This window comes from Asaia sp. As-1742 (assembly GCF_011753235.1).
GTDB classification, from domain to species: Bacteria; Pseudomonadota; Alphaproteobacteria; order Acetobacterales; family Acetobacteraceae; genus Asaia; species Asaia bogorensis_B.
Genome location: NZ_VWWA01000005.1, coordinates 172747 through 228931 on the forward strand (window position 1 = coordinate 172747; position 56185 = coordinate 228931).

Here is a 56185-nt window from a genome sequence, read left to right on the forward strand (position 1 = left end):
TGGACTGCCCGCAATGCGGCGCCAAGGCACGTCGCGAGACTGACACATTCGATACGTTCGTCGATAGCTCATGGTATTTCGCGCGCTTTACGGCGCCCCATGCCAGCACCCCGACGGACCCGATTGCGGCCAATAGCTGGCTGCCGGTCGATCAGTATATCGGCGGTATCGAACACGCGATCCTGCATCTGCTTTATGCGCGCTTCTTCACGCGTGCCATGCACGAGACGGGTCATCTCAGCGTCGATGAGCCGTTTGATGGTCTGTTCACCCAGGGCATGATCACCCATGAGAGCTACCGCGATGAGAGCGGCTGGCTCGCGCCTGAGGACGTGGTGCGTTCGGGCGAAGGCTATGTGCGTCGTGACAACGGCCAGCCCGTGCAGCTCGGTCGCCTGGAGAAGATGTCGAAATCCAAGCGGAACACGGTTTCGCCTACGGCGATTATCGAGCGCTTTGGTGCAGATACGGCGCGCTGGTTCGTTCTGTCCGACAGCCCGCCAGAGCGTGATATGGAGTGGACCGAGTCCGGCGTTGCTGCTTCAGCCCGTTTCGGTCAGCGTCTCTATCGTCTGGTGCAGAATGTCGCGGCGCAGGTGCCACAGGGAGCGCCCTTCACGGAGGGCGGCCGCAGCCTGCGTCAGGCCACGCATCGCACGATCAAGGCCGTGACCGAGGCGCTTGAGGGCTTCACACCCAATGTCGCCGTGGCGCGTCTGCACGAATTGAGCGCTGCCCTGTCGGAGGCCGAGAAATCGACCGAGGACGGTATTGGCGCAGCGCGTCGCGAGGCCGCTCTCTCACTTGCCTTGCTTGTCGCCCCCATGATGCCGCATCTGGCGGAAGAGATGGTGGCCCTGCTGGAGCCTGAGGGGGCTATGGTCGTCGAGCGCGCCTGGCCGGAGGCGCTGGACGCGTTCCTCACGCGTGACAGCATCACGCTGGGCGTGCAGATCATGGGTAAGCTGCGTGGCACAATCGAGGTGCCACCCGACGCGCCGTCTGACATGGTGCTTCCGCTGGCCGAGGCCGAGCCGAACGTGGCGCGGATGCTGGAAGGCAAGCGTATCGTCAAGCGCATTCACGTGCCCAATCGTATCGTCAACTTTGTGGTGGCAGGCTGAACCGATGCGCCGTCTTATCCTGCTTGCTTCTCTGGCTCTGAGCGGTTGCGGGTTTCAGCCGCTTTATGGGAGCAATGGAGATGGCGGCGCTCGTGTGACGCATGAGATGCAGCGCATCTATGTCTCCAACATCCCCGAGCGCCAGGGGCAGGAATTGCGGCTTGCGCTTCAGGAGCAGCTGGGGAGCGGCAGCACCAAGGCGCCAGACGGGTACACGCTCAATGTGAGCTACGGCGTCAATGCATCGGTCATTGATATTCATAGCGATAATACTGCCGGCCGTTATCGCGAACTGGGGACAGCGCATTGGCGCCTCTATACTGTCGAGCCATCCCCAAGATTTCTGGCTGAGGGCGATGTGAATGAACTCGATGGCTTCAATGCGACCTTCGAGCAGTATCTCGCGCAGACCCTGAATGACGAGACTGTGCGGGCCCGTATCGCCCAGACCCTTGCGGGATCGATCCGTCAGCAGATTGCCATCTGGTTCAAGACCCAGATCAAGCCATCGCGTAACAATGCAGCGGATCTGCCGTCCTATTTTGATCCGAACGCCATGCCGACCCAGAATGGTCAGCCTTACGAGAAGGCGGGTCCTGATGGCTTCCCGGCTGCGGCAACGGGGCGTACGGATCTCAATAGCACGGATAACTGATCGCGCATGAAGATCGATGCCCGCTCGACTTCCCGCACACTCGCTGAAATTGGCAAGTGGCGCGGGGTCCTGCTCTATGGTGATGATCTCGGCCTGATACGCGAGCGGGCCACCCAGTGCGTCAAGCTGGTGGCGGAGTCTCTGGATGACCCGTTCCGTGTCGCAGTGCTCGATCAGGAGCAGCATGGCCGCCTCGAAGAGGAGATGGGCGCGCTTTCGCTGATCGGGGGGCGTCGTGCCATATGGGTGCGCGATGCCCAGGACGCGTTGTTGCCCAGAGTCATGGCGGCGCTTGCGATCGACAGCGATACGGTTCTGGTCATCGAAGCACCGGGGCTTGCCTCACGCGCGAAGCTGCGAACCTCGCTTGACGCCCATGCCTCGATTGCCGCCATCGGTTGCTACCCCGAGGAGGGCAAGACCCTCATTGCCTCACTGGCGGATCTCTTTCGTGAGGCCTCAGTCACGATCGACCGTGACGCCCTGTTCTGGCTTTCTTCCGTCATGGGAGCCGACCGGGCAGCCATACGAAGCGAAGTCGAGAAGCTCGTTCTTTTTGCCGGGGAAGGTGGCCGTCTGACGCTCGATGACTGTCAGGAATGTATCGGTGATTCTGCTAGCGCTACCCTGGATGATGCGACAAGTGCTGCGATGGCTGGTGATCGAGCCATTGCTGACATTGCGCTGGAGCGTGCGCTTGCCGATGGTTTGTCTCCCATTGCTCTGGCGCGTGCCTGTCTGTCGCTCATGAACCGGTTGCTGCGGGTGCTGGACTGGATGGATGAGGGCAAGTCGCGTCAGGAAGCCATGAAAATGCTTCGCCCCCCGGTGTTTTTCAAGAAAACCGAGAGCTTCACGAAAGCCCTTGAGCGCTGGGATCGCACAGGTCTCAGGAGAGCCTGCGATGCCGTGCAGGGTTTCGAGCTGGCCTGCAAGCAGACGGGCAGCCCTGATCTGGCGCTGTCACGCCGTCTGATTGCACAGCTTTGTCTCGGCCCGAGATCATTCCAGCGTTGAAATCATCGCATCGTTTTGCCACGATCGGTGCGATGAGGATTTCGACCTGCGACCCAGAGGCAATTATGGCAATCGGCGCGTTGCCGGCTAGCCCGCTGATGTCTCTCGCAGGGCAGCTCATTCCGCCGCCGCATGCGCGCTTGCACAACCGATGAGAAACACGAGACGCTCAGCCCTGTGGTACGGGAACATTGCGGTGTTGCTGGCAATCGGCGCCTTGCTTCTTCTGGTACTTGGCGCTGTCGCCGCGCCGCTCTATGCGCGAGCGGTTGGGGTCGATGCAATGGCTTCCAATCTGGCCGGCACCGTCATGCGCAACGGCCATGCGCAGGATATCATGCAGGCCAATGACAACCCCCTCCATCTGGGCCTCTCTCCCATTGGTCCGTCATGGCGTTGGGGGTCTTATGCCCTTGGGGCCGATTCACAGGGGCGCGACATTGCCGCGAGACTGCTTTACGGGGCGCGATCCTCGCTGGTCATCGCTTTTTCAGCCGCCTGCCTGTGCCTGATTGTCGCGACGTTTTGCGGTCTGGCGGCCGGATATTGTGGGGGGTGGGTCGATCTGGTCCTGTCGCGCGGGCTCGATATTCTCTGGGCAGTGCCGGTTTATCTGTTCGCCATCAGCCTCAGCGTGGTGACAATTGGCCATGACCTCTCTTTTGGCCCGCTCCACTTGCGGGCGGACTCACTGCTTCTGCCCATTCTGATTATCGCGCTCATCTATGTGCCCTATGCGGCGCGGCCCATCCGGGCCCGGACGAAAAGCCTGCAAAATGCTGGCTTCGTTCTTGCAGCGCGTGGGCTGGGGGCGTCGTCACTGCGCATCATCCTGCGCGAGATCCTGCCCCTGCTGGCGGAAACCGTCTTTGTGCTGGCACCGCTCATCATGGCGCTTTGCCTCCTGGCGGAGTCCGCACTGTCTTTTCTCAGTCTCGGTGTGCAGGCACCTGCCGCTTCGTGGGGGAGCCTGATCCATGATGGCGAGGGATTGATCTATAGCCGCCCGGTCGTCGCCATCGCGCCGGGATTGGCCATCATCGTGACTGTTCTGGCCCTGAACACGCTGGGTGACGCGGCGCAGACGGCGTTGCGCAGGCGGGGCGGCAGATGAGGGGCTTTCTCTCCCGCCTCGGGCAGATGCTGCTCGTGCTGTTCGGCATTTCGGTACTCGTCTTTGCCGTGTTCTTTGCAACGCCGGGGTCGGACCCCTCAGCCCGTATTGCGGGGCGCGGCGCGAGCCCGGAGGTGATCGAACGTGTTCGCCATGCCTATGGCTTCGATCGCTCGCTACCTGTCCGTTATCTCACAATGATGGATCATCTGTTCATCTCGCGAAACCTGACGTCCTACGTCAATCACGGGCAGAATGTGGTTTCGGAGGTGTTTGCTGCTGCACCTGTCACGCTCTCGCTTGTGCTATGGGCGGCGCTGTTCTGGGTGAGCGGCGCGCTGGTGCTTGGCATGATGGGGGCGGCTTTTCAGGGCGGTGCCCTGGACCGTCTCCTTTCTGTGCTGGCTATGATTGGTTTGTCCATCCCGGTTTTCTGGCTGGGCGAAATGGTCAATCTGGTGAGTCAGAGCCGGTTGCATGACACCTGGCTGTTCCGTTGGGTGCCGCCACTGGGCTATGTGCCACTCTCCACGAGTGTTCTCGGCTGGACGAAATGTCTGATCCTCCCGGCGCTCACGCTCGCTGTCGCTTTCATCGGCCTTTACAGTCGGGTTCTGCGCTCGGACCTGCTTTCGGCCATGCAGGAAGACGCGCTGCGCACAGCACGTGCGAAAGGGGCAGGGCCGTGGCGCCTCTGGTTCTTTCATGCCTTGCGCCTTTCCGGTCTGAGCGCGCTCTCATTGTTCGGTCTCGATTTCGCCCAGCTGCTCGGGGGTGGTGCCCTGTTGACGGAAGTCGTGTTTGCGCTGCCCGGTGTCGGGCATCTGACCTATCAGGGCCTGAGCACGCTGGATCTGCCGCTCATCATGGCAACCGTGCTCTATGCGGCGTTTTTCGTGGTGGTTGCCAACGCCCTGATCGACGGGCTGTATCGCCTGCTCGACCCGCGCATCGGGGGAGGGAAGAATGGGCACTGAGCCGCTTTTGTCCCTGCGCAACCTGCGGCTGAAACACCCCAGAGCCGGCTATCTGCTCGATGGCGTGACCCTCTCGCTGCAGCGCGGTCAGATCCTTGGGGTCGTGGGCGAATCAGGCTCAGGGAAAAGCCTGACCGGGTTGAGCGTGCTCGGGCTGCAACCTCCCGGCATCCTGTCCGGTGAGATGATTTTTGACGGGCAGGATCTGCAATCCCAGACCGAGAGGGCGTGGCAGCATTTTCGCGGCAGGCGGGCCGCCATGATCTTTCAGGATCCGATGACGGCTTTTCTGCCGGTTCGGCGTATCGGTGCCCAGATTGCCGAGCAGATCAGGCTGCACCAGCTTGTATCGAAACGCGAGGCGAATGAGCGTGTGGTGACACTGCTCGGGCGTATGGGCGTGCCGTCTCCCGCGCAAACCGCTTTGCGTTTTCCGCATGAACTGTCTGGCGGGCTGCGCCAGCGCGCCATGATTGCGATGGCTGTGTCCTGTGAGCCGGATCTGCTGATTGCTGATGAACCGACAACGGCGCTCGATGTCACGGTTCAGGCGCAGATCCTGGCGTTGCTGCGTGAGATCGGTGCGCGTGAGGCGAGCGTCATGCTGATCACCCATGACATGGGGGTAGTGGCGCAAAGCTGCACGCATGTCGCCGTTCTTTACGCCGGGGTCGTCATCGAGACCGGCCCGGTGGCGGCTGTTCTCTCGGCCCCACGCCATCCCTATACGCAGGCCCTGTTGCAGGCCATACCACCGCTCGAAGGACCGCGACCGGCCAGATTGCCCGTGATCGAGGGTGCTCCTCCCTCGCCACAGACACGACCCAGCGGGTGTGTTTTCGCGCCGCGCTGCCCCCATGTCATGCAGCCCTGTGAGGTGCGTCCAGCGATGCGGCGCGTCATCGATGGCTTGTACAGCACGACGACAACCGTCTCAGCCAAGGCGCAGAAAGAGGAGCGCCATGAGGTGGCGTGCGTGCTCTACGAATGACGGAACTGCTTAAAGCGCAAGATGTCGCCCGGACCTATCATCTGGGGCGCGGCAGGACACTGCGGGCCGTCGATGGCATCTCGCTCGCTCTGAAGCGTGGAGAGAGCCTTGCCCTCGTCGGTGAGTCAGGTTGCGGCAAATCCACACTGGGCCGTCTCATGATGGGGTTTGATCGCCCCGACAAGGGAGAGATCCTGTTCGACGGGCAGGATATGGCGCAAATGGGGCGGCGCGCCCTGCGCGATCTGCGCAGCCATCTGCAGATGGTCTTTCAGGACTCTGGATCGTCCTTCAATCCGCGTTGGACGATTGGCAATACATTGGCGGAGCCGTTTCGTATCCATCGGCGTGAGTGGTCCAGGGCCACGTTGGTGGCGCTCCTTGAACGCGTAGGTTTGTCGGCGGATTATCTGCCCCGTTATCCCGGTGCGCTCTCTGGCGGGCAGCGGCAGAGGCTGAACATTGCCCGCGCCATTGCGCTCTCACCGCAGGTCATCGTCGCGGACGAGCCTGTCTCGGCGCTGGACGTTTCCGTACAGGCACAGATTGTCAATCTGCTGCGCCAGCTTCAGGCCGAGATGGGTCTGGCCTGTCTGTTCATCTCGCATGATCTGGCGGTGGTGAGACAGATTTCGGACCGCGTGGCGGTGATGTATCTGGGCGCGATTGTCGAGGAAGGGGAGACGCTCGCCCTGCTTTCGCGACCGCTCCATCCCTATACAAGGGCGCTGGTAGAGGCTGTGCCTCAACCGGGCAAACCGCTGGCGGCGCCCTTGCAGGGCGATGTGCCAAGTCCTCTTTCCCCGCCACCGGGCTGTCGCTTCCACACGCGCTGCCCGATTGCCCGGGCGCGTTGTGCAATTGAGCGGCCGATCCTCACGGATTACGGCGCAGGGCGCAGGGCGGCGTGCCATTTCCCACTTCTGCATGATGGCAACGCCGCCAGCTGATTGCCAGATAGGCTCGGCGTACCGGGAGCAGCCTACCCTTGGCAGGGTGAGACATTTGTCCTGACCCCTGCCCGTTATGGCAGGCAAGGGCCTGGAACTCAGAACCTCTGCGAAATACCAGTCAGGATGGTACGACGCAGGCCGTATTGGGGTGCCCCGACGCCGATGCCTGATCCGTCGCGGATCTGGTAGCTCTTGTCGAACAGGTTCAGCACATCGAGACGCAGTTCGGTGCGCTTGAGGAATGGCACGCGGAACAGATCCTTGAAGGACTGGACCAGCGAGAGGTTGAACGTGGCATAGATCGGGACAGAGCGGCCATTGGGCACCACACCATCGGCGCGCAGGCCGCTACCATAGACCATCGAGGCCGAAACACGGGTGGGGTGGCCCGTGTGATAGAAGAAGGAGTAGCTCCCCCCTGCGGACGCCGTCCAGCGCTGGTCATGATCGAGATGGATCCAGCGGTTTTGGACATAGGCAAGATCATCCGGGTCCATCGTCCACTGTGCGGTGGTGATGTCCTTGCCGATTGCCCGCGACCAGGCCGCATTGCCGTAGAGCGAGAGCGGGCCATGCTCGTAATTCGTCGAGAGCTCATAGCCATTCACCTGCCCGCGGCGATAATTGAACGCCGAGAGGATGATCGGTGCGCCAAACTGACCTTCATCGATCATGTTCTTGGCGAGCTTCACATAGGCATCGAAAGAGGCGTGCCAGCCGGGCAGAATGGACTGCGTTACGCCAGCATCGAAGTAATGGTCGCGCTCCGCCTTGACCGTATTGTTCTGCAAGGTCTGCGGCTCGTTGGATGTGCCGACATATTTGCTGAGCGAGGTATTGGCGACGAGTTCGAAGGGCGGGGGGGTGAAATAGCGCGAATATCCGGCATGAACCACGCCACCCCGCCATGCACGCCACACGATATTGATGCGCGGGCTGACCTGTTTCGAGTGCGTGTACTCATCGACACCGTCGAAGCGCAGACCGTAATTGATTGTCAGATCACGCAACGGGCGCCACTCATCCTGAGCGTAGAGCCCGTACATCCAGCCGGTGCGGCCGCTGCCATCGTGCACATTCTTGGTCGTGCCATCATAGATGGGTGTGCCGTCATCCTCGGCCCCCGTCTGCTGATAGACGATGGAATCCGTCTTGGAGCTGTTACGCTCGACATAGACCTGATAACCGAAGCGCACCGTATGCTGGTGATTGGCGTGCCATGTGACATCAGTTTGCGAGCCCGTCGAGAAAACCGAACGCGCTGCGTGCTGGCTGATTCCGTTATACACAAGATCGCCCAGCGGGTCTGGCGAGTAGCCAAGCGACGAGTAGCGCGTGATAACCGAACTCTGCAGGCTGACCTTGCCCATGTCTTTCTGGAGCGAGAGGATACCGAAATCGGTGATCTCTTTCTGGCGCTCGTTCAGGCTGGCGCTGTCCACGCTGCCATAAACCTGTTGTGACAGGGCTGAATCCAGGAAGCTCGGATTGGCAAACTGGCGTTGCTGACCGGGGTTGTTGGGCAGTTGATACTGAGCGTTCGATACCCCTCCGGTGAGGCTGATACGGGTATTCTCGTCGGCCGTGTAACGCAGATGACCGAGCGCATGATACTGGTTGCTCAGGTCGTGGATCGGGTTGAAGCTCGATGTCGGGTTTTCAACACCGACCCGGTTATGAACGAAGTCGCCGGTCGCAAAGAAATCCCATTTCCCGGCGTGGCCGCCATATTGCAGCGACGGGAAGAAATAGTCGCGCGCACCACCATAGATCGAGGCATCGCCACCCGGATCGGCGCTACCGTTCTTGGTGGTGATGTCGATCACACCGGCTTGCAGAAAACCATATTCGCTGGGCAGCGCGCCGGTGGTGAGCGAGGCGGAATGGGCAAAGCGAGTCATCAACGCCTGGCCGAAAACGCTCAGCCCTTCAGGAAGCTGCACGCCATCGAGGCGGAACTGGACCTCGTTGTGATCGCCGCGCACATGGATCTGGCCAAAGCTGTCCTGCGCGACGCCAGGTGCCTGAAGGAGAAGTGTGTTGAGCGGTGCATTATCGCCGCCCGGGTTGTTTTCGATATCACGGCGGGTGAAGCGATAGGTTGTCGCACCCGTGGAGGATTGCAGAGAGGAGCGGATTTCATCGAGACGCGCATTGACGATGATATGCTCTTCCTTCTGGGCGTTCACGCCCTGCGAGGCTGTATCACCCGTGTTATCAAAGGAGGTTCTGGACGCCTGGTCGCTCGTTGGCGTGCCAGACTGGGTTGTCACGGGCGTCACAACCGGGGTCGTCGTGGTTGAGGAGGGCACTGCAGTCTGCGCATGAACGGGCGTGGTGAGCGCCAGAACCGAGCATGACAGAAACAGGCAGGACGACCACAGGGATCGGGATGACATCATGACTACCCAACAGGTTGAAGGCGGAACAAATCGCCTTCGTTCCTATTCTGTATGATATAACATAACAACTCTTTCTTAATCTCCGTCCACTGGCTCTGTTGCGAACTGTGACAAATTGGCGACAGGTGAGGGGGGCAGCCGAAGGGGGATACAGCCCTCCTTATGAAAAGCATTTTAAGGACGAAGCCGCATCCGTCGCATAGCGTTTCAAGCAGGTCGTCCCGTCCTGATCGAGGTGAATCCCGCCATGAAACGCCGGTCCTTTCTTTCTGCTGCTTCCGTTGCACCGCTGCTGGGGGTGGCTGGCCCGGCCCTCGCCTCAGGCAATGCCGATGACGGGACGAGTTCGAGCGGTGAATTCGAGATTGTCGCCAAATTTGTCGGACCGGGGCCATCTGGCGTTGCCGTGCTTCCCGATGGCCGCATGTTCGTCAGCTTTCCGCGTCACGCCGATAACCATGCCGGTGCCACCCTGGGTGAGGTCAAGGGGGGCGTGGTGGTGCCCTATCCGTCAGCCGAGTTCAGCCTCCCATCCGACATGGCCCCGGCAGATCGCCTGATGTCTGTCCATGGCATCGCCCATGATTCTGCCGGACGGCTATGGGTGATCGATGATGGCAAGCTCGCGGGCCACGACATTCCTGAAGGGGCGGCCAAGATTGTTTGCATCGACCCGGTAAGCAACCGCGTCACGCACAAGATCCTGCTCAAATCCCCGGTCATGCTGCCGAACAGTCATATGAATGATCTGCGCGTTGCGCTGTCGGTCGGTGCCAAGGGAACCGTCTTCGTGACGGATTCCTCGTTCGGCGATGAGCCTGCCATGATTGTTGCGGATATTGCGACTGGCCAGACCAAGCGGGTTCTGGCGCATCATGTTTCGACCCAGGCCGTACCGGGGTTCATGGCAATTGTGGAAGGAGAGCCCAGACGCTACGTGCCGCATCATCCCCAGATGGTGTCAGGTGGGGCGGATGGTATTGCCTTGCTGCCTGACGAATCCCGCCTGTATTACGCACCGCTGACAAGCCGTCGCCTTTACAGCATACCGACGCGCGCACTGGCCGATCAAAGCCTGTCGGATGAGGCCTTGGCTGCCCAGATACGGGATGAGGGCGAAAAGGGCACAGCCGATGGCCTATGTTTCGATCAGCATGGCCGGCTCTATACCACCAATTACGAGCATGATTGCATCCTGCGCCGTGATCCTGACGGGTCGTTTGCCATGGCTGTCAGGGATGCGCGTATCCTGTCACCTGATGGCATCTGTGCCACGCGGGACTGGATCTATTGTACGCTTGGGCAGTGGAATCGCCTGCCGTCATTTAATGAGGGCCATAACCGGCGTGAGCCGCCTTATCTGCTGATCCGTTTTCCCGTTGATCCGATCAAACCGCTCGATGCAATGCCGGGGAAGGCGGGTTAGCCTAATCATGATTGTGGCAAGGAAGCGGTAACCGGGTCAGAACCTGACCCGGCTAGGCTAGATTGGGATGTCTGTGAACAATCACAGGCGGTCGATCATTCAGCCGGCGGCCGGCGGCTGATCCTGTTCGCTGGTGTGCTGATCGACCACGCCGGGAATGAACTGGGCGAGGGCCGGCAGAAGAGCTCCTGCGGGGAGTCCGGTTTTTGACACCAGCATCTGGATCTGCTCGTCGGTCAGGAGCGCCCTCAATTCATCCGCTGAGATGGGCAGATTTTCGCCGGAGCCGATCCAGGAGCGAACCTTGTCCTCAAGCCCGGCGCGGCGTGCCTGTTCGACAAGCGTCTGGATCCCTTGTTCGCTGGTCAGGTACTCACCGACACTGCCACCCAGCTTTTCCTTGAGTTTGTCACCCATGGACCCGATGGCAGAATTGATCATTGATCCGAAAAAACCACTCAAACCTTCTCTCCAGATTTTACGCTCCGCCAGAAATCAGGCCGAGCGCCTTACGTCCTTGTCGATCTGCGGCATCTCGATATCGATTTCGAGCACTGAACAACCGTCATGGCCGCCATCGAGCTTGACCTGAACCTTGTCCTGATCCACTGCTACATGGCGCTTGATCACCTCAAGGATCTCGCGATGTAACTGACTGATCAGCTCAGAGTTGCCGCTACCCGAGCGTTCATGCGCCAGCAGGATCTGAAGACGATCACGTGCAACGGCGCCGGTGTTGCGCTTTGCAAATAGTCCGAACAGGCTCATGCGACCCTCTTCTTGAACAGCCACTCGAGAAGGCCTTTCCGCTCGAGCGGGATCTGGATTTCAAGCTTCTCGCCCTGCAGGCGTCTGGCTGCATCAAAATAGGCGCGAGCCGGGGCGGACTCAGAATTTGACAGGGTTACTGGCGCACCGACGTTGGAAGCACGCAGCACTTCCTCGCTCTCGGGGATAATGCCCAGCAGCGGGATGGAAAGAATTTCGAGCACGTCTTCCGTATTGAGCATCTCGCCCTTGGCCGCGCGGGATGGATCGTAGCGCGTCATGAGAAGATGCTTCTCGACTTTCTCTCCCCTGGTCGCTTTTTCTGTCGTGCTGTCGAGCATCCCGATGATGCGATCGCTATCGCGGACGGAGCTGACTTCGGGGTTTGTCACGACCACAGCGATATCGGCATGATACATCGCCATCTGGGCACCGCGTTCGATCCCTGCAGGGCTGTCGCAGATAATCCAGTCGAATTTCTCGCGAAGCTCTTCGATAACCTTGGCCACCCCTTCGGAAGTGAGGGCGTCCTTGTCGCGGGTCTGCGACGCTGGCAGAATGGACAGCGTCTCGACGCGCTTGTCACGTATCAGTGCCTGCGAGAGTTTGGCGTCCCCCTGGACCACGTTGATGAAATCAAAAACAACGCGGCGCTCGGCCCCCATGACGAGGTCGAGGTTGCGCAGGCCAACGTCGAAATCGATCACGACGACGTTCTGTCCTGACTGGGCCAGTGCGGCACCAAGTGCTGCTGTCGTGGTCGTCTTGCCGACCCCGCCCTTACCGGATGTGACTACCAGCACCTTAGCCATGTGCGCTCCACCAAACTTCCAGGGAATACGTCGCTTTTTCGTTGTGCGACCAAAAGCAATACTACTGAGGAAAGGGCGTGTGCCGCAATCATCAGATTGCAAATAGTTTCGTTTAGCCCAGCCGTATGACCATCACGTGGTCTTCGCTCAGCAGGGCCTGTGCGGGCTGGTCGTAAAGCTCAGCCTCGATCTCCTCAGCAATCTTATAGAAGCCATCGATAGCGAGGAGTTCAGCCTGCATCCGGCTGGCGAATATGCGGGCATCCGGCTGGCCACCGACACCGGCGATGGCGCGGCCCCTCAAGGCTCCGTAGACATGGATCGACCCACCGGCAACCAGTTCCGCGCCCGAGGCAACGGAGCCAAGAATGACGATATCGCCATCCAGATGGGTGATGCTTTGCCCGGATCGGATCGCACGCTCGATGATAAGGCTTTCGGCGCGTTGGGTCACAGGGCTTACGGCAGGGGGCGCATCGCTTCCCGCTGTGGGAAATTCGACCGCACCACTCGCGCGACCGCCCTCAAGTGTTGCCGGCCACACCCAGTGTTCCAGCTGTGCCCAGCTGCGATCAGCATTTTCGATGCCGATGATGTGGATGCTGCGCGCTTCCAGCGCCTGTTGTAGCGCGCTCAACCCTTCCGCATCGGAAGACAGCAGGCCAAGATCGAGAATCACAGGACGGCCGGCAAAGAAACCGACCGAGCGGGCAATCTGGTTGTCCAGCCCCAGCAGCCAGTCTGCCAGGGGGGCTTCAGGAGACAGGACGAGGGCGAGGAAGGAACGTCCGCGTGCCCGGATGCGCATTGGCGCGCTCTCGCGGACAGGGTCGGTTTCAGCGCAGGTCATCTGGTCTGTCATGATCGGGGATCGCTCTGATGGACCCTGAAGAAACAGGATCGAAAATGGGGCGGTGGAATGACGTAGCTCTCTTGCTTCGCGGCGGGCCAGACGCTTAAGAATAAAGCATGCGCATTTTGTATCATCTGCCGCTCTCGCCGCAAAGCCGTCAGGTCAGGCTCGTTCTTGCCGAGAAACGGTTACCCTATGAACCCAAGACCGAAAAGGTCTGGGAAAACCGTCCTGAATATCTCGCCTTGAACCCGGCGGGCGATGTCCCGCTTCTGGTCGAGGAAAACGGCCTATCCATCCCGAATGCGTGGGTGATCTGCGAATATCTTGAGGAGGCTTATCCCGACACGCCTCTCATGGGGCGCACCCTGGCAGAGCGCGTCGAGGTCCGTCGCCTTATGGCATGGTTCGAGGGCAAGTTCGGCCATGAAGTGTCGCGCAATCTTCTGGGTGAAAAGGTCGACAAGCGTCTGGCCGGGCGCGGCAATCCGGATGGGACGGCCCTGCGTGCAGGCTATGCCAATATGCGCTTTCATCTCGACTATATCGGGTGGCTGGCCGAAACACGTGCCTGGCTGGCAGGCAACATGCTCTCGATGGCCGATTTTGCGGCAGCAGCGCATCTGTCCTGCCTCGACTATATTGGAGATATCGACTGGTCGAAGGCACCTGCGGCCAAGGACTGGTATGCGCGCATGAAATCACGTCCAAGTTTCCGCTCCCTGCTCAATGACCGGGTCAACGGATTCAATCCGCCCGCGCATTACGCCGATCTCGATTTCTGAGCGACGCAGGGTAACAGATGAACAATGTGTTTGATGCGGTCGTTCTGGGCGCCGGCGCTGCCGGGCTCATGGCGGCGGCGGCAGCCCGCAAGGGTGGAGCGTCGGTAGCCATTCTCGACCATGCGTCCGAGCCCGGCCGCAAGATCCTGATCTCAGGGGGTGGGCGCTGCAATTTCACCAACCTGGATGCACGCGCCGAGAACTTTCTCTCTGCCAATCGTCACTTCATGCGCTCTGCTCTGGCTGGCTATACACCGCGCGATTTTCTGGCCCTGGTCGAGCGCCATGGGATTGGCTGGCAGGAGAAAGCGGAAGGCCAGCTTTTCTGTGCCGAGTCGGCCCGTGACATCGTGACGCTGCTGCTGCGGGAGGCCGAGGGCTGCGCGCTCTACCTCGACACGCGCATCCAGTCGGTCACCAAAGGCGAGACTTTCGTCGTCAGGACAGACCGGGGTGAGATCGAAGGCCGCAACCTTGTCCTGGCAACAGGGGGGCTTTCCATACCCAAGCTTGGTGCGACCGATCTCTCGCTGCGTCTTGCACGGCAATTCGGGCTGGATGTAGTGCCGACGGTGCCTGGCCTCGTGCCTCTTACGCTGGAGACGCCGCTGCCCGATCTCGCTGGCGTGTCGCTGCCTGTTCGCGCCAGCCTTGGCAAAGCCGGATTCACGGATGGGATGGTGTTCACCCATCGAGGCCTTTCCGGCCCGGCGATATTGCAGATTTCTTCCTATCAGGACGGGCCGCTCGATGCGCCGCTGATCGACATGATGCCCGGCAAGGATGCCCGCGAGGCGTTGGGTGCCATCAAGAAGGCACGACCTCGCGCCGAGCCTGCCTCGCTGCTGGCGGACCTGCCGCAACGTCTGGCGCGTCATATTGCGGGGATCAGCCTCGCGGATGTGACCTGCACCCTTGCAAACCTGCCAGACAAACGGATTGCCGAGCTGGCTGCCCGGATTGCGTCCTGGCGGCCCCGGTTGTCGGGTACAGAGGGTTACGCCAAGGCCGAGGTCATGAAAGGCGGGATCGACACGCGCGCGCTGTCGTCCAAGACCATGGAGGCCCGCGATGTGCCGGGTCTCTTCGCGATTGGCGAGGCGGTAGATGTGACCGGCTGGCTTGGCGGCTACAATTTCCAGTGGGCGTGGTCGAGTGGCGTGGCCGCGGGCCGGGCGATCGCTGCGAGGCGCTGAATAGCGAACCCTTACGTCTGTTCAGCGTCATGGCAGAACATCATGCGCTGACAAGGCTCAATGCCGGGCTGTGGGCGCGTCGTATCAGGAGATCATCTCATGAATCCGTGCATTGCCATCCTCGCCACAGATGGCGTCGAGGAGTGTGAACTCGTCCAGCCACGTCAGGCTCTTGAGGCAAATGGCTTCAGGACGCTGGTCGTCGCTCCCCAAAAAGGCACGATCCAGTCCATGAAGGGGGACGTGCACCCGGCTTCGACCATCGAGGTCGGTGCGACCATAGGCGAGGCTGCCGACATGGAGTTTGCTGGCATCCTTCTCCCTGGCGGGACAACAAATCCTGACGCGCTGCGTATCAACGAGGCCGCAATTGCGTTCCTGCGCGGGTTTGTTGCTCAGCAAAAGCCGATTGCAAGCATCTGCCACGGTGCATGGACCCTGATCGAGGCAGGTGGCGTCAAAGGCCGCACCCTGACGTCGTGGCCGTCACTTCAGACGGATCTGCTCAATGCCGGGGCAAACTGGGTTGATCGCGAGGTTGTGGTCGATGCCAACCTGGTCACATCGCGCAATCCCGACGATCTCCCGGCATTCTGCGAGGCGCTGGTGGCGCAATATCGTGACAAATCCGCCTGAAAACTGCCTTGTTTCTGCGTCGTTCTGATCGATGAGAAAGCCGGCGACTTACGGAGCCCGCGAGCAAACAAGAAAGGTGTAAACCATGACGAACCCGACCAATTTCAGACGCTCTGCCCGTGTTCTTGGCGGGCTTGCAGGACTGCTCTTGCTTGCCGCCTGCGAAGGAACGGCGGCACCGGGTCCCACGCCACCTGGAACGCAGGTCGTGGGATACGGATACACCTGCAAGGCTGGAATCTACACCTGCAAGATGCCGACACAGGTGCCGCTGGGCAACCCATGCTCCTGCCCCGGCATCGGTGCTGCTTCCTACGGCAATATCCACTGATCATGGCTGAAGGGCTCCCGATGCCGAACATTCGCAACGGGGGCCATTTTCTGCGCTGTGATTTATTCTTTCCTCGACGGATAACCTGACAGGCTTCGCGACGAAGCATCTTCCGCTATTCCTATTTTGTTCCTATACAGGGGAGTAAAGCGGAGCCGGATTTGTCGCAGGATTTTTTCAGTTTTTTCCCTTGGCTGGTTGCAGTTGTTGCATTGGCTGTAACGGTGTTTCTGTGGTCACGGCTCTCACGCCGTGGGACAGACAGGGACCTTCTCTCGCGCATCTACGTGCTGCTTGAGCGTGATGCGGCCGAACGTGGCAGTGAGAGCGAATTTCATCGCAATGCCCTGATCGAAACCGAACGGGTTTTGTCCTCGCGTCTCGAACAGCAGCGCAGCGATATGAGTGATCGTCTGGCCGGGCTGAGTCATCGCCTTGGTCAGGAGCTTGCTGAAACGCGGCTTGCCCAAGGGCAGATGCTGCGCGACATGATGCGCGAAAATGCAGAGCAGCTTGCCCAGATCCGGGCCTCGGTCAGCGAGCAACTGCACGTCACCGTCGAAAAACAGATGCAGACCTCGTTCCAGCGTGTTGTCGAGCAGTTTTCAGCCATGCAGAAGGCCATCGGCGAAGTGTCCGCCGTGACAGCCCAGATTGGCGATCTGAAACGACTGTTCGGCAACGTCAAGACGCGTGGCGGTTGGGGTGAAGCCCAGCTGCGCGCGATACTGGACGATATTCTGCCCGCCGAATCCTACGACAGTAACTACCGGATTGGCGATGGTGGTGAAGTTGTAGAGTTCGCCCTGCGCATGCCGGTGCGCAGCGCCACGCCACCGCGCCTTGCCATCGACAGTAAATTCCCCACCGAAGCTTATGAGCGTCTGATCGATGCGGTGGATCGCGCCGATCAGGCAGCAGAGCGTATCGCGCGGCGCGCCCTCGACAATGCGGTGCGTCTTGAAGCCCGCAAGATTGCCGAGAAATATATCCATCCACCGCTTACCGTTGAGTTTGCCGTGCTCTACCTGCCAACGGATGGGCTCTACATGGAGGTTGCGCGCATACCGGGGCTGATCGATGAGGTCGGGCGCGTGCACCGGGTCATTATCATGGGGCCCTCCCTCATTCCTGCCCTGCTGCGTACAGTCCATCTCGGATATGTGACATTGGCGCTGGAGGAACGCACGGACGCCATCGCAAGGCTTCTGGGGCTCACCCGGCAGGAAATGCTGCGCATGGATGGCGTTCTTGAAAAACTCTCACGTGGCGCGGGTGCCATGAGCAATACAATCGATGAAGCGAGGCGGCGCACACGTGTTCTGGGACGCAAGCTTCGCGGGCTTGACGGGCAGGGGCCGGGTGACGACCTCGAAACACTGGATGAGCTTTAAGCTGAATTTTACTATCGAAGCGGGGCAGGATTGGGCAGAAATGACACCATGAAACCGGATCATAGTCTCTCTTCTGCTTCGCCAGAGTTGTCTCCAAAAACACGCATCCTGTTTGTTGAGGATGATGACACGCTTGCGAAGGAAGTTGTTGAGGAACTGGCGGCTCGCGGCTTCGCCGTTTCGCATGTCTCCACTGGTCAGGCCGGGCTCGAAGCAGCGACGAGCGATGCATATGATCTGATGGTTCTCGATCGCATGTTGCCGCTGCTCGACGGACTTTCGGTTATCGAGAAGCTTCGCCATCAGAACATTCACGCGCCTGTGCTGGTTTTGTCCGCTCTCTCAGCCGTGGATGATCGTGTGACCGGTCTCAAGGCCGGTGGCGATGATTATCTCACCAAGCCATTCGCCATGGATGAGTTGGTAGCGCGCATTGAGGCCCTGCTGAGGCGACCCAATGACACGCGCGCGACAACGCTGCGCGTCGGGCCGCTGGACATGGATCTGATCGACCGTACCGTCACCCGCGAGGGACGGGAGATCGAATTGCTGCCGCGTGAGTTCCGCTTGCTCGAATATCTGATGCGCAGGCCTAACCAGGTGCTCACCCGAACCATGCTGCTGGAGGATGTCTGGAATTACCGTTTCATCCCCCAGACCAATCTGGTTGACGTGCATATCGGCAAGCTGCGTCGCAAGGTCGATGCCACCGGTGAAACGCCGCTGATCCACAGCATCAGAGGATCGGGGTTCATGCTGCGTGTCGCTCTCTGACAATCCACGCTTTGGCGTTTTCCGTACCGCGACCTTCCGCCTGACGCTGGCTTTCGTGGCCGCCATCATTGGCGGCATGGTGCTGCAATTCGTTCTGCTTTTCGTGCAGATGACGCATTTCGAGGCCGAGCGATCGAGCGGTATCCTACATCGGGAGGCCGATGTACTGGTGCAGGAAACGCCTGAGCGTCTGGAATATCAGGTACGTGAGCGAGCGAGCAACGAACTGCGCGTGGTGATCAACTGGGCCGGATTGTTCGATGGTCACTATCACCATATCGCGGGCGACCTCAAAGCCTGGCCCGAAGGGCTGGAGGTTGATGGCAAGGTTCACCGCCTGACGCTCTCACCCACAGATGATGCGCCCTACGAGATGCGTTTTCTGGCGGTCAAGGTGCCGGGCGGCCGCATACTGGTGCTGGCCCATTCGCTGCACCTGTTGTCCGAACTTCACTACATGATACGGCGTGGCGCGCTGCTGTCGGTCTTCCCGGTTGTCATGTTTGCGCTTCTGACAGGCGTGGTGCTCAGCCATCGGGCGCTGGCCCGCGTCAAGACCATGCACGAGGCTATAGATCGTATCATGCAGGGCGATGTGCATGAGCGTCTGCCCGCAGCGCGCGAGCGAGATGAGCTTGAGCGTCTGGCAGGCTCGGTCAACAGGATGCTCGACCGCCTCGAATACCTGATGGATGAGATACGCGATGTCGGTAATGACATCGCCCATGATCTGCGCACGCCTCTCTCACGCGTGCGCGCTCGGCTGGAGCGCGCGACATCGAGCCCCCACGATGCCGATTATCTGAATTCGGTGATCGAGCGCGCGACGATGGACCTCGATCAGTGCTTTTCGGTCATCACAGCGCTGCTGCGCATTGGCGAGATCGAGAATGGCCGGCGTCGTGCCGGGTTCGGGTACGTCAATCTCGCTGATCTGGTGGCGGACATCGTCGATCTCTACGAGCCGATTGCTGAAACCAATGGTCTTGTGTTGACTAATGTGGTCGCGCCGGTGCTGCCGCCGTCCGCACTTACCCGACCGGGCGAGCGTATTCCTGATCCGATGATCACATTCGGTGATCGAGACCTGTTGGTGGAGGTGTTGGCCAACCTGCTCGACAATGCGATGAAGTTTACACCCTCAGGCGGGCGTGTCACGATCTCGGCCTTGCCAGGGCCGGGGGTGATCCATCTGCGGGTTGCCGATACCGGCATCGGTATTCCGCAAGCGGAACGAGAGGCCGTCCTCGGGCGTTTTTACCGCTCGGACAAAAGCCGTCATGTTCCCGGCAGCGGCCTCGGGCTCAGCCTCGTCATGGCCATACTGAGGTTGCATGGGATCGATCTGGCGATTGCGGATGGTGATGGCACGACCGATCGCCCGGGTTGTGCCTTTGAAATGGTGTTTCAGGTCTCGGAGCCGCCTGAAACTGCCTGCTGACAATACCGCCTGTCGGGCGCCACTCTGGAAAAGCCCGTGGCTCAGGCGCTCTCATGATGGCAGGATTTCTCCTGCACGGCGTCGCCCCTTCTGCGCCGGGGACGTTGAAAGCGCCAATACAGAGGGGGCGACAACTGGCTAGGCTGTGTGACGAGCGTATGAAAGGTTGTTCCAGTTTGGAACTTAAAAGGAATTTTCCTTGTCGGCGTCCGGCGTAGTTGTATTTCTGGCTGTAACAGGAAAAGGAATCTCCTTGATGATATCGGGAAACGGATGGGGGCTCCTCATGCCGAGTGATCAGCACAGGCGAAGGGCAGTTTCCATGTTGCGTTGCGGGTCGGTTGCATGAATCAGGTTGTCATCACCGCGCTCAAGCGACCCTATACCTTCGTTGTCCTGTCCATCTTCATCGTTATTTTCGGTGTCCGTTCGGTCCTCAAGACGCCGACAGACGTTTTCCCGAACATCAACATCCCTGTCGTAGCGATCGTCTGGTCCTATCTGGGCCTGATGCCTGAGGATATGTCGGGGCGCGTCGTCTATTACTACGAACGAACCCTGACCACGACGGTCAATAATATCGAGCACATCGAAAGTGGCTCCTATTATGGTCGTGGTATCGTCAAGGTGTATTTCCAGCCCGGCACGGATACCTCGGTTGCACAAACCCAGATCACCTCGGTATCGCAGACGGTCATCAAGCAGTTGCCCACCGGAGCGACGCCTCCGCTGATCCTGGCCTACAATGCCTCATCGGTGCCGGTGCTCACGCTCCAGATCAATTCGGACAAGCTGAACGGCTCCGAATTGTATAACATGGCGTCCAATCTGATCAGACCGCAGCTTGTCTCTGTGGCAGGTGTCTCGATACCGAACCCGTATGGCGGTCTTGCGCCTTACATTACGGTGGATATCGATCCATCCAAGCTGATGGCCCATAATCTTTCTGCCGTTGATGTCAGCACAGCGCTCAACAAACAGAATATCGTGTTGCCTGCGGGCGATCAGCGCATTGGTCCGTTTGACTACATGGTGCGTACCAACGCCCAGCCGCGCGAGGTGGAGACCTTCAACAACCTGCCGCTCAAGCAGGTTGGCAATTCTGTCGTCTATCTGCGTGATGTGGCTTATGTGCATCGCGGGGGTCCACCACAGGCCAATATGGTGCTGGTGAAAGGCCGCCAGGCCGTGATGATGGTCATCATGAAAAGCGGCGATGCCTCGACACTTGATGTGGTGGCTGGCGTCAAGAAGCTTTTGCCTCAGGTGATCGAGACCCTGCCCAAGGGGACAAGCATCAAGATCCTGACCGATGCCTCGGGCTTCGTTAAGGATTCGGTTGAGGACGTGGTGCGCGAGATGATCATCGCCGCGCTGCTGACGTCCCTCGCTGTGCTGCTCTTCCTGGGATCGTGGCGGTCTACCCTCATCGTGGCGACCTCTATTCCGCTCGCCATTCTGTGCTCCGTGATCGGACTGGGTCTGGCCGGTCAGTCGATCAATGTGATGACGCTTGGCGGTCTGGCCTTGGCGGTCGGTATTCTCGTTGATGATGCGACCGTCATGATCGAGAATATCGACGCCCATCTGGAAATGGGCAAGGATCTGGAAATGGCCATCATCGATGCGGCCAACCAGATCGTGGTGCCGACCTTCGTCTCGACAACCTGTATCTGTATCGTCTGGCTACCGCTTTTCGAGCTGACGGGCGTGGCAGGGTGGCTGTTCATGCCGATGGCCGAGGCCATTATCTTCGCCATGATCGCCTCGTTCATCCTGTCGCGAACGCTGGTGCCGACCATGGCCAACTGGATGCTGGCAGCGCAGGTCGCCGCGCATGAGCATGGTGATGACGGCAAGGAGCCGGGATTTTTCGGCCGCTTCCAGCGCGGCTTTGAGAGCCGGTTCTTTCGCTTTCGCGAGCGTTACAAGATCGTGCTTGCTGCCCTGATCGAGGAGCGCGTGAAGTTCGTCCCGTTCTTCATGGGACTATCGATCCTGTCCACGGGGCTCTACTACTTCGTGGGTGAGGATTTCTTCCCTGAAATCAAGTCCGGCACGCTGCAGCTCCATATGCGTGCCCCCATTGGGACGCGTCTGGAGGAATCCGGCAAGATTTCCGTGCTGATCGAGAAGAAGATGCACGAGATCCTGCCCGGGCAGATCGACGCCGTACTGAACAATTGCGGCTTGCCGTTCTCTCAGTTGAACCAGGCCTTCATCCCGACCCCCACCGTGGGGACCGAGGACTGTGATATCACCGTCTCGCTCAAGAATGATGAGAGCCCGACCGCCGAGTACCGTCGCAAGATACGCGCCGGTCTGATCGAGGCCTTTCCCGGCACACAGATCACATTCCAGCCTGCCGACCTCACGGCCAAGATCCTGAATTTCGGGCTGCCTGCGCCGCTGGACGTGCAGGTTGTGGGCCGCGACCTTTACGGCAATTTCGCCTTTGCCAAAAAGCTCCGCCGCAAGCTGGCCACGATCCCGGGCATCACCGATGTCTCGATCCAGCAGCCTATGACGCAGCCTACGCTCAGCATCAACGCGAAGCGGAGCTTTGCTCTGGGCACCGGTATTACCGAGCAGGATATCGCCCAGAACGCGCTCGTCGTGCTCTCGGGCTCGGCGCAGGTCGGGCAGGTGTACTTCCTGAACAGTTCAGGCGTCGCCCAGCTGATCGACGTGCAGACGCCTGCGAATTATCTGCAGACGCTCAATGATCTCAAGACCGTGCCGATTGACCGCGGTGACGGCAACCCGACCAATGCCCAGCCCCAGCTTCTGGGCGCCCTGTCCGAAATCGAGCAGACGGGGACCCCGGCGGAGGTTGCGCATTACAACATCATGCCGGTGTTCGATATCTATGCATCGAATGAGGATATCGATCTGGGCACAGTCGCAAAGTCGGTGCAGCGCGTCGCAGATTCCATGAGGTCCGAATTGCCGCGCGGCTCGCATCTGGTGGTGCGTGGTCAGGCTGTGACGATGACAGATGCCTATTCGCAGCTGATTATCGGTCTCGCGATGTCGATCACGCTTGTCTATCTGATCATTGTCGTGAACTTCCAGTCCTGGCTGGATCCGTTCGTGATCATCACGGCATTGCCAGGCGCACTGGGCGGCATCGCCTGGAGCCTGTTCCTGACCCATACATCGCTGTCGGTGCCCGCCTTGACGGGAGCCATCATGTGCATGGGTACAGCCACGGCCAACGCCATTCTGGTCATCTCCTTTGCGCGTGAGCGTATGGAGGTGCACGGCGATGCGCTCAAGGCGGCGCTCGAAGCGGGTTATGAGCGTATCCGCCCCGTGCTGATGACAGCACTGGCCATGATCATCGGCATGGTGCCGATGTCCATAAGCAATTCCGACAATGCCCCGATCGGCAAGGCCGTGATCGGTGGCCTGCTGGTGGCGACGGCGGCGACACTCCTGTTCGTCCCCTGTGTTTTTGCCATTGTCCATTACAGAAAGCCGCGTGAACGCGGAGATGAGGGAGCCCACGCATGACCCAGCACCCAAAACAAGGTGCCGAGCCGAACCGCAAGCGGGGCCGCCTTATCATTCTTATCGTGCTGGGTGTTGCCGTTCTTCTGGCGGTCTGGGGCATCGTTGAACGCTCGATGCATTACAGTGCCCTGCGTGAAGAGGCCGATGACAATGCGCGTGCCCGGGTGAGCCTGATCAATCCGCAGCCCAGCCCTGCCGAGCGTCATCTCGATCTGCCCGCCAATCTGGCCGCATGGTATCAGGCGCCGATTTATGCGCAGGTCTCTGGCTACGTGAAGATGTGGTACAAGGACTACGGAGCGCACGTGAAATCGGGCGATCTGCTGGCCGAAATCAGTACGCCAAGCCTTGACGCCCAGTACGAGGCCGCCAAGGCCAACTACAATGTGGTTCTGGCACGCTACAAGCTGGCCGTGATCACCGCCAAGCGCTGGGCTGATCTGCGTGACACGCAGGCTGTGTCTCGTCAGGAAGTCGACGTGCAGGCTGCCAACGCTGCGGCACAGAAAGCACAGGTTGACCAGGCACAGCATGAGGTCGAACGCTTCGAAGCCCTGGAGAACTTCAAGCGCATCGTGGCACCGTTCGACGGTATCGTGACCTCGCGTCTGGTGAACGTGGGCGACTATGTGAATGCAGGCGGGGGTGATCTGAACTCCCGTGGCAGTGCGTCAGAGCTCTTCACCGTGGCTGACACGCATCGCATGCGTGTGTTCGTCTCGGTGCCGCAGGATTATGCAGCTGTGATTTCGGACAAGCTCGCGGCCAAGCTTACCCTGCCGCAATTCCCCGGGCGCGTTTACAATGCGAGCTTTCTGGCGACAGCGCAGGCTTTCAACGCCGCGACGCGAACGGTCACCACCGAGCTGGAACTGGACAACAAGGACGGGTCGCTCTGGCCGGATTCCTATGCCACTGCTCATTTCACCGCTCCGGGCGAGCCCGGTGTGCTGATCGTGCCGGTCAACGCATTGATCTTCCGGGCCCAGGGTACGCAGCTTGCCACGGTGGTCGATAACCGTATCCACCTGATCGATGTAAAGACCGGCATCAACTATGGCATGACGATCCAGATCCTTGGTGGAATTTCGGACAAGGACCAGATCGTAGCCAACCCCACGGCGGATATGCTTGAAGGCGATGAGGTCAAGGTGGTGCCTGCAACCCGCGGCTATAATGATGCGACTGCTGCCCCACGCAAGAACGTGGCGCCGGCACCGCATCAGCCTGCACCTGAAGACGATGATGGTGGCAACGAGAATGGAGCGCGCCGATGAGCGCGAGCGCCAGACGCCGCGCCCTGCGCGGCAGTATCGCAGGGGCCGTATTCTGCCTTGCCCTGCTTTCGGGCTGCGATCTCGCGCCGCATTATCAGGCCCCGAAATTCATCTATCCCGATGGGTGGAAAGGGAAGGGCGTTCTGGTGGATGCCAAGCCGGCCGACGATGTGCCCAAGGGTAAATGGTGGGAGGTCTTTCATGACGCCCAGCTGAACGCTCTTGAGGAGAAGATGCTGGCCTCCAATCCCGACCTGCAGGCTCAGGCGGAGGTGTTCACCCAGTCACGCGACATCGCACGTGAGACAGAGGCGCAACTGGCGCCACAGCTCAATGGCTCAGCGGGGATGTCGAACAACAAGACGTCGCTCACCCGTCTGTGGCGCGGGGCCAATGCCAATTCGCCGACAACCGAGTCGAGCGTGTTCTACAGTGGTGCCGCGACATGGGAGCCTGATTTCTTCAGCCGCATCCGTAATTCCACACGTATGCAAAAGAACATGGCGCAGGCCAGTGCGGCCGACTACGCCAATCTGCGCCTGATGCTCGAGGCGGAGCTGGCATCGAACTATCTCGGGTTGCGCGGGCTGGATGCCCAGTATGCCGTGTATGCCGACTCGATTCGCTATTATCAGACCGCCGTGAAGATCACCCAGCTTCGTCAGGCAGGAGCGATTGCGGCGGGGCTCGACGTTTCACGAGCCGAAAACCAGCTCTTCGCCACGATGGCCTCTCAGAGCAATGTCCGCGCCCAGCGTCAGGTGCTGGAACACGCCATAGCGGTGATGGTGAACACCGTGCCCGGCAGCTTCCATATCGCCCCCTCCACGACGCAGGTCCTGCCTTATTCCATCCTGCGTATTCCGAGCGGTCTGCCCTCCCAGCTTCTGGAGCGACGCCCCGACATTGCCTCCGCCGAGCGTAATCTGGCGGCGAATAGCCGCGCCATTGGCGTCGCGCGGGCCGCGTTCTACCCGGATGTCACCTTCAGCCTGAATGGTGGCTTCATGAATAACGGTTTCGACCTCGCAAGCCTTGGTAACTCGATGTGGAGTTACGGCGTGCAGGCCGTGGAGCCGTTGTTTACCGGGGGCTTGCGTCGTGCGGCCTTGCAGCGTGCCTGGGCCCAGTATCGCGAAAGTGCCGATCATTATCGCTCTACCGTTCTGTCCGCTTTCCAGGATGTGGAGGACGGCCTCTCACAGACAAGTGCCTTTGCTGACCAGCAGAAGCAGCAATATGCGGCGGTGGACGCCGCGTTGCGAACGCAGCGCATGACGATGGCGCTCTACACGGGTGGGCTGACCAATTACCTCGACGTGGTTGTGGCGCAGCAGGCGGCCCTTGTAGCGCGTATTGATGCGGTTCAGGCCCAGACCATCCAGCTTCAGGCCAGTGTCCGCCTTATCAAGGCGCTTGGCGGTGGTTGGGATCGTTCGGCCCTGCCTTCGGTCAAGTCCATCGACCCGTTCGGTGTGCTGCAATATGACGGGCTGCATCACCCGCGGCCCGCAGGCGATGTGGACACACGCAACAGCGCCAGCGATGTGAACCTGACCGGTGCGACACCTGCCGTGCCGGCGGTGACTCCCCTGTCGGCAACGAGCACTACGCGATGACGAAAGACTTGACAGCCCCGACCGCGGGGCGTTAAGGGGCCGCTCCCATTCGGAACGCGGGAGAGGCATGAGCGATCGCAAGATCGCAAACGCCTCACTGGAACCGCGGTTCGGGCAAACCATCAAGGAGTCCCGGATATGGCCAAAAAAGTCGTTGGCTACATCAAGTTGCAGATCCCGGCAGGCAAGGCGAATCCGTCGCCGCCAGTCGGTCCGGCCCTGGGTCAGCGCGGCCTGAACATCATGCAATTCTGCAAGGAGTTCAACGCCAAGACGCAGACCCTCGAGCCTGGCATGCCGATCCCGGTCGTTATCACGGCCTATGCGGATCGTACGTTCAGCTTCGTCACCAAGACCCCGCCGAACACCTACTTCCTGCTCAAGGCCGCCAAGGTCTCCAAGGGCAGCCAGACAGTCGGCAAGGCTGCCGCTGTTGGTTCTGTCACGACCGCGCAGCTGCGCGAGATCGCTGCAGAGAAGTTCAAGGACATGAACGCGAATGACATCGACGGCGCTGTGCGCATGCTGGCCGGTTCGGCCAAGTCGATGGGTCTGAACGTGGTGGAGGGCTGATCCTATGGCCAAGAACAAGAGGCTGAACGCCGCCCGCGCGACGGTTGACACCGACAAGCAGTACGACCTGTCCGCAGCTGTTGCCCTGGTCAAGGGTAACGCCAAGGCCAAGTTCGACGAGACCATCGAAATCTCGCTGAACCTCGGCATCGATCCTCGCCACGCTGACCAGATGGTTCGTGGTCTGATCTCGCTGCCGAACGGCACGGGCAAGACCCTGCGCGTTGGCGTGTTCGCCCGCGGCCCGAAGGCTGAAGAAGCCACGGCAGCCGGTGCGGAAGTCGTCGGCGCAGAAGATCTGGCCGAGAAGATCCAGAACGGTGAAATCGAGTTCGATCGCTGCATTGCGACCCCGGACATGATGGCGCTGGTCGGTCGTCTGGGTAAGATCCTCGGCCCGCGTGGCCTGATGCCGAACCCCCGTCTGGGCACGGTGACCATGGACGTGAAGGGTGCCGTTCAGGCAGCCAAGTCCGGCCAGGTCGAGTACCGCGCCGAGAAGGCCGGTATCATCCATGCCGGTATCGGCAAGGCTTCCTTCGGTGAAGACAAGCTGGTCGAGAACATCAAGGCTCTGGTCGATGCCGTCCAGAAGGCTCGTCCGACTGGCGCCAAGGGCACCTATCTTAAGAAGGCAGCCCTGTCTTCCACGATGGGTCCGGGCGTGCGCGTCGACGTGACGTCGTTCACGGCCTGATTTGAGAGATGACACCGTGCGGCCTGGCCGTGCGGTGGCGCAGGGGCGGGGGAAATTCCCCTGCTTCCGAACCTGTCCGAGACCGGGCGTACTGTTCCAAGGGGCAGTCTAAGGGATCTTGAGAGAGATCCGCGAGCGGGAGACGGGGCGCCAGCAGACAAGGGTGGGGCAACCTGCCGGAATGCTGGGTTCCGATTGAATGGACAGGCGAGCGGTACTTTTCCGATTGCGGGGAAGTGCCATGGGTAACCCGGTCTGGAAGCCAAGGTTTCCGGACTGACGAGGAGAATGGATTTGGACCGTCAGGAAAAACGGGCCTTCGTCGAATTCCTCGCCAACGTGTTCAACAGCACGTCCATGGTTGTCGTGACCGAAAACAAAGGTCTCACGGTAGCTGATGTGACGGAGCTGCGTCGACGCGTTCGTGCGGCGGGTGCGACGTACAAGGTTGCGAAAAACCGGCTGGCCAGCCTCGCTCTGCATGGGACCCAATTCGACGGGATTCTTCCGCTGCTGAAGGGCCCGACCGCGCTTGCGTGGTCTGAGGATCCGGTTGCAGTCGCGAAGGCGATCGTCGAGTTCGCCAAGACGAATGAGAAGCTTGTGGTGCTCGGTGGCGCCCTTGGTAGCCAGACGCTTGATGCGAATGGTGTCAAGGCTCTTGCCGCACTGCCGTCGCTGGACGAACTGCGTGCGCAGCTGGTGGGTATGATTTCTACCCCCGCTACGCGTATCGCAGGCGTTGTCCAGGCTCCGGCCGGCCAGCTTGCTCGCGTTTTCGGCGCCTATGCCAAGACCGGCGAAGCCGCCTGAATTGTCTTACGCAGCACCGCTCCTCTTCAGGAGCGCGGGTTGTGAATCGAAAACCAGTTACCATATAGGACCATCATCATGGCCGATCTGAACAAAATCGTTGACGAACTGTCCGCTCTGACCGTTCTCGAAGCTGCTGAACTCTCGAAGCTGCTCGAAGAGAAGTGGGGCGTTTCCGCTGCTGCTCCGGTTGCCGTTGCTGCTGCTGGCCCGGCTGCTGCCGCTGCTCCTGCTGAAGAGCAGACCGAGTTCACCGTGATCCTCGCCGAAGCCGGCGACAAGAAGATCAACGTGATCAAGGAAATCCGTGGCATCACGGGCCTGGGTCTGAAGGAAGCCAAGGACCTGGTCGAAGGCGCTCCGAAGACCGTCAAGGAAGGCGTTTCCAAGGACGAAGCAGCCAAGATCAAGAAGCTGCTCGAAGACAACGGCGCCAAGGTCGAAGTCAAGTAATCAAGCCCACGAACCGCGCTTCGCTTTTGGGCGGGGCCGGTTGTGGATTGAGACAGGTCAGGGCGGAAATCCTTTCGGGTTTCCGCCCGATTTGCCGTTGCGGACAAACCCTGTATAAGGGCCGGTTGTCACGCAACAACAATTTGAATTCACGGTACCGGTCGTTCCGGTCGCCCGCCATGACAGGCTTCCTGCCATGTGGACGACCCGAAGGTCTGGTGCGAGAGGGCAGGGATAGATGAACGCAATCACCAAATCGTTCACAGGACGCAAGCGGATTCGCAAGAGCTTCGGGCGGATCCCCGAAGTGGCGCCGATGCCCAACCTGATTGACGTGCAGCGCGCAAGCTATGAGACGTTCCTTCAGATGAACGTGGCGCCTGACAGCCGTCAGCAGACGGGTCTTCAGGAAGTGTTCCGGTCGGTTTTCCCGATCAACGATTTTGCGGGACGTGGCCGTCTCGAGTTCGTTTCCTATGAACTCGAAGAGCCGAAATATGATGTCGAGGAATGCATCCAGCGCGGGCTGACCTTTGCCGCGCCGCTGAAGGTCATTCTGCGTCTGATCGTCTGGGATGTGGATGAGGATACGGGCTCACGCTCGATCCGCGACATCAAGGAGCAGCCGGTTTACATGGGCGACATGCCGCTCATGACCGATAACGGCACGTTCATCATCAATGGCACCGAGCGCGTCATTGTCAGCCAGATGCATCGCAGCCCCGGCGTGTTCTTCGATCACGACAAGGGCAAGACACATTCTTCCGGCAAGTATCTCTTCGCTGCCCGCGTCATTCCGTACCGTGGTTCGTGGCTCGATTTCGAATTCGACGCCAAGGATCTGATCTATGTGCGTATCGACCGCAAGCGCAAGCTGCCGGTCACGACCCTGCTCTATGCCCTTGAGGGCGTGCACTCCATCGCTGCCCGCGCTGCCAAGGCTGCCGAAGGTGGTGATGTCGAGGCGCTTGGCATCCGTGGCATGGATCAGGACGAAATCCTGGCCTATTTCTACGGCACCGTGCCGTTCACGCGCATGCCGAAGGGCTGGGCCCGTCCGTTCGACCCCGAAGCCTTCCGTGGCATGAAGCTGCTTGAGCCGCTGTACGACGCCGATACCGGTGAAGTGGTGGCCGAGGCTGACGCCAAGCTGACCGCGCGCATGTGCCGCAAGATCGCGGAAACGACCAAGGACGTGCTCGTTGGTCGCGCCGATCTGCTGGGCCGCTTCATCGCGCAGGATCTCGTTAATGAGAACACCGGCGAGATCTATGCCGAGGCCGGCGAAGAGCTGACCGAAGCACGCCTCGAAGCGCTCGAGGAATCGGGCGTTACCGAGCTGCCGATGCTTGCCGTCGACTCCTCGCATGGCCCCTGGATTCGCAACACGCTGGCCGTGGACAAGAACAACCGCCGCGATGAAGCGCTGATCGATATCTATCGCATCATGCGCCCCGGTGAGCCGCCAACCCCGGAAACGGCAGAAGCCATGTTCCAGGGCCTGTTCTTCGATGCCGATCGCTACGACCTCTCGGCCGTGGGTCGCGTCAAGATGAACATGCGTCTTGAAGTCGATGCACCGGACACCATGCGTGTCCTGCGCAAGGAAGACATCCTGCGCACCGTCAAGATCATGTGCGAGCTCAAGGATGGCCGCGGCCAGATCGACGATATCGACAATCTCGGTAACCGTCGTGTCCGCTCCGTTGGCGAGCTGATGGAAAACCAGTACCGCGTCGGTCTGCTCCGCATGGAGCGCGCCATTCGCGAGCGTATGGGTTCGGTCGATGTCGATACGGTCATGCCGCATGACCTGATCAACGCCAAGCCTGCTGCTGCTGCCGTGCGTGAGTTCTTTGGCTCGTCGCAGCTCAGCCAGTTCATGGACCAGACCAACCCGCTCTCCGAAGTGACGCATAAGCGCCGTCTCTCGGCGCTTGGCCCGGGCGGTCTGACCCGTGAGCGCGCTGGCTTCGAAGTCCGTGACGTTCATCCGACGCATTACGGCCGTATCTGCCCGATTGAGACGCCTGAAGGGCCGAATATCGGTCTGATCAACTCGCTCTCGACCTATGCGAAGGTGAACAAGTACGGCTTCATCGAGACGCCTTACCGCCTCGTTCAGGACGGTGTGCTGCAGGCTGGCTGGAAGTACCTCTCCGCCATGGAAGAGGACAAGCTGATCGTCGCCCAGGCCGACGCGGCTCAGGACAAGAGCACGGGCCGTCTCACCGACGAACTCGTTTCTGTCCGTCGTTCGGGTGACTTCCGCCTTGTGCCGCCCGAGCAGGTCACGGCCTGCGACGTGTCGCCCAAGCAGCTTGTTTCGGTCGCCGCCGCGCTCATTCCGTTCCTTGAGAACGATGACGCCAACCGCGCGCTGATGGGCTCGAACATGCAGCGTCAGGCCGTGCCGCTGGTGCGCGCCGATGCGCCGCTGGTCGGTACGGGCATGGAAGCCGCTGTGGCCCATGACTCGGGTGCGACCATTGTTGCCAAGCGTAATGGTGTGATCGACCAGATCGACGGTGCTCGTATCGTTGTGCGGGCTACCGACGAAGCAGGGTCGACCCAGGGCGTCGATATCTATCGTCTGCGCAAGTACATGCGTTCGAACCAGTCCACCTGCATCAACCAGCGTCCGCTGGTGCGCGTGGGTGACACGGTTCATGCCGGTGACATCATTGCTGACGGTCCGTCCACCGAGCTGGGTGAACTGGCTCTGGGCCGCAACGTGCTCGTCGCGTTCATGCCCTGGAATGGCTACAACTTCGAAGACTCGATCCTCATCTCCGAGCGTATCGCTCGTGATGACGTGTTCACCTCGATCCATATCGAGGAATTCGAAGTCATGGCCCGCGATACCAAGCTGGGTCAGGAAGAAATCACCCGCGACATTCCGAATGTCGGTGAGGAAGCACTGCGCAACCTCGACGAAGCCGGTATCGTCTATGTCGGCGCCGAGGTGAACCCTGGCGACATCCTGATCGGCAAGGTCACACCGAAGGGCGAGAGCCCGATGACGCCGGAAGAGAAGCTTCTGCGCGCCATCTTCGGTGAAAAGGCTTCCGACGTTCGCGACACCTCGCTCAAGCTGCCCCCGGGCACGAGCGGCACGATCGTTGACGTGCGCGTCTTCTCACGCCGTGGCGTGGACAAGGACGAGCGCGCCATGGCGATCGAACGCGCCGAGATCGAACGTCTGACCAAGGATCGTGACGACGAGCGCGCCATTCAGGAGCGCAGCTTCGTAGCCCGTCTGCGTGAGCGTCTGCTCAACCAGACAGCGGCTGCCGGCTTCAAGGGTATCCGTGCAGGCACCGTCATCACCGACGAGGTTCTGGACGAGCATCCGCGTGGCGCATGGCGTAACATCACGGTCAGCGATGACAGCGTGATGTCCGAGCTGGAAACGCTGCGCCGCGAATACGACGCTGCCGTTAGCAAGATTCAGGCCCGTTTCGACAGCAAGGTCGAAAAGCTGCAGCGCGGTGACGAGCTGCCGCCGGGCGTGATGAAGATGGTCAAGGTCTTCGTGGCTGTGAAGCGCAAGCTTCAGCCGGGTGACAAGATGGCCGGTCGTCACGGTAACAAGGGTGTCGTCTCGCGCGTCGTGCCGGTTGAGGACATGCCGTTCCTTGAAGATGGTACGCCGGTCGATCTCGTTCTGAACCCGCTGGGCGTGCCGTCGCGCATGAATGTCGGTCAGATTCTCGAGACCCATCTGGGCTGGGCCTGCGCCAATATTGGCCAGAACATCGGCAAGATTGCCGATGATTACCAGCGCACGGGTGAGCGCAAGCTCGAACTGCTCGAGAGCCTGCGCGACGTCTATGGCGATGCTGTGTTCGAAAGCGATATCGCGACCCTGCCGAACGAGCAGCTTCTCGAGCTGACCGGTAACCTCCGCAAGGGCGTGCCGATCGCAACGCCGGTGTTCGACGGTGCGTCGATCCCGGATATCGAGGACATGCTGGTGAAGGCCGGTGTGGACAAGTCGGGCCAGTCGCAGCTGATCGACGGCCGTACGGGTGAGGCTTTCGAGCGTCGCACCACGGTCGGCTACATCTACATGCTGAAACTGCATCACCTTGTTGACGACAAGATCCATGCCCGCTCGATCGGTCCGTACTCGCTCGTCACGCAGCAGCCGCTGGGTGGTAAGGCGCAGTTCGGTGGCCAGCGCTTCGGTGAGATGGAAGTCTGGGCTCTTGAAGCTTACGGTGCCGCCTACACCCTGCAGGAAATGCTCACGGTCAAGTCCGATGACGTTTCCGGCCGTACGAAGGTCTATGAGGCCATTGTGCGTGAGCAGGACGATTTCGAAGCCGGTATCCCCGAGAGCTTCAACGTTCTGATCAAGGAACTGAAGTCGCTCGGCCTGAATGTCGATCTGGAGCAGAGCGCAATCTGATGCGCTTTGTCTCTGCCTCCTCTGTGTTTGTTGCTAACGCGGGCGCGACCGGTCTTCCGGCCCGCTCCGTGAAATGGGATTTCGGCGCATGAACGAACTCATGAAGATCCTTGGTCAGACGGGCCAGACCCAGTCTTTCGACCAGATCAAAATCCAGCTCGCTTCATCCGAGCAGATCCGCTCCTGGTCTTACGGCGAGATCAAGAAGCCGGAGACCATCAACTACCGTACGTTCAAGCCTGAGCGCGACGGTCTGTTCTGCGCGCGTATCTTTGGCCCGATCAAGGACTATGAGTGCCTGTGCGGCAAGTACAAGCGCATGAAGTTCCGCGGCATCGTGTGCGAAAAGTGCGGCGTGGAAGTCACGCTCGCCAAGGTTCGCCGCGAGCGCATGGGCCATATCGAACTGGCATCGCCGGTTGCGCATATCTGGTTCCTGAAGTCGCTGCCGAGCCGCATCGCGACGATGATCGATATCACGCTGAAGGACCTCGAGAAGGTTCTGTATTTCGAGAGCTACATCGTTCTCGAGTCCGGCACGAGCCCGTTCAAGCGCTATTCGCTGCTGTCGGAAGACCAGTATTTCGACGCCATGGACGACTATGCCGATGAAGGCCTGGAAGTCGGTATCGGCGCTGAAGCGGTCAAGAAGATCCTGTGGAAGGCGCGTCTGCTTTCCACTGAAACCGATCGCCCGGGCCTGATCGACCGTGACGGTCGTGATCAGGACAAGTCTGACGGTGATCTGCTGCGTGAAGACCTGCGTGAAGCCACGTCGGAAGCCAAGCGCAAGAAGCTCGTCAAGCGCCTGAAGCTGTTCGAAGCCTTTGCTGAGAGTGGTTCGCGCCCGGAATGGATGATCCTCGACCTCGTCCCGGTCATTCCGCCCGAGCTGCGCCCGCTCGTGCCGCTGGACGGCGGTCGTTTCGCGACGTCCGATCTGAACGATCTCTATCGCCGCGTGATCAACCGTAACAACCGACTGAAGCGCCTGATCGAGCTGCGTGCGCCGGACATCATCGTCCGCAACGAAAAGCGCATGCTTCAGGAAGCCGTTGACGCGCTGTTCGACAACGGCCGTCGTGGTCGCGCCATCACGGGTGCCAACAAGCGCCCGCTGAAGTCGCTTTCCGACATGCTGAAAGGCAAGCAGGGCCGCTTCCGTCAGAACCTTCTCGGCAAGCGCGTCGACTATTCGGGCCGTTCGGTCATCGTGGTCGGACCCGAGCTGAAGCTGCACCAGTGCGGCCTGCCGAAGAAGATGGCGCTCGAGCTGTTCAAGCCCTTCATCTACAGCAAGCTCGAAAAATACGGTCACGCCACCACCATCAAGGCTGCAAAGCGCATGGTGGAGAAGGAGCGTCCGGAAGTCTGGGACATCCTTGAAGAGGTCATCCGCGAGCATCCCGTGATGCTGAACCGCGCCCCGACCCTTCACCGTCTTGGCATCCAGGCCTTCGAGCCCGTGCTGATTGAAGGCAAGGCGATCCAGCTGCACCCGCTGGTCTGTACTGCGTTCAACGCCGACTTTGACGGCGACCAGATGGCTGTTCACGTGCCGCTGTCGCTCGAAGCCCAGCTTGAAGCCCGCGTGCTGATGATGTCGACCAACAACATCCTCAGCCCCGCGAACGGCAAGCCGATCATCGTGCCGTCGCAGGACATCGTGCTTGGCCTGTACTATCTGAGCCTCGAGGTTCCCGAGTATCACACGACGCCGGATCAGGCCGAGTATGATGCACAAGGGCGTCTCGTTAAGGCTGGTCCGTCTGCCTATGCATCGGTGGCCGAGATCGAGCTCGCCATGAACGAGGGCACGCTCAAGCTGCACGACAAGATCCGTCTGCGCATGGATACGCTGGATGCCGACGGCAAGCCCGTTCGTCAGACCATGCTGACCACGCCGGGCCGTGCGCTGATCGCGCAGATCCTGCCGCGCAATGCAGCTATCCCGTTCTCGCTGGTTAACAAGCAGCTGACCAAGAAGAACGTGTCGGATGTGATTGACGCTGTGTACCGTCACTGCGGCCAGAAGGAAGCGGTCATTTTCTGTGACCGTCTCATGGGCCTCGGTTTCCGCCACGCCGCGCGCGCCGGTATCTCCTTCGGCAAGGATGACATGATCATCCCGGTCGAGAAGCAGGAGCTGGTCGAGCGCACACAGGCCGAGATCAAGGAATTCGAGCAGCAGTATCAGGACGGTCTGATCACGGCTGGCGAGCGCTATAACAAGGTGGTTGATGCCTGGTCGCGTTGCACGGACGAAGTCCAGGCCGCGATGATGAAGGAAATTTCCCGCCAGGTTATCGGCAAGCCGACGAACTCGGTGTGGATGATGAGCCACTCCGGTGCTCGTGGGTCGCCAGCCCAGATGAAGCAGCTTGCCGGTATGCGTGGTCTGATGGCCAAGCCTTCGGGCGAGATCATCGAGCAGCCGATCATCGCGAACTTCAAGGAAGGCCTCTCGGTTCTCGATTACTTCACCTCCACCCACGGTGCCCGTAAGGGTCTCGCGGATACGGCTCTGAAGACGGCGAACTCCGGTTACCTCACGCGTCGTCTCGTCGACGTGGCGCAGGACTGCATTATCGTCGAGAACGATTGCGGCACCGAGCGTGGTCTGACGATCCGTGCGGTCATGGATAGCGGTGAGGTGATCTCCTCGCTTTCCGAGCGTATCCTGGGTCGTACCCTGACGGCTGACGTCACCGATCCGGTGAGCGGTGCGGTTCTCTTCCCGCGCAACACGCTGATCGAGGAAGCCGAGGCGGAGATCATCGAGAAGGCAGGCGTTGAAAGCGTCCTGATCCGCTCGGTGCTGACCTGTGACAGTCGCGTTGGTGTGTGTGGTCACTGCTATGGCCGTGACCTTGCACGCGGTACGCCGGTCAATATCGGTGAGGCCGTGGGCGTTATCGCTGCACAGTCCATCGGTGAGCCCGGCACGCAGTTGACCATGCGTACCTTCCATATCGGTGGTGCGGCTACGCGTGGTGCAGAGCAGTCAATGGTCGAGGCGTCGCGTGACGGCAAGGTGACCATCCGCAACCGCAACGTGGTCCAGAACAGCCAAAACGTCACCATCGTGATGTCGCGTAACTGCGAAATCCTGCTAACGGACGAGAAGGGTGTCGAGCGCGCACGTTACCGCGTGCCTTACGGTGCCCGCCTGATGGTCAATGAGGGCCAGGAAGTTACGCGCGGTCTGAAAATGGCCGAGTGGGACCCCTACACCCTGCCGATCATCACCGAGCAGGCCGGTACAGTCGAGTATCTCGACCTCATCGACTCCATCACGCTCGTCGAGCGTATGGACGAAGTGACGGGCCTGACCTCCAAGGTGGTCGTCGACTACAAGCAGGGCAGCAAGGGTGTGGACCTGCGTCCGCGCCTGCAGCTCAAGGATGCGGCGGGCAATGTGGTCCGACTCGCGAACGGTAACGAGGCGCGCTACTTCCTGTCGCCCGACTCGCTGCTGTCGATCGAGAATGGCGCTACGGTCCATGCCGGTGACGTGCTGGCCCGTATCCCGCGTGAAGGTTCGAAGACCCGTGACATTACGGGTGGTCTGCCGCGCGTGGCCGAACTGTTCGAAGCCCGTCGTCCGAAGGATCACGCGATCATTGCGGAAACCGAAGGCCGGATCGAGATCGGCAAGGACTACAAGTCCAAGCGCTGCATCATCGTGAAGAACGACGAGACCGGGGAAGAGACCAACTACCTCATTCCCAAGGGCAAGCATGTGTCGGTGCAGGAAGGCGACTTCGTGCAGAAGGGCGATCCGCTGGTCGACGGTCCTCGCGTGCCGCATGACATTCTCAAGGTCATGGGTGTCGAGGCGCTGTCCGATTATCTCGTCAACGAAATCCAGGATGTCTATCGACTGCAGGGCGTGAAGATCAATGACAAGCACATCGAAGTCATTGTTCGTCAGATGCTGCAGAAGGTGGAGATCCTCGAGCCGGGCGATACGACGTATCTGATCGGCGAGACCGTGGACCGCATCGAGTTCGAGGTCGAGAACGAGAAGCGCGTCAAGATGGGTGAGGAGCCTGCGCGCGGCATGCCCATCCTGCAGGGCATCACGAAGGCCTCGTTGCAGACGCAGTCGTTCATCTCTGCGGCTTCCTTCCAGGAGACCACACGTGTGCTGACCGAAGCGGCGACAGCCGGCAAGGTCGACACACTGAACGGCCTGAAGGAGAACGTGATTGTCGGGCGTTTGATCCCGGCAGGTACGGGCAGCGTGATGAACAAGCTGCGCGCCATGGCGGCCTCTCAGGATCGTCAGCGTGTCAGCCGGGCAACTCCCGAGGTAACGGACGACGCAGCGGAGTAAGACCCCGCTCCAGCCTTGGAAAAACTAGTTTACGTTTGAGATCGGGCGGGGTAATACCCGCCCGATTTCGTATCCGGCGATTCGAGACGGGAATCGAACGAGAATCGGGCAGAACGCTAGAGTATGCTTGACTTTCATTCAGAACGGTCATAGGGTCCGCGCCCTCGGCTACCCCCGTCTCCTAAGGCGTCTGAGCCGTTGATAGACAGCATCAAACGCTAACGGTGCCGCCGCCTTTGGGTGAGGCTCAGGCCGGTAGTGAAAGAGTCAAAAGCGGGCGGCATTCTGCCGCGCGCTGAATTTTGTTGGAAGCAAGCAGATCGGGCGTCGCTCGGTCTAGCAGTGAGCAAGGATCGGGAAGGGCGTATGCCGACCATCAACCAGTTGATCGCCAAGGGCCGTGAGCCTGCCGCCAAGCGGAATAAAGTGCCGGCCCTCCAGGGTTGCCCCCAGAAGCGCGGCGTTTGCACGCGCGTCTATACGGTTACCCCGAAAAAGCCGAACTCGGCCCTGCGTAAGGTGGCAAAGGTGCGCCTGACCAACGGGTATGAGGTCGTTAGCTACATTCCGGGTGAAGGCCATAACCTGCAGGAACACAGCGTCGTGCTGATCCGCGGCGGCCGTGTAAAAGATTTGCCGGGTGTGCGTTATCACATCCTGCGCGGCGTGCTTGACACGCAGGGCATCGCCAAGCGTCGTCAGCGCCGTTCGCTGTATGGCGCGAAGCGTCCGAAGTAAGAGGAAATTCAGGCATGAGTCGCCGTCATCGCGCTGTAAAGCGTGAGATCCTTCCCGATCCGAAATTCGGAGATGTCGTCATCACGCGTTTTATGAACGCCCTGATGTACGATGGTAAGAAGTCCACAGCCGAGGGTATCGTTTACGGTGCGCTTGAGTCCGTGCGTCGTCGTGGCGGTGCCACGGCCGACCCGGTCGCCATGTTCCATGCGGCTCTGGACAACGTGAAGCCGGCCGTAGAGGTTCGCTCCCGCCGCGTCGGCGGTGCGACCTATCAGGTCCCCGTCGAAGTCCGTGCCGAGCGCCGTCAGGCCCTCGCCATCCGCTGGCTGATCGACGCCTCGCGCAAGCGCGGTGAGAACACGATGCAGGAACGCCTTTCCAACGAGCTGATGGACGCGATCAACAATCGCGGCTCCGCCGTCAAGAAGCGCGAAGACACGCATCGCATGGCTGAAGCAAATAAAGCATTCAGCCACTATCGTTGGTAAGCTTAAAAGGCTAACCGGTTTTCCCGGGTGCCTCCTTCGGGGGTGCCTGGTACGAATTAGCAATCTTCCCCGCCGCACCTTCGGCGGTGGGTTATGGAGAGAATGATGGCTAAGGCTAAATTTGAGCGGACGAAGCCGCACTGCAACATCGGCACCATCGGTCACGTTGACCATGGCAAGACCTCACTGACGGCTGCAATCACGAAGACGCTCGCCAAGTCCGGCGGCGCGACCTTCCGTGCGTATGACCAGATCGACGCTGCTCCTGAAGAGCGCGCTCGCGGCATCACGATCTCCACCGCTCACGTTGAGTACGAGACCAAGAACCGTCACTACGCCCACGTCGACTGCCCGGGCCATGCTGACTACGTCAAGAACATGATCACGGGTGCCGCCCAGATGGACGGCGCGATCCTGGTTGTGTCCGCTGCTGACGGCCCGATGCCCCAGACGCGTGAGCACATCCTGCTCGCTCGCCAGGTTGGCGTTCCGGCGCTGGTCGTGTTCCTGAACAAGGTTGACCAGGTTGACGACGCCGAGCTCCTCGAGCTCGTCGAGATGGAAGTCCGTGAGCTTCTGTCGTCCTACCAGTTCCCCGGCGACGATATTCCCATCGTCAAGGGTTCGGCTCTGGTGACGCTTGAAGACGGCGACGCAGCAATCGGTGAAGACCGCGTGCTCGAGCTGATGGAAGCCGTTGACACCTACATCCCGCAGCCGGAGCGTCCGGTTGACCGTCCGTTCCTGATGCCGATCGAAGACGTGTTCTCGATCTCGGGTCGTGGTACGGTTGTCACGGGTCGCGTTGAGCGTGGCGTTGTGAACGTGGGTGACGAAGTCGAAATCGTCGGCCTCAAGGACACCGTCAAGACGACCGTTACGGGCGTCGAGATGTTCCGCAAGCTGCTCGATCGCGGTGAAGCCGGTGACAACATCGGTGCGCTGGTTCGTGGCACGAAGCGTGAAGACGTTGAGCGCGGTCAGGTTCTTGCAAAGCCGGGTTCGATCACCCCGCACAAGAAGTTCAAGGCTGAGGCTTACATCCTCACGAAGGAAGAAGGCGGACGTCACACTCCGTTCTTTACAAACTACCGTCCGCAGTTCTATTTCCGCACGACCGACGTCACGGGCGTCGTTCAGCTGCCGGAAGGCACGGAAATGGTCATGCCGGGCGATAACGTTGCCATGGACGTCGAGCTGATTGCTCCGATCGCCATGGACGAAGGTCTCCGCTTCGCTATCCGTGAAGGCGGCCGCACCGTCGGTGCAGGCGTGGTCTCCTCGATCAGCGCCTGATTGTAAGCACGGGCCCTGATTTGGCTGGCCCCGGTCGGAGTAATCCGGCCGGGGTCGGCTTTAGAAGGGACCAGGAGGGAGCAGGGTAAGACCCGAACCCCAACGAGTTGGATTATTGGTAAGATGGACAACCAGAACATCCGCATTCGCCTAAAGGCGTACGATCACCGCGTGCTCGACAACAGCACGAAGGAAATCGTAAACACGGCGAAGCGTACGGGTGCGCGGGTTCGGGGTCCTATCCCGCTACCGACGCATATCGAGCGGTTCACCGTGAACCGTTCCCCACATGTGGACAAGAAAAGCCGCGAGCAGTTCGAAATTCGGACTCATCGCCGCCTGCTCGACATTGTTGAGCCGACACCGCAGACCGTGGACGCCCTCATGAAGCTCGACCTCGCCGCTGGCGTTGATGTCGAGATCAAACTTTAAGGTCCAGACGATGCGTACCGGATTGATCGCAAAAAAGCTGGGTATGACCCGGCTATTCAAGGAAGATGGCACACATGTGCCGGTCACAGTGCTGCATCTCGACGAGGTCGAGGTTGTGGACGCCCGCACGCAGGAGCGTGATGGCTACACGGCAGTGCAGATCGGCATGAGCAAGGCAAAGGTGAAGAACGTCACCAAGCCGATGCGTGGCCATTATGCTCGCACCAAGGTGGAGCCGAAGAAGACTCTTGTCGAGTTTCGCGTGGCAGAAGATGCCGTGCTTGAGGCTGGCACGAAGCTCTCTGCGGCCCATTTCGTCGTTGGCCAGAAGGTCGACGTCACCGGCACCAGCAAGGGCAAAGGCTTCGCCGGCGTCATGAAGCGCTGGAACTTCGCTGGTCTTGAAGCCTCCCACGGCGTGTCCATCAGCCATCGTTCGCATGGTTCGACGGGTCAGCGCCAGGATCCGGGCAAGGTCTTCAAGGGCAAGAAAATGGCCGGTCACATGGGTGACGAGCGCATCACGACGCTTAATCTCGAAGTGGCAGCCGTTGACGCCGAACGCAACCTGATCATGGTTCGTGGTTCGATTCCGGGTGCCAAGAATGGCCTGGTGATGATCCGCGATGCGATCAAGAAGGCCCGCCATGCAGATGCGCCGTACCCGGCAGCGACTGCGGCGGCCGCCGGTTAAGGACTGAGGGCGATGGAATACGATATCAAAACCCTCGATAATGGCAGCGCCGGAACGGTGACCCTGCCAGAGGAACTGTTCGGCGCCACCCCGCGCACGGACATCATGGCACGCGTTGTCCACTGGCAGCTGGCCAAGCGCCGCGCCGGTACGCACCGCACCAAGGGCATGGGCGAGATTTCTGGCACGACCAAGAAGCCGTACCGCCAGAAGGGCACAGGCTCGGCACGTCAGGGCTCGCTGCGCGCACCGCAGTTCCGCACTGGTGGCGTCGTTCATGGTCCGGTCGTTCGCGACCACGGCTATGACCTGCCCAAGAAGGTGCGTCGCCTCGGCCTGATCTCTGCGCTGTCGCAGAAGGCTGCCGCTGGCAAGCTGATCGTCATCGACCAGGCTGCTGGTGTGACCAAGACCCGTGAAGCCGCTGCAAAGCTGGCCGCTCTCGGCTGGTCCTCCGCCCTGATCGTCGACGGTGCCGTTGATGTGGCTTTCGGTCGCGCTGTGCGCAACCTGCCCAAGATCGACGTGCTGCCCACGATCGGCGCCAACGTCTATGACATTCTGAACCACGATGTTCTCGTGCTGACGCGCGCAGGGCTCGAGGGTCTCAAGGAGCGCCTGGCATGACCACGGGCATCGTTCTTGCGCGCCGCACAAAGGCGCAGCGCATGACGCGTGAAGCGATGTTTGACATCGTTCGCGCGCCGCTCATCACCGAGAAGGCGACGGCCCTCTCCGAGCGTAACCAGGTTGTTTTCCGCGTGGCGATGACCGCCGCGAAGCCGGAAATCAAGGTTGCGGTCGAGACGCTTTTCGGCGTCAAGGTCGTCTCCGTGAACACGCTGGTGCAGAAGGGCAAGACCAAGATGGTCAAGGGCCGTCCTGGTCGCCGTTCGGACATCAAGAAGGCGTATGTTCAGCTTGCGGAAGGTCAGTCCATTGACCTCACCGCGAAGCTGGGCTGACGCGGGATAGGATACCATGGCACTCAAGCACTTTAATCCCACGACGCCGAGCACACGTGGCACGGTACTGATCGACCGCAGCGAGCTCTTCAAGGGCAAGCCGGTCAAGCAGCTGACCGAAGGCAAGAACAAGACGGGCGGCCGTAACAACCACGGCCGTACCACGTCGCGTTTCCGTGGCGGCGGGCACAAGCAGTCCTACCGCTATGTCGACTTCAAGCGTCGCAAGTTTGATGTTGCCGGTACGGTCGAGCGTCTGGAATATGACCCGAACCGCACCGCCTTCATTGCGCTGATCAAGTACGAAGACGGCGAGCTGGCATACATCCTGGCACCGCAGCGCGTTAAGGTTGGCGATCAGGTTATCGCTGGCGAACGCACTGACGTGAAGCCGGGTAATGCCATGCCGCTGGGTTCGATGCCTGTCGGTACGATCGTGCACAACATCGAGCTGAAGCCCGGTGCTGGCGGCAAGATCGCCCGTTCGGCTGGCACGTATTGCCAGCTGGTCGGCAAGGATGCCGGCTACGCCCAGATCAAGCTGCAGTCCGGTGAGCTCCGTCTCGTCCGTGGCGAATGCATGGCCACTGTTGGCGCGGTGTCGAACCCCGACAACATGAACCAGCATCTCGGCAAGGCCGGTCGTAACCGTTGGCTCGGCCGTCGTCCGCATAACCGCGGCGTCGTCATGAACCCGGTCGACCATCCGCATGGTGGTGGTGAAGGTCGTACCTCTGGTGGCCGTCATCCGGTTACGCCGTGGGGCAAGCCGACCAAGGGCTACAAGACTCGTGTTAACAAGAAGACGGACAGCCTGATCATCCGTCGCCGCAAGACCGGCAAGTAAGAAGGGGGCAAACAGAGATGGCACGTTCCGTCTGGAAGGGCCCGTTCGTTGACGGGTACTTGTTCGGCAAGGCTGAAGCGTCGCGCGCTTCGGGTCGTAATGAGGTGATCAAGATTTGGTCGCGTCGTTCCACCATCCTGCCGCAGTTCGTCGGACTCACGTTCGGCGTTTATAATGGCCACAAGTTCCTGCCGGTGCAGGTGACGGAAAACATGGTCGGGCACAAGTTCGGTGAGTTCTCGCCGACACGCACGTTCCCCGGTCATGCTTCCGACAAGAAGTCGAAGCGGGGCTGATCATGAGCAAGCCGAAGCACATTCGCACACTCGCTGATACGGAAGCGCAGGCTGTTGCCCGCAACATCCGCGTCAGCCCGCGCAAGCTGAACCTGGTTGCGGCGATGATCCGCAACCAGCCAGCAGACAAGGCAATCGCAGCGCTGACGTTCTCGCGTCGCCGTATCGCTCAGCAGGTTCGCAAGACCCTCGAGAGCGCCGTGGCCAATGCAGAGAACAATCATCAGCTCGATGTCGATCAGCTCGTGGTCAAGACCGCAGAAGTTGGCAAGTCGATCGTCATGAAGCGTTTCCACGCTCGTGGCCGTGGTCGTTCCTCGCGCATCGAGAAGTTCTTCAGCCACCTGAAGATCGTCGTTGCCGAGCGCGCTGCAGACGAAGCGCCTGCGCCGAAGGGCAAGGGCAAGGACGCAGCAGAGCAGAAGGCAGCCTGATATGGGACACAAAGTCAATCCGATCGGGCTCCGGCTCGGCGTAAACCGCACCTGGGATAGCCGCTGGTACGCTGGCAACGACTATTCCCGTCTGCTGCATGAAGACCTGATGCTGCGCGCTTACCTGCGTCGCAAGCTCTCGGGTGCAGGCGTTTCCCGCGTTGTGATCGAGCGCCCGGCCAAGAAGCCGCGCGTCACGATCTATGCAGCGCGTCCGGGCGTCGTCATCGGCAAGAAGGGTCAGGACATCGACGCTCTGCGCAAGGATCTGAGCCGCCTGGCAAAGACTGACGTTGCGCTGAACATCGTCGAGATCCGCAAGCCCGAAATCGACGCAACCCTGGTTGCCGAGAACATTGCACAGCAGCTGGAGCGCCGCGTGGCCTTCCGTCGTGCAATGAAGCGTGCGGTTCAGTCTGCCATGCGTCTTGGCGCGCAGGGTATCCGAATCAACTGCTCCGGCCGTCTCGGTGGTGCGGAAATCGCTCGTATCGAGTGGTATCGCGAAGGTCGCGTGCCACTTCACACGTTGCGCGCCGACATCGATTACGGTATCGCCACTGCCAAGACGACCTATGGTACGTGCGGTGTGAAAGTCTGGATCTTCAAGGGTGAAATCCTTGCCCATGATCCGATGGCTCAGGACCGTCGTGCAGCGGAACAAGCGCCGCAGCGCTGAGCAGTAGATTATGACAAGCGCCGCGAGGCGCATGAGGATACGACACCATGCTTTCCCCGAAGCGGACTAAGTTTCGCAAGGCCCACAAGGGCCGCATTCATGGGTTGGCCAAGGGCGGAACGACGTTGAATTTCGGCGCGTTCGGCCTTAAGGCTCTTGAACCCGAACGTATCACCGCACGCCAGATCGAGGCGTCGCGTCGTGCGATCACTCGTGCGATGAAGCGTGCCGGTCGCGTGTGGATCCGGATTTTCCCGGATCTGCCGGTTTCCACGAAGCCTGCCGAAGTCCGCATGGGCTCCGGCAAGGGCTCGCCCGAGTTCTGGGTGGCCCGCGTGAAGCCCGGCCGCGTGCTGTTTGAAATCGAAGGCGTGCCGCCTGAAGTGGCACGTGAGGCCCTGGCTCTTGGCGCAGCGAAGCTGCCGATCAAGACCAAGTTCATCACCCGTATCGGGGAGGCATAAGAATGGCTGACGCTTACAAGGTAGCCGATCTTCGCGCCAAGTCCCCTGATGAACTGCAGGCCCTTCTTCTGGACCTGAAGCGTGAGCAGCTGAACCTCCGGTTCCAGGCTGCCACGGGCCAGTCAGAGGGAGTCGGACGCGTTCGCGTTCTCCGTCGTGCGATTGCTCGCATCAAGACGGTGGCGCATCAATCGAAGAACAAGGCGGGCGCAAAAACGTCCGCCGCAGAGTCCTGAGAGGAGACGGACGATGCCAAGGCGCGTCCTGACAGGGCGAGTGACGAGCGACAAGATGGACAAGACGGTTACCGTTCTTGTTGATCGTCGTATCATGCACCCGCTCTATAAGAAGTTCATTCGTCGTTCCAAGAAGTACGCGGCGCATGACGAGCTGAACGAGTGCAAGATCGGAGACACGGTGCGCATCGAAGAATGCGCTCCGATTTCCAAGCGCAAGACCTGGACGGTGATTACCCGCAACGGTGCGGCCCTTGAGGCAGCAGCTGCGGCACCGGCTCAGGCGTCAGCGTAAAAGGGGACTGAGAAATGATCCATCCCGAGACCAATCTGGACGTCGCCGATAATTCCGGCGCACGTCAGGTGCAGTGCATCAAGGTGCTGGGCGGCTCCAAGCGGAAAACCGCCTCGGTCGGCGACGTGATCGTCGTGTCCGTCAAGGAAGCGATTCCCCGCGGCAAGGTGAAGAAGGGTGACGTGCATCAGGCCGTCATCGTTCGCACGTCCTACCCCGTTCGTCGTGCTGACGGCAGCGCCATCCGCTTCGACAAGAATGCGGCTGTGTTGATCAACAAGTCGATGGAACCGATCGGCACGCGTATCTTTGGCCCGGTGGTTCGTGAGCTGCGTGCGCGCAAGTTCATGAAGATCATCTCCCTGGCTCCGGAGGTGCTATAATGGCTGCTCGTATCAAGAAGGGTGACCAGGTTCTGGTCCTCTCCGGCTCATCGCGCGGCACGCGTGGCGAAGTCCTGGCCGTCCTGCCGAAGGTCGAAAAGGCCATCGTTCGTGGCGTTGCCGTGGCTAAGCGTCACCAGAAGCCGACCCGCATGAACCAGGAAGGCGGTATCATCGCCAAGGAAATGCCGGTTCATCTGTCCAACCTGAAGCTCGTCGATCCGAAGAGCGGCAAGCCGACCCGCGTCGGTTTCCGTCAGCTTGAGGATGGACGCAAGGTCCGTGTCGCCAAGGTGACCGGCGAAGTGATCGAAGGCTAAGGGGGCGACAATGAGCGAGACCATTACCCGCATCCAGCCGCGCCTGCAGCAGCGTTACAACGACGTTCTTCGTGACAAGCTGCGTGAGCAGTTTGGCTACAAGAACGCCATGCAGGTTCCCAAGCTGGAAAAGATCGTGCTGAACATGGGCGTTGGCGAAGCCGCCGGCGACCAGAAGAAGCTCGATGCCGCCGTTGCCGAAATGGCAGCCATCTCCGGTCAGAAGCCCGTCAAGACGGTTGCCCGCAAGGCAATCGCAGGCTTCAAGATCCGTGAAGGCCTGCCGATCGGCTGTAAGGTGACCCTGCGTCGCGCACGCATGTACGAATTCCTCGATCGTCTCGTGACGATCGCGATGCCGCGCATTCGTGACTTCCGCGGTCTGCCCCCCAACAAGGGCTTTGACGGTCGTGGCAACTTCGCCATGGGCATCAAGGAGCAGATCGTGTTCCCGGAAATCGACTACGACAAGATCGACTCCGTACGCGGCATGGACATCATCTTCGTCACCACGGCGAAGAGCGATGAAGAGGCAAAAGCGCTGCTCAAGGCGTTCGATCTGCCCTTCACTGCCTGATTTATCGGGTTGAGCCGGGTTTTTTCCTTTTCAAAGGAAGCCCGGCTCCCTATATACACACGCTGTTTGGAAAACCGTTGGGATTGGCCCGACAGGTTCCGGGAGAAGATTTAGCATGGCAAAAATCTCCGCCGTGAACCGCAACGCCAAGCGCGCCTACATGGCGACGCGCGATAAGGCGAAGCGGACCGCGTTGAAAGATATCATCAAGGACCGGAGCCTTCCGGTAGAGGAGCGTTTCGACGCAACCCTGAAGCTGGCAGAAATGCCGCGCAACGGGTCGCGCGTTCGTTTCCGTCTGCGCTGCAAGGTTTCGGGACGTCCCCGCGCGAACTATCGCAAGTTCGAGCTGAGCCGTATCGCCCTGCGCGACCTGGCCTCCACCGGCCAGATCCCCGGTATGGTCAAGTCGAGCTGGTAAGGTAGAAGCGAATGTCCCTGTCCGATCCGTTGGGTGATATGCTCACCCGCATTCGCAATGCCCAGCGTGCACGTCACGCGGCTTGCATCGCGCCGGCTTCCAAGCTGCGTGCGAACGTTCTGGAAGCGCTGCGTCGCGAAGGTTACATCCGTGGCTACACCACGGAAGAACTGCGCGCCGGCGTCTCCCAGCTGCGCATCGAGCTGAAATATGCAGACGGCCAGCCCGTGATCAAGGAAATCCACCGCGTGTCCAAGCCGGGCCGTCGCGTGTATTCCAAGATCAAGGAACTGCCGCGCGTGTATGCCGGTCTCGGCGTGTCGATCCTGTCCACCCCGCGCGGTATCCTTTCGGATATCGAGGCTCGCGCCGCGAATGTCGGTGGCGAAGTCCTCTGCCGCGTCTTCTGAGGAGGATCACATGTCACGAGTAGGCAAGTATCCGGTCGTCATTCCTGCTGGCGTGGACGTGTCCATTGCTGATGGGTCCCTGACTGCCAAGGGCAAGCGCGGTTCGCTGAGCATGCCTCTGACCCGCTTCGTTCAGGCGAAGGTGGAAGACGGCAAGGTTTCGATCCTTCCGGTGGGTAACCGTTCGCGTGAGACCTGGACGATGTGGGGCACAACCCGCGCCATCGTCGCCAACCTGGTCAAGGGCGTTTCCGAAGGTTTCAGCAAGACGCTCGAAATCACCGGTACGGGTTTCCGCGCCAGCGTGCAGGGTTCGAACCTGGTGATGAACCTGGGTTATTCCCACGACGTCGTCTATCCGATCCCCGCCGACGTGAAGATCACCACGCCTCGTCCCACGGCCATCACGGTCGAAGGAAACGACAAGCAGCGTGTTGGTCAGGTTGCGCTCGACATCCGTAACTTCCGCAAGCCGGAACCCTATAAGGGCAAGGGCGTGCGTTACGAGACCGAAGTTCTCCGTCGTAAGGAAGGCAAGAAGAAATAATGGCTACGCAGCATGGATTGCAGGAACGGCGCCGTCAGCGGCTTCGCTTCCAGCTTCGCCGCAAGAGCGGTGGCCGGCCGCGTCTGTCGGTCTTCCGTTCTGGCAAGAACATCTACGCACAGGTGATCGACGACGCCCAGGGCGTTACCCTCGCCAGCGCTTCCACCCTCGAGAAGACTCTTCGCGAGTCCGGCAAGACGGGTGCAAATGTCGATGCGGCTTCGGTTGTCGGCAAGCTGGTTGCAGAGCGCGCTCTGGCCGCTGGCGTGACAGCGGTTGTGTTCGATCGCGGTGCGTATCTCTATCATGGTCGCGTCAAGGCGCTGGCCGAAGCTGCCCGCGAGGGCGGCCTTTCGTTCTAAGGAAGGATCACACATGGCACGTGAGCCAAGAGAAGGCGGCCGTGGTGGTCGCGAGCGGGAACGCGAAGGCGACGATCTGGTCGACAAGCTGGTAACGATCAACCGCGTGGCCAAGGTGGTCAAGGGTGGACGTCGCTTCGCTTTTGCTGCCCTGGTTGTCGTTGGTGACCAGAAGGGTCGCGTCGGGTACGGTGCGGGCAAGGCCCGTGAAGTGCCGGAAGCAATCCGCAAGGCCACCGAGCGCGCCAAGCGCACGATGATCCGCGTTCCGATGAAGGAAGGCCGCACGCTGCATCACGATTCCTACGGGCATTTTGGTGCTGGCAAGGTCGTGGTTCGTGCAGCTGAAGCCGGTACCGGCATCATCGCAGGCGGCCCGATGCGCGCCGTTTTCGAATCGCTGGGCGTGAATGACGTTGTTGCGAAGTCCCTCGGGACCCGTAACCCGCATAACATGGTCAAGGCGACCTTTGCCGCTCTCGAGCGTTGCAGCAGCCCCCGCGCTGTCGCAAGCCGCCGTGGCAAGAAGGCCTCTGAGCTGTTTGCGAAGCGTGATGCATCGTCTGACGAGGCAGTGGAGGCGACCAATGGCTGAGAACAAGACTGTTCGCGTCAAGCAGATCGCTTCGGCTATCGGGCGCAAGCCCGGCCAGGCTGAGACCCTCGTGGGTCTGGGCCTGCGCGGCATCGGCAGTGTTCGTGAACTGGAGGATACGCCTTCGGTTCGCGGCATGATCCGCAAGGTTGCCCACCTCATCCAGGTGGAGGGTTGATATGAACCTGAATGAACTGCGCGATAACGCCGGTGCGCGTTACCGCAAGAAGCGTCTGGGCCGTGGTATCGGCTCGGGCAAAGGCAAGACCTCCGGTCGTGGCGTCAAGGGTCAGAAGGCCCGTGAAGGCGTCTCGCTGAACGGCTTCGAGGGTGGTCAGCTTCCGCTGTACCGTCGTATGCCGAAGCGCGGGTTCAAGAACATCTTCCGCAAGGAATTTGCTCCTGTGAACCTGGGCGCGATCGACCGTGCACTGGCTGATGGCAAGCTTCAGGCAGACGCGACGATTACGGAAGAGGCTCTGCGCGCCGCTGGTCTGGTGGGCACTGGCAAGTATGCCGGTATCCGCCTGCTGGCAAAGGGCGAGCTGACCCGCGCCGTGACCGTTGAAGTTTCCGGCGCTTCGGCAACCGCGATTGCGGCTGTCGAAAAGGCTGGTGGCTCTGTCAAGGTTGCCGCCAAGGCTGAAGCTCCGGCAGAAGCCTGATCGCCCGAAACGCTCATCGCGCACCTTTTCGTGCGCGACGAACGACGGTAATCCTGAACAGCGTCCCGCGCCTGCGGCGACGCTGTTTTTGTTGAAAGGACCGGTGGATGGCCTCCGCAGCCGAGCAGCTTGCCGCCAATCTCAATCTGAGTTCGTTCTCCAAGGCGACCGAACTCAAAAAGCGCATCTGGTTCACCCTGGGCGCGCTCATCATCTATCGTCTGGGAACCTACATCCCGGTTCCTGGCGTCGATGCGACCGTGATGGGTCAGCTCCTGAACCAGAATCAGGGCGGCATCATCGGCATGTTCGACATGTTCACCGGTGGTGCGCTTGGGCGTATGACTGTGTTCGCCCTGAACATCATGCCTTACATCAGCGCGTCGATCATCGTGCAGTTGCTCTCTACGGCGCTGCCTTCGCTTGAGGCGCTCAAGAAAGAGGGTGATCAGGGCCGTAAGAAGCTCAACGCCTACACGCGTTACCTGACGGTGCTGATCGCCCTGTTCCAGGCCTATGGCGTCGCCATGGGGCTCGAGCACATGACCAGCAAGACCGGTGCCTTGGCTGTTGTGGCGCCCGGTCCGTTCTTCATCCTGTCCTGCGTGGTTACCCTCGTTGGTGGAACCATGTTCCTGATGTGGCTGGGTGAGCAGATTACGTCGCGTGGTGTGGGTAACGGCATCTCACTGATCATCTTTGCTGGTATTGTCGCCAACCTGCCTCACGCGCTCGCCAGCCTGTTCCAGCTTGGCTACACGGGCGCGCTCTCGCCGTTCTTCGTGTTGCTGTTCCTGGTGCTCGCCGGGGCGACCATTGCGTTCATCGTGTTCATGGAGCAGGCGCAGCGCCGGGTCGTCATCCAGTATCCCAAGCGTCAGGTCGGCAGCCGCATGTTCGGTGGCGATTCCTCGCATATGCCCCTCAAGGTCAATACGGCTGGCGTGATTCCGCCCATCTTCGCTTCCTCCGTTCTGTTGATCCCTGTGACGATTGCGGGCTTCATGAACGGCAAGGGGCTTCCGGGCTGGCTCAACACGCTAGGTCAGGAGCTGGGGCAGGGGCAGCCGCTCTACATGCTGTTCTATGCAGCAATGATCCTGTTCTTCTCGTATTTCTACGCTGCGGTGACCTTCAACCCTGAAGAGACTGCCGAGAATCTGCGCAAGCAGGGTGGCTTTGTGCCGGGTATCCGACCCGGCTCGAACACGGCGCGTTATTTCGACCGTATCCTTTCACGCCTTACGACCATCGGTGCGCTTTACCTCGTAGCGGTCTGTCTGCTGCCTCAGATTCTGATCAGCCGCTACAACGTGCCTTTCTACTTCGGTGGCACGAGCCTGATCATTATCGTGTCGGTCACGATCGACACCATGACTCAGGTACAGTCGCATCTCGTGGCTCATCGCTATCAGGGCCTGATCCGCAAGCAGCGTGGTCGTGGTAACGGCAAGGCTGAGGCTGGCAGGGGAGTGCGCCGTCGATGAACATCATCCTTCTTGGCCCGCCTGGAGCGGGCAAGGGAACGCAGGCCCAACGTCTTGAGCAGGAATACGGCCTGAAGCAGATCTCGACGGGCGATATGCTGCGCGCCGAGATGGCCGCAGGAACGCCGCTAGGTCTCAATGTGAAGTCGATCGTCGAGTCCGGGCAGTTTGTGCCGGATCCGGTGATGATCGACCTGATCAAGAGCCGCACCCTGCAGGCCGATTGCGCGAACGGGTTCATCCTCGATGGATTCCCGCGCACTGAAAGCCAGGCGGAGGCGCTGGACGCGATGCTGGCCTCGCGCGATATGAAAATCGATGCGGTGCTGCTGCTCGAGGTCGATGCCGAGCAGATTGTGGCTCGTCTGGCCGAGCGGCGTGCGCCGGATGGCTCACGACGTGCCGATGATGAACCTGACACGGTCCGTCGTCGTATACAGGTCTATCGCGACCAGACGGCGCCCATTCTGCCCTATTATGAGAATGCGGGGCGTCTGCGTCGCATCGATGGTATGCAGAATGTCGAGACGGTGCATCAGGCTATCGTCGCGGCTCTTGGGCTTACAAAATAAGTCGGATGGGGTCGATCACGCAAAAGTGAACGGTTTTATTTGACTCAAGGGGGGTGCTCGATATATTGCGCGCCCTCGACACAGGTGCTGTCAGTCGCGTTAATCGTCGCCCGTGAGGCGTTCGATTCTTTGGCGGATTGAACAGTTTCGATTGAACTGGCCCATGACATGGGTCGAAGCAGAAAGAGAGCCTGGCCTTCCGGTCAGGCAGGGAGTGAGTGGCGTGGCGCGTATTGCCGGCGTAAATATTCCGACGAACAAGCGGGTAGTCATTGCCCTGAGCTACATCTACGGCATTGGTCCGTCGACGGCGAAGGCAATCTGCTCGAAGCTCGAAGTACCTGAAGCGAAGCGCGTCAACGAGCTGAGCGACGATGAGATCGTGAAGATCCGCGAACTGATTGACGGCGATTACCGCGTCGAGGGTGACCTCCGCCGCGAAACCGCGATGAACATCAAGCGTCTGATGGACCTTGGTTGCTATCGTGGTCTGCGTCACCGTCGTGGTCTGCCGGTGCGCGGCCAGCGTACGCACACTAATGCCCGTACCCGCAAGGGTAAGGCCGTGGCGATTGCCGGTAAGAAGAAAGCGACGCGCTAATTCGCGCATCTTAGGCGGATCGTGGCGAGTGGCGGCCCTCAGGCTGTCCTCTGCCCTTCGCTCATTGCCAAGTTTGACAGGACGACCTCATCATGGCCAAGGCCGCAACTCCGCGTATCCGTAAGAAGGAGCGCAAGAATATCATCTCCGGTGTCGCGCACGTTCTTTCGACGTTCAACAACACCATGATCACCATCTCCGACGCCCAGGGCAACTCGATTGCATGGTCTTCGGCTGGCGCGCAGGGCTTCAAGGGCTCGCGTAAGTCCACGCCGTATGCCGCACAGGTTGCCGCCGAAGACGCAGGCCGCAAGGCACGCGACCACGGCATGGAGACGCTGGAAATTGAAGTTTCGGGTCCGGGTTCGGGCCGTGAGAGCGCCCTGCGTGCCCTTCAGGCCGTCGGGTTCTCCATCACGTCGATCCGCGACATGACCCCGGTGCCGCATAACGGCTGCCGCCCGCGCAAGCGTCGTCGCGTCTGATTGGCTCCGGCCCCTTCGGGGGCCGGTTGTCTGTCACCACCCGTCCGTAGGTGGTTTCTCTTTCGGGGGAGGCCACCGGCACGTTCTGACCGCGCTCCGGCGCGGTTGATGTTCCGTTGGTCCCCAGCGGGACAAGTTGTTTGAAAGGCCACGACATTGGTCCTCCAGAAGAACTGGCAGTCCCTTATCAAGCCGGAAAAGCTGGAAGTCGCGCCCGGCTCCGTGCCCACGCAGACAGCCACGGTGATTGCCGAGCCGCTGGAGCGTGGTTTTGGCATGACGCTCGGCAACGCGATCCGTCGCGTGCTGCTCTCCTCGCTGCAGGGCGCTGCCGTCACCGCGATCCAGATCGACGGCGTGCTGCATGAGTTCTCGTCCGTGCCGGGCGTCCGTGAGGACGTGACGGACATCGTGCTGAACATCAAGCAGCTTGCCCTGCGCATGCACGGCGAAGGCCCCAAGCGCATGGTGCTGACGGCTACGGGCCCCGGCGAAGTGCGTGCAGGCCAGATCCAGGCCGGTCATGACATCGAGATCATGAACCCTGACCTGGTCATCTGCACGCTCGATGACGGCGTGAAGCTGGGCATGGAATTCACCGTGAACATGGGCAAGGGCTATGTTCCGGCCGCTGCCAACCGTCCGGAAGACGCGCCGATCGGGCTGATCCCCATCGATGCGATCTACTCCCCGGTGCGCAAGGTGTCGTACAAGGTTGAGCCGACCCGCGTGGGTCAGGTCACCGACTATGACAAGCTGCTGCTCACGGTCGAGACGAATGGCGCGGTTACCCCGGAAGACAGCCTGGCTCTGGCCGCCCGCATCCTGCAGGACCAGCTCCAGCTCTTCATCAACTTCGACGAGCCGCGTCCGGTGCGTCAGGAAGAGCCGCGTGACGACCTGCCGTTCAACCGCAACCTGCTTCGCAAGGTTGACGAGCTCGAGCTGTCGGTGCGTAGCGCCAACTGCCTGAAGAACGACAACATCGTCTATATCGGCGATCTGGTTCAGAAGTCTGAGCAGGAAATGCTGCGTACGCCGAATTTCGGTCGTAAGTCGCTGAATGAAATCAAGGAAGTCCTGACTTCCATGGGTCTGTCGCTGGGCATGAATGTTCCGGCCTGGCCTCCCGAGAACATTGAGGATCTGGCAAAGCGTCTCGACGAGACGTTCTGAGCCCTATCCGGTAGAAAGCAGAGTAAGGAAACCCGATCATGCGTCATGGTGTTGCTGGGCGTAAGCTCAACGTAACCTCGACCCACCGCGCAGCCATGTTCCGCAACATGGCCGTGGCTATCATCAAGCACGAGCAGATCACGACGACGCTGCCCAAGGCGAAGGAAATTCGCCCGATCGTCGAGAAGCTGATCACCCTCGGCAAGCGTGGCACGCTGCACGCTCGTCGTCAGGCTTTTGCCCAGCTGCGCGACGAGACCATCGTCACCAAGCTGTTCTCGACCATTGCGGAGCGCTATCAGGGCCGTTCGGGTGGTTACACCCGCGTCCTGAAGGCCGGCGTCCGCTACGGCGACAACGCTGACATGGCCGTTGTCGAGATGGTCGACCGTGACGTCGATGCCAAGGGCAAGGATAGCGGCCCGGTGTTCAACCAGTCCGGTGAAGAGCCGATGGCTGCCTGATCCCTCAGGATCGGAACGCTAATGGAGAGGCCGGGCAGGAAACTGCCCGGCCTTTTTCATTTGGACTTACAAAATTCTGTCTAATCGTTTAAACAACCCACCAACACGCAAACACATCAATCCTACCTTCAAGAGCAGGATTTTTGATCAGTTTCGATACCGATCCTTCCTATCATGGGGTCGGGGGGCCAGTTTCGATATTCTGCATGAATATCCGGACGTTTTCCTGCGTTGGCGGGATCTGGCTTTTTCAACGGTCCGAGCACTCTCGTAGGACCAGTCACCACGCATCCCATGCCGATCCGGGCAATGAGGCCCGGTACGCTCGCGCTGCGTGTAGATACAGGAGAGCTTCTTTGTCTGAGGCAAGCACCACCCAGAGACGCGGGATCGCAGAGATCCTCGGTATTCCACGCCCTCTCTTTTTCGGCTTCGTCGGTCTGCTCTTGTTCATGATCGGTGATGGTGTCGAGGCGGGATACCTTGATACATTCATGCTCCATAACGGGCATACCCAGGGCGACGTGAATCTTCTCTTCACGACCTATGGTATCACGGTCATGATCTCGGCCTGGTTCTCCGGACCGCTGTCGGACCTGTATGGCCCAAAACGTGTGATGTGGATCGGACTGATCCTGTGGTCCGTGCTTGAGGTCGGCCTCCTTGCGCTGGGTCTTGGCCCGAACAACTTCACGATGACGCTCGTCTTCTACACGTTGCGCGGCTTCGCCTATCCGCTCTTTGCCTATGGGTTCCTTGTCTGGATCGCGGCTGCGACGCCGGCCACGATGCTGGGTTCAGCGGCTGGCTGGTTCTGGTTTTCCTTTTCGGCCGGTCTGCCGACGCTCGGTTCGCAGTTTGCCCGTTATGCCATTCCTGCAATTGGCGAGCTGGCAACATTCTGGTGCTCGCTTGGTCTCGTGATCCTTGGCGGTCTGGTGGCGCTGCTCTTTACCCATGAACCCACCGGCAAGAAGCGTCTGCTGCCCGATCATGTGAGCACGCGCGACATCTTCTTCGGGTCCATCAGCATCATGTGGCGCGAGCCCAAGACACTGATCGCCGGTATCGTGCGCACCATCGACACTTCGTCGGAATACGCGTTCCTTGCGATCATGCCGGCGTTCTTCATCGATCACCTTGGTTTTACACAGGGCCAGTGGCTGAACCTGTTGTCGCTGATCTTCCTCAGCAACATCCTGTTCAATCTCGTCTCGGGCATGTTGGCCGATGCGCTTGGACACCGCTTCATCGTCTCGGTGTTCGGCGGCATTGGTGGCTTCGTCTCGATCCCACTCTTTTATTATATCCCGGTCTGGTATCCCGGTAACTTCGCGGCTGCTGCGGCTGTTGGCATTTTCTACGGCGCGACCGTCGCTGCCTTCGTTCCGCTCTCCGGCCTGATGCCGCAGATTTGCCCCAAGGAGAAGGCGGCTGCGCTTTCGATCCTTGGTCTGGGTGCCGGTGCAAGCACCTGGGTTGGCCCGGCCATTGCCGGCATCTGCGAGAGTGTGTTCGGTCTTGGCATGGAAGGGATCATCTGGGCCTTTGCCCTGATCTATCTGGCAGCCGCCGGTATGACGATCACGCTCCGTATCTCGGACGAGGCGCGTCGTTATACGCAGGAAGCGCTTGCCCGTGGTGAGAACATGACGGCCGTCGGACACTAAGGGCTCAATTCCTCCTGTACCGACATGGCGAGGCGCCGTTGACATCTGTCGACGGCGCCTTTTTTCTGTCTGGATGACTGACCCTGTCTCTTCACCACCATCAGGATGGGAAAGCTTCGATCGCTTTTCCTTCGGCGACAGTCCGGCTCTTGCCGATGAACTCCTTGGCCTCGTTATCCGCGGGATCAAGACCGGCACATGCTGGGCCGCCTGCGACGGGCAGCAAACCCATA

At 60.3% G+C, this 56185-nt stretch carries 61 protein-coding genes (2 of these 61 running past the window's edge); 56 read left to right on the top strand and 5 right to left on the bottom strand.

Annotation, left to right across the window (positions count from 1 at the left end; all coding sequences use genetic code 11):
* The 7 genes from leuS to F3J08_RS10145 all read left to right on the top strand — a co-directional run.
* A protein-coding gene (gene leuS, locus F3J08_RS10115; protein WP_122038872.1) for a leucine--tRNA ligase crosses the window boundary here: on the top strand, window positions 1-1124 show its final stretch. It extends 1474 nt beyond the left edge of the window; 1124 of the gene's 2598 nt are visible here — the last part of the coding sequence; its start codon lies off the left edge, out of view; the stop codon is at window positions 1122-1124.
* Between the two features lie 4 nt (window positions 1125-1128).
* Window positions 1129-1779, top strand: coding sequence for an LPS assembly lipoprotein LptE (locus tag F3J08_RS10120; RefSeq protein ID WP_166929713.1), 651 nt, complete (start codon window positions 1129-1131; stop codon window positions 1777-1779).
* Window positions 1780-1785: 6 nt separating this feature from the next.
* Window positions 1786-2796, top strand: a complete 1011-nt coding sequence (gene holA / locus F3J08_RS10125) for a DNA polymerase III subunit delta (protein WP_166929715.1) — start codon at window positions 1786-1788, stop codon at window positions 2794-2796.
* A gap of 151 nt (window positions 2797-2947) precedes the next feature.
* Window positions 2948-3910, top strand: coding sequence for an ABC transporter permease (locus F3J08_RS10130; RefSeq protein WP_166929717.1), 963 nt, complete (start codon window positions 2948-2950; stop codon window positions 3908-3910).
* On the top strand, window positions 3907-4887 hold the full coding sequence (locus tag F3J08_RS10135; RefSeq protein WP_166929719.1) for an ABC transporter permease: 981 nt from the start codon (window positions 3907-3909) through the stop codon (window positions 4885-4887). Before F3J08_RS10130 ends, F3J08_RS10135 begins: the two co-directional genes overlap by 4 nt.
* Complete coding sequence (locus F3J08_RS10140) at window positions 4877-5878, top strand: ABC transporter ATP-binding protein (protein WP_166929721.1); 1002 nt, start codon at window positions 4877-4879, stop codon at window positions 5876-5878. Before F3J08_RS10135 ends, F3J08_RS10140 begins: the two co-directional genes overlap by 11 nt.
* Window positions 5875-6828 carry an ABC transporter ATP-binding protein gene (locus tag F3J08_RS10145; protein ID WP_166929815.1) on the top strand — a complete coding sequence of 318 codons (954 nt, stop codon included), beginning with the start codon at window positions 5875-5877 and terminating at the stop codon, window positions 6826-6828. Before F3J08_RS10140 ends, F3J08_RS10145 begins: the two co-directional genes overlap by 4 nt.
* Before the next feature lie 98 nt (window positions 6829-6926).
* Here the strand turns inward: F3J08_RS10145 and F3J08_RS10150 are convergent, their stop codons facing one another.
* On the bottom strand, window positions 6927-9233 hold the full coding sequence (locus tag F3J08_RS10150; protein ID WP_240149270.1) for a TonB-dependent receptor: 2307 nt from the start codon (window positions 9231-9233) through the stop codon (window positions 6927-6929).
* Between the two features lie 247 nt (window positions 9234-9480).
* On the opposite strand from F3J08_RS10150, the gene F3J08_RS10155 reads away from it, so the two are divergent.
* On the top strand, window positions 9481-10659 hold the full coding sequence (locus F3J08_RS10155) for an SMP-30/gluconolactonase/LRE family protein (protein WP_166929723.1): 1179 nt from the start codon (window positions 9481-9483) through the stop codon (window positions 10657-10659).
* Window positions 10660-10758: 99 nt separating this feature from the next.
* Here F3J08_RS10155 and F3J08_RS10160 read toward each other — a convergent pair whose 3' ends face one another.
* The 4 genes from F3J08_RS10160 to minC form a co-directional block, all read right to left on the bottom strand.
* Window positions 10759-11121: a YidB family protein gene (locus F3J08_RS10160; protein ID WP_166929725.1), complete on the bottom strand. Its 363-nt coding sequence runs from the start codon at window positions 11119-11121 to the stop codon at window positions 10759-10761.
* A gap of 33 nt (window positions 11122-11154) precedes the next feature.
* Complete coding sequence (gene minE, locus F3J08_RS10165; RefSeq protein WP_122038864.1) at window positions 11155-11427, bottom strand: cell division topological specificity factor MinE; 273 nt, start codon at window positions 11425-11427, stop codon at window positions 11155-11157.
* On the bottom strand, window positions 11424-12239 hold the full coding sequence (gene minD, locus F3J08_RS10170; protein WP_166929727.1) for a septum site-determining protein MinD: 816 nt from the start codon (window positions 12237-12239) through the stop codon (window positions 11424-11426). Before minD ends, minE begins: the two co-directional genes overlap by 4 nt.
* A 112-nt stretch (window positions 12240-12351) precedes the next feature.
* Window positions 12352-13101, bottom strand: coding sequence for a septum site-determining protein MinC (gene minC / locus F3J08_RS10175; protein ID WP_240149271.1), 750 nt, complete (start codon window positions 13099-13101; stop codon window positions 12352-12354).
* Window positions 13102-13208: 107 nt separating this feature from the next.
* On the opposite strand from minC, the gene F3J08_RS10180 reads away from it, so the two are divergent.
* The 48 genes from F3J08_RS10180 to F3J08_RS10415 all read left to right on the top strand — a co-directional run.
* Window positions 13209-13877, top strand: coding sequence for a glutathione S-transferase family protein (locus F3J08_RS10180; protein ID WP_023979024.1), 669 nt, complete (start codon window positions 13209-13211; stop codon window positions 13875-13877).
* A 17-nt stretch (window positions 13878-13894) separates the two neighbouring features.
* Complete coding sequence (locus F3J08_RS10185; RefSeq protein WP_166929729.1) at window positions 13895-15073, top strand: aminoacetone oxidase family FAD-binding enzyme; 1179 nt, start codon at window positions 13895-13897, stop codon at window positions 15071-15073.
* 99 nt (window positions 15074-15172) lie between these two features.
* Complete coding sequence (locus F3J08_RS10190; protein WP_166929731.1) at window positions 15173-15709, top strand: type 1 glutamine amidotransferase domain-containing protein; 537 nt, start codon at window positions 15173-15175, stop codon at window positions 15707-15709.
* A gap of 85 nt (window positions 15710-15794) precedes the next feature.
* Window positions 15795-16040, top strand: coding sequence for a hypothetical protein (locus tag F3J08_RS10195; RefSeq protein WP_122038860.1), 246 nt, complete (start codon window positions 15795-15797; stop codon window positions 16038-16040).
* Between the two features lie 161 nt (window positions 16041-16201).
* Complete coding sequence (locus F3J08_RS10200; protein ID WP_370458711.1) at window positions 16202-17434, top strand: DNA recombination protein RmuC; 1233 nt, start codon at window positions 16202-16204, stop codon at window positions 17432-17434.
* 48 nt (window positions 17435-17482) lie between these two features.
* Window positions 17483-18208 (top strand): response regulator transcription factor, encoded by a 726-nt coding sequence (locus F3J08_RS10205; protein ID WP_166929733.1) that lies wholly within the window; start codon window positions 17483-17485, stop codon window positions 18206-18208.
* Window positions 18195-19649: a sensor histidine kinase gene (locus tag F3J08_RS10210; protein WP_370458712.1), complete on the top strand. Its 1455-nt coding sequence runs from the start codon at window positions 18195-18197 to the stop codon at window positions 19647-19649. Before F3J08_RS10205 ends, F3J08_RS10210 begins: the two co-directional genes overlap by 14 nt.
* 345 nt (window positions 19650-19994) lie before the next feature.
* On the top strand, window positions 19995-23165 hold the full coding sequence (locus tag F3J08_RS10215; RefSeq protein ID WP_166929734.1) for an efflux RND transporter permease subunit: 3171 nt from the start codon (window positions 19995-19997) through the stop codon (window positions 23163-23165).
* Window positions 23162-24442 (top strand): efflux RND transporter periplasmic adaptor subunit, encoded by a 1281-nt coding sequence (locus tag F3J08_RS10220; protein ID WP_122038855.1) that lies wholly within the window; start codon window positions 23162-23164, stop codon window positions 24440-24442. Before F3J08_RS10215 ends, F3J08_RS10220 begins: the two co-directional genes overlap by 4 nt.
* Window positions 24439-26061: an efflux transporter outer membrane subunit gene (locus F3J08_RS10225; protein ID WP_166929736.1), complete on the top strand. Its 1623-nt coding sequence runs from the start codon at window positions 24439-24441 to the stop codon at window positions 26059-26061. The genes F3J08_RS10220 and F3J08_RS10225 overlap by 4 nt, the downstream gene beginning before the upstream one ends.
* 138 nt (window positions 26062-26199) lie before the next feature.
* The gene (gene rplK, locus F3J08_RS10230) at window positions 26200-26634 is read left to right on the top strand and encodes a 50S ribosomal protein L11 (protein WP_023979014.1); all 435 of its coding nucleotides are present in this window, start codon (window positions 26200-26202) and stop codon (window positions 26632-26634) included.
* Window positions 26635-26638: 4 nt separating this feature from the next.
* Window positions 26639-27331: a 50S ribosomal protein L1 gene (rplA, locus tag F3J08_RS10235; RefSeq protein ID WP_166929738.1), complete on the top strand. Its 693-nt coding sequence runs from the start codon at window positions 26639-26641 to the stop codon at window positions 27329-27331.
* Window positions 27332-27625: 294 nt separating this feature from the next.
* A complete protein-coding gene (gene rplJ, locus F3J08_RS10240; protein ID WP_062165691.1) occupies window positions 27626-28144 on the top strand; it encodes a 50S ribosomal protein L10 in 519 nt (172 codons plus the stop codon).
* Between the two features lie 78 nt (window positions 28145-28222).
* Window positions 28223-28597, top strand: a complete 375-nt coding sequence (rplL, locus tag F3J08_RS10245) for a 50S ribosomal protein L7/L12 (RefSeq protein ID WP_023979011.1) — start codon at window positions 28223-28225, stop codon at window positions 28595-28597.
* A gap of 238 nt (window positions 28598-28835) precedes the next feature.
* Entirely contained in the window at window positions 28836-33011 is a 4176-nt protein-coding gene (gene rpoB / locus F3J08_RS10250; protein WP_166929740.1) for a DNA-directed RNA polymerase subunit beta, read from the top strand.
* A gap of 88 nt (window positions 33012-33099) precedes the next feature.
* Window positions 33100-37350, top strand: coding sequence for a DNA-directed RNA polymerase subunit beta' (gene rpoC / locus F3J08_RS10255; protein ID WP_023979008.1), 4251 nt, complete (start codon window positions 33100-33102; stop codon window positions 37348-37350).
* A gap of 366 nt (window positions 37351-37716) precedes the next feature.
* Window positions 37717-38088, top strand: a complete 372-nt coding sequence (gene rpsL, locus F3J08_RS10260) for a 30S ribosomal protein S12 (protein WP_023979007.1) — start codon at window positions 37717-37719, stop codon at window positions 38086-38088.
* Window positions 38089-38102: 14 nt separating this feature from the next.
* Window positions 38103-38579 carry a 30S ribosomal protein S7 gene (gene rpsG / locus F3J08_RS10265; RefSeq protein WP_023979006.1) on the top strand — a complete coding sequence of 159 codons (477 nt, stop codon included), beginning with the start codon at window positions 38103-38105 and terminating at the stop codon, window positions 38577-38579.
* A 105-nt stretch (window positions 38580-38684) separates the two neighbouring features.
* Window positions 38685-39875: an elongation factor Tu gene (gene tuf, locus F3J08_RS10270; protein ID WP_023979005.1), complete on the top strand. Its 1191-nt coding sequence runs from the start codon at window positions 38685-38687 to the stop codon at window positions 39873-39875.
* 123 nt (window positions 39876-39998) lie between these two features.
* Window positions 39999-40307, top strand: a complete 309-nt coding sequence (rpsJ, locus tag F3J08_RS10275) for a 30S ribosomal protein S10 (protein WP_007282720.1) — start codon at window positions 39999-40001, stop codon at window positions 40305-40307.
* A gap of 10 nt (window positions 40308-40317) precedes the next feature.
* A complete protein-coding gene (rplC, locus tag F3J08_RS10280) occupies window positions 40318-41001 on the top strand; it encodes a 50S ribosomal protein L3 (protein ID WP_023979004.1) in 684 nt (227 codons plus the stop codon).
* 12 nt (window positions 41002-41013) lie between these two features.
* Complete coding sequence (gene rplD, locus F3J08_RS10285) at window positions 41014-41628, top strand: 50S ribosomal protein L4 (RefSeq protein WP_127100452.1); 615 nt, start codon at window positions 41014-41016, stop codon at window positions 41626-41628.
* A gap of 41 nt (window positions 41629-41669) precedes the next feature.
* Window positions 41670-41966, top strand: coding sequence for a 50S ribosomal protein L23 (locus F3J08_RS10290; protein WP_171840724.1), 297 nt, complete (start codon window positions 41670-41672; stop codon window positions 41964-41966).
* Window positions 41967-41982: 16 nt separating this feature from the next.
* The gene (gene rplB / locus F3J08_RS10295) at window positions 41983-42813 is read left to right on the top strand and encodes a 50S ribosomal protein L2 (RefSeq protein ID WP_023979001.1); all 831 of its coding nucleotides are present in this window, start codon (window positions 41983-41985) and stop codon (window positions 42811-42813) included.
* A 17-nt stretch (window positions 42814-42830) separates the two neighbouring features.
* On the top strand, window positions 42831-43109 hold the full coding sequence (rpsS, locus tag F3J08_RS10300) for a 30S ribosomal protein S19 (protein WP_023979000.1): 279 nt from the start codon (window positions 42831-42833) through the stop codon (window positions 43107-43109).
* Between the two features lie 2 nt (window positions 43110-43111).
* A complete protein-coding gene (gene rplV, locus F3J08_RS10305) occupies window positions 43112-43543 on the top strand; it encodes a 50S ribosomal protein L22 (RefSeq protein ID WP_023978999.1) in 432 nt (143 codons plus the stop codon).
* 1 nt (window position 43544) lies between these two features.
* Window positions 43545-44222, top strand: a complete 678-nt coding sequence (gene rpsC / locus F3J08_RS10310) for a 30S ribosomal protein S3 (RefSeq protein WP_023978998.1) — start codon at window positions 43545-43547, stop codon at window positions 44220-44222.
* 47 nt (window positions 44223-44269) lie between these two features.
* Window positions 44270-44686, top strand: a complete 417-nt coding sequence (gene rplP / locus F3J08_RS10315) for a 50S ribosomal protein L16 (protein WP_023978997.1) — start codon at window positions 44270-44272, stop codon at window positions 44684-44686.
* A gap of 2 nt (window positions 44687-44688) precedes the next feature.
* The gene (gene rpmC / locus F3J08_RS10320; RefSeq protein WP_023978996.1) at window positions 44689-44922 is read left to right on the top strand and encodes a 50S ribosomal protein L29; all 234 of its coding nucleotides are present in this window, start codon (window positions 44689-44691) and stop codon (window positions 44920-44922) included.
* Between the two features lie 13 nt (window positions 44923-44935).
* Window positions 44936-45217 carry a 30S ribosomal protein S17 gene (rpsQ, locus tag F3J08_RS10325; protein WP_023978995.1) on the top strand — a complete coding sequence of 94 codons (282 nt, stop codon included), beginning with the start codon at window positions 44936-44938 and terminating at the stop codon, window positions 45215-45217.
* A 14-nt stretch (window positions 45218-45231) separates the two neighbouring features.
* Window positions 45232-45600, top strand: a complete 369-nt coding sequence (gene rplN, locus F3J08_RS10330) for a 50S ribosomal protein L14 (RefSeq protein ID WP_023978994.1) — start codon at window positions 45232-45234, stop codon at window positions 45598-45600.
* Window positions 45600-45920: a 50S ribosomal protein L24 gene (gene rplX / locus F3J08_RS10335; RefSeq protein WP_025840917.1), complete on the top strand. Its 321-nt coding sequence runs from the start codon at window positions 45600-45602 to the stop codon at window positions 45918-45920. The genes rplN and rplX overlap by 1 nt, the downstream gene beginning before the upstream one ends.
* A 10-nt stretch (window positions 45921-45930) precedes the next feature.
* Complete coding sequence (gene rplE / locus F3J08_RS10340) at window positions 45931-46497, top strand: 50S ribosomal protein L5 (RefSeq protein WP_023978992.1); 567 nt, start codon at window positions 45931-45933, stop codon at window positions 46495-46497.
* A gap of 115 nt (window positions 46498-46612) precedes the next feature.
* Entirely contained in the window at window positions 46613-46918 is a 306-nt protein-coding gene (gene rpsN, locus F3J08_RS10345; RefSeq protein WP_023978991.1) for a 30S ribosomal protein S14, read from the top strand.
* An 11-nt stretch (window positions 46919-46929) separates the two neighbouring features.
* Window positions 46930-47328 (top strand): 30S ribosomal protein S8, encoded by a 399-nt coding sequence (gene rpsH, locus F3J08_RS10350; RefSeq protein ID WP_023978990.1) that lies wholly within the window; start codon window positions 46930-46932, stop codon window positions 47326-47328.
* A gap of 10 nt (window positions 47329-47338) precedes the next feature.
* Complete coding sequence (gene rplF / locus F3J08_RS10355; protein WP_023978989.1) at window positions 47339-47875, top strand: 50S ribosomal protein L6; 537 nt, start codon at window positions 47339-47341, stop codon at window positions 47873-47875.
* A complete protein-coding gene (rplR, locus tag F3J08_RS10360) occupies window positions 47875-48237 on the top strand; it encodes a 50S ribosomal protein L18 (protein WP_023978988.1) in 363 nt (120 codons plus the stop codon). The genes rplF and rplR overlap by 1 nt, the downstream gene beginning before the upstream one ends.
* A gap of 13 nt (window positions 48238-48250) precedes the next feature.
* Window positions 48251-48832, top strand: coding sequence for a 30S ribosomal protein S5 (rpsE, locus tag F3J08_RS10365; RefSeq protein WP_023978987.1), 582 nt, complete (start codon window positions 48251-48253; stop codon window positions 48830-48832).
* Complete coding sequence (rpmD, locus tag F3J08_RS10370) at window positions 48825-49010, top strand: 50S ribosomal protein L30 (protein WP_023978986.1); 186 nt, start codon at window positions 48825-48827, stop codon at window positions 49008-49010. The genes rpsE and rpmD overlap by 8 nt, the downstream gene beginning before the upstream one ends.
* Before the next feature lies 1 nt (window position 49011).
* Window positions 49012-49497, top strand: a complete 486-nt coding sequence (gene rplO, locus F3J08_RS10375) for a 50S ribosomal protein L15 (protein WP_023978985.1) — start codon at window positions 49012-49014, stop codon at window positions 49495-49497.
* A 107-nt stretch (window positions 49498-49604) separates the two neighbouring features.
* Entirely contained in the window at window positions 49605-50984 is a 1380-nt protein-coding gene (gene secY, locus F3J08_RS10380) for a preprotein translocase subunit SecY (protein ID WP_166929742.1), read from the top strand.
* On the top strand, window positions 50981-51556 hold the full coding sequence (locus F3J08_RS10385; RefSeq protein ID WP_023978983.1) for an adenylate kinase: 576 nt from the start codon (window positions 50981-50983) through the stop codon (window positions 51554-51556). Before secY ends, F3J08_RS10385 begins: the two co-directional genes overlap by 4 nt.
* Window positions 51557-51779: 223 nt before the next feature.
* Complete coding sequence (gene rpsM / locus F3J08_RS10390) at window positions 51780-52157, top strand: 30S ribosomal protein S13 (RefSeq protein ID WP_023978982.1); 378 nt, start codon at window positions 51780-51782, stop codon at window positions 52155-52157.
* 92 nt (window positions 52158-52249) lie between these two features.
* Window positions 52250-52642, top strand: a complete 393-nt coding sequence (gene rpsK, locus F3J08_RS10395) for a 30S ribosomal protein S11 (RefSeq protein WP_023978981.1) — start codon at window positions 52250-52252, stop codon at window positions 52640-52642.
* Between the two features lie 156 nt (window positions 52643-52798).
* Window positions 52799-53818 (top strand): DNA-directed RNA polymerase subunit alpha, encoded by a 1020-nt coding sequence (locus F3J08_RS10400; RefSeq protein WP_023978980.1) that lies wholly within the window; start codon window positions 52799-52801, stop codon window positions 53816-53818.
* Between the two features lie 38 nt (window positions 53819-53856).
* Entirely contained in the window at window positions 53857-54282 is a 426-nt protein-coding gene (gene rplQ / locus F3J08_RS10405) for a 50S ribosomal protein L17 (RefSeq protein WP_062164123.1), read from the top strand.
* Between the two features lie 356 nt (window positions 54283-54638).
* Entirely contained in the window at window positions 54639-55952 is a 1314-nt protein-coding gene (locus F3J08_RS10410; protein WP_240149272.1) for an MFS transporter, read from the top strand.
* 73 nt (window positions 55953-56025) lie between these two features.
* Window positions 56026-56185, top strand: partial view of an ASCH domain-containing protein gene (locus F3J08_RS10415; RefSeq protein ID WP_166929744.1) — the 5' portion only. It continues 254 nt past the right edge of the window; the window shows 160 of its 414 coding nt (coding positions 1-160); it begins with the start codon at window positions 56026-56028; its stop codon lies beyond the right edge, outside the window.

Bases quoted from the DNA above. Each gene is read 5' to 3' on its own strand.
- rplP (WP_023978997.1), top strand. From the start codon at position 44,270: ATGCTTTCCCCGAAGCGGACTAAGTTTCGCAAGGCCCACAAGGGCCGC.
- rplX (WP_025840917.1), top strand. From the start codon at position 45,600: ATGGCTGCTCGTATCAAGAAGGGTGACCAGGTTCTGGTCCTCTCCGGC.
- F3J08_RS10180 (WP_023979024.1), top strand. From the start codon at position 13,209: ATGCGCATTTTGTATCATCTGCCGCTCTCGCCGCAAAGCCGTCAGGTC.
- F3J08_RS10190 (WP_166929731.1), top strand. From the start codon at position 15,173: ATGAATCCGTGCATTGCCATCCTCGCCACAGATGGCGTCGAGGAGTGT.
- F3J08_RS10155 (WP_166929723.1), top strand. From the start codon at position 9,481: ATGAAACGCCGGTCCTTTCTTTCTGCTGCTTCCGTTGCACCGCTGCTG.
- rpoB (WP_166929740.1), top strand. From the start codon at position 28,836: ATGAACGCAATCACCAAATCGTTCACAGGACGCAAGCGGATTCGCAAG.
- F3J08_RS10135 (WP_166929719.1), top strand. From the start codon at position 3,907: ATGAGGGGCTTTCTCTCCCGCCTCGGGCAGATGCTGCTCGTGCTGTTC.
- rplB (WP_023979001.1), top strand. From the start codon at position 41,983: ATGGCACTCAAGCACTTTAATCCCACGACGCCGAGCACACGTGGCACG.
- F3J08_RS10205 (WP_166929733.1), top strand. From the start codon at position 17,483: ATGAAACCGGATCATAGTCTCTCTTCTGCTTCGCCAGAGTTGTCTCCA.
- rplL (WP_023979011.1), top strand. From the start codon at position 28,223: ATGGCCGATCTGAACAAAATCGTTGACGAACTGTCCGCTCTGACCGTT.
- rpsK (WP_023978981.1), top strand. From the start codon at position 52,250: ATGGCCAAGGCCGCAACTCCGCGTATCCGTAAGAAGGAGCGCAAGAAT.
- F3J08_RS10215 (WP_166929734.1), top strand. From the start codon at position 19,995: ATGAATCAGGTTGTCATCACCGCGCTCAAGCGACCCTATACCTTCGTT.
- rplE (WP_023978992.1), top strand. From the start codon at position 45,931: ATGAGCGAGACCATTACCCGCATCCAGCCGCGCCTGCAGCAGCGTTAC.
- rpsJ (WP_007282720.1), top strand. From the start codon at position 39,999: ATGGACAACCAGAACATCCGCATTCGCCTAAAGGCGTACGATCACCGC.
- rpsG (WP_023979006.1), top strand. From the start codon at position 38,103: ATGAGTCGCCGTCATCGCGCTGTAAAGCGTGAGATCCTTCCCGATCCG.
- rpsQ (WP_023978995.1), top strand. From the start codon at position 44,936: ATGCCAAGGCGCGTCCTGACAGGGCGAGTGACGAGCGACAAGATGGAC.
- rplA (WP_166929738.1), top strand. From the start codon at position 26,639: ATGGCCAAGAACAAGAGGCTGAACGCCGCCCGCGCGACGGTTGACACC.
- rplK (WP_023979014.1), top strand. From the start codon at position 26,200: ATGGCCAAAAAAGTCGTTGGCTACATCAAGTTGCAGATCCCGGCAGGC.
- F3J08_RS10220 (WP_122038855.1), top strand. From the start codon at position 23,162: ATGACCCAGCACCCAAAACAAGGTGCCGAGCCGAACCGCAAGCGGGGC.
- rpsS (WP_023979000.1), top strand. From the start codon at position 42,831: ATGGCACGTTCCGTCTGGAAGGGCCCGTTCGTTGACGGGTACTTGTTC.
- rpsN (WP_023978991.1), top strand. From the start codon at position 46,613: ATGGCAAAAATCTCCGCCGTGAACCGCAACGCCAAGCGCGCCTACATG.
- F3J08_RS10185 (WP_166929729.1), top strand. From the start codon at position 13,895: ATGAACAATGTGTTTGATGCGGTCGTTCTGGGCGCCGGCGCTGCCGGG.
- F3J08_RS10130 (WP_166929717.1), top strand. From the start codon at position 2,948: ATGAGAAACACGAGACGCTCAGCCCTGTGGTACGGGAACATTGCGGTG.
- rplO (WP_023978985.1), top strand. From the start codon at position 49,012: ATGAACCTGAATGAACTGCGCGATAACGCCGGTGCGCGTTACCGCAAG.
- tuf (WP_023979005.1), top strand. From the start codon at position 38,685: ATGGCTAAGGCTAAATTTGAGCGGACGAAGCCGCACTGCAACATCGGC.
- F3J08_RS10195 (WP_122038860.1), top strand. From the start codon at position 15,795: ATGACGAACCCGACCAATTTCAGACGCTCTGCCCGTGTTCTTGGCGGG.
- rpmD (WP_023978986.1), top strand. From the start codon at position 48,825: ATGGCTGAGAACAAGACTGTTCGCGTCAAGCAGATCGCTTCGGCTATC.
- rplN (WP_023978994.1), top strand. From the start codon at position 45,232: ATGATCCATCCCGAGACCAATCTGGACGTCGCCGATAATTCCGGCGCA.
- rplV (WP_023978999.1), top strand. From the start codon at position 43,112: ATGAGCAAGCCGAAGCACATTCGCACACTCGCTGATACGGAAGCGCAG.
- rpsL (WP_023979007.1), top strand. From the start codon at position 37,717: ATGCCGACCATCAACCAGTTGATCGCCAAGGGCCGTGAGCCTGCCGCC.
- rpsH (WP_023978990.1), top strand. From the start codon at position 46,930: ATGTCCCTGTCCGATCCGTTGGGTGATATGCTCACCCGCATTCGCAAT.
- holA (WP_166929715.1), top strand. From the start codon at position 1,786: ATGAAGATCGATGCCCGCTCGACTTCCCGCACACTCGCTGAAATTGGC.
- F3J08_RS10225 (WP_166929736.1), top strand. From the start codon at position 24,439: ATGAGCGCGAGCGCCAGACGCCGCGCCCTGCGCGGCAGTATCGCAGGG.
- F3J08_RS10150 (WP_240149270.1), bottom strand. From the start codon at position 9,233: ATGATGTCATCCCGATCCCTGTGGTCGTCCTGCCTGTTTCTGTCATGC.
- rpmC (WP_023978996.1), top strand. From the start codon at position 44,689: ATGGCTGACGCTTACAAGGTAGCCGATCTTCGCGCCAAGTCCCCTGAT.
- F3J08_RS10140 (WP_166929721.1), top strand. From the start codon at position 4,877: ATGGGCACTGAGCCGCTTTTGTCCCTGCGCAACCTGCGGCTGAAACAC.
- rplC (WP_023979004.1), top strand. From the start codon at position 40,318: ATGCGTACCGGATTGATCGCAAAAAAGCTGGGTATGACCCGGCTATTC.
- rpoC (WP_023979008.1), top strand. From the start codon at position 33,100: ATGAACGAACTCATGAAGATCCTTGGTCAGACGGGCCAGACCCAGTCT.
- rplF (WP_023978989.1), top strand. From the start codon at position 47,339: ATGTCACGAGTAGGCAAGTATCCGGTCGTCATTCCTGCTGGCGTGGAC.
- rplR (WP_023978988.1), top strand. From the start codon at position 47,875: ATGGCTACGCAGCATGGATTGCAGGAACGGCGCCGTCAGCGGCTTCGC.
- F3J08_RS10120 (WP_166929713.1), top strand. From the start codon at position 1,129: ATGCGCCGTCTTATCCTGCTTGCTTCTCTGGCTCTGAGCGGTTGCGGG.
- minE (WP_122038864.1), bottom strand. From the start codon at position 11,427: ATGAGCCTGTTCGGACTATTTGCAAAGCGCAACACCGGCGCCGTTGCA.
- minC (WP_240149271.1), bottom strand. From the start codon at position 13,101: ATGACAGACCAGATGACCTGCGCTGAAACCGACCCTGTCCGCGAGAGC.
- minD (WP_166929727.1), bottom strand. From the start codon at position 12,239: ATGGCTAAGGTGCTGGTAGTCACATCCGGTAAGGGCGGGGTCGGCAAG.
- F3J08_RS10385 (WP_023978983.1), top strand. From the start codon at position 50,981: ATGAACATCATCCTTCTTGGCCCGCCTGGAGCGGGCAAGGGAACGCAG.
- rpsE (WP_023978987.1), top strand. From the start codon at position 48,251: ATGGCACGTGAGCCAAGAGAAGGCGGCCGTGGTGGTCGCGAGCGGGAA.
- F3J08_RS10145 (WP_166929815.1), top strand. From the start codon at position 5,875: ATGACGGAACTGCTTAAAGCGCAAGATGTCGCCCGGACCTATCATCTG.
- rplQ (WP_062164123.1), top strand. From the start codon at position 53,857: ATGCGTCATGGTGTTGCTGGGCGTAAGCTCAACGTAACCTCGACCCAC.
- rpsC (WP_023978998.1), top strand. From the start codon at position 43,545: ATGGGACACAAAGTCAATCCGATCGGGCTCCGGCTCGGCGTAAACCGC.
- F3J08_RS10290 (WP_171840724.1), top strand. From the start codon at position 41,670: ATGACGCGTGAAGCGATGTTTGACATCGTTCGCGCGCCGCTCATCACC.
- rplD (WP_127100452.1), top strand. From the start codon at position 41,014: ATGGAATACGATATCAAAACCCTCGATAATGGCAGCGCCGGAACGGTG.
- secY (WP_166929742.1), top strand. From the start codon at position 49,605: ATGGCCTCCGCAGCCGAGCAGCTTGCCGCCAATCTCAATCTGAGTTCG.